The organism is Nonomuraea sp. NPDC049695 (assembly GCF_040674955.1).
In the GTDB taxonomy this organism is placed as follows: Bacteria; Actinomycetota; Actinomycetes; order Streptosporangiales; family Streptosporangiaceae; genus Nonomuraea; species Nonomuraea helvata.
Genome location: NZ_JBFANV010000046.1, coordinates 1 through 57,417 on the forward strand (window position 1 = coordinate 1; position 57,417 = coordinate 57,417).

44 protein-coding genes (1 of these 44 only partly in view) are annotated in these 57,417 nt (G+C 72.4%); 31 read left to right on the forward strand and 13 right to left on the reverse strand.

Going from position 1 to position 57,417, the window contains the following annotated elements; all coding sequences use genetic code 11:
• The 5 genes from AB0J64_RS32715 to AB0J64_RS32735 form a co-directional block, all read left to right on the forward strand.
• The coding region (locus AB0J64_RS32715; RefSeq protein WP_364035468.1) for a tetratricopeptide repeat protein at positions 1–730 on the forward strand (730 nt) is incomplete at its 5' end.
• Between the two features lie 154 nt (positions 731–884).
• Positions 885–1,070 (forward strand): hypothetical protein, encoded by a 186-nt coding sequence (locus tag AB0J64_RS32720; protein ID WP_364035471.1) that lies wholly within the window; start codon positions 885–887, stop codon positions 1,068–1,070.
• Between the two features lie 61 nt (positions 1,071–1,131).
• Positions 1,132–1,680: a hypothetical protein gene (locus AB0J64_RS32725; protein ID WP_364035474.1), complete on the forward strand. Its 549-nt coding sequence runs from the start codon at positions 1,132–1,134 to the stop codon at positions 1,678–1,680.
• Positions 1,677–3,533, forward strand: a complete 1,857-nt coding sequence (locus tag AB0J64_RS32730; protein WP_364035477.1) for an ABC transporter ATP-binding protein — start codon at positions 1,677–1,679, stop codon at positions 3,531–3,533. The genes AB0J64_RS32725 and AB0J64_RS32730 overlap by 4 nt, the downstream gene beginning before the upstream one ends.
• Positions 3,530–3,991, forward strand: coding sequence for a S26 family signal peptidase (locus tag AB0J64_RS32735; RefSeq protein WP_364035480.1), 462 nt, complete (start codon positions 3,530–3,532; stop codon positions 3,989–3,991). The genes AB0J64_RS32730 and AB0J64_RS32735 overlap by 4 nt, the downstream gene beginning before the upstream one ends.
• Before the next feature lie 8 nt (positions 3,992–3,999).
• Here AB0J64_RS32735 and AB0J64_RS32740 read toward each other — a convergent pair whose 3' ends face one another.
• The 3 genes from AB0J64_RS32740 to AB0J64_RS32750 all read right to left on the reverse strand — a co-directional run bounded on the left by AB0J64_RS32740 (position 4,000) and on the right by AB0J64_RS32750 (position 6,360).
• Complete coding sequence (locus tag AB0J64_RS32740; protein WP_364035483.1) at positions 4,000–4,407, reverse strand: hypothetical protein; 408 nt, start codon at positions 4,405–4,407, stop codon at positions 4,000–4,002.
• Between the two features lie 545 nt (positions 4,408–4,952).
• The gene (locus AB0J64_RS32745) at positions 4,953–5,576 is read right to left on the reverse strand and encodes a hypothetical protein (RefSeq protein ID WP_364035486.1); all 624 of its coding nucleotides are present in this window, start codon (positions 5,574–5,576) and stop codon (positions 4,953–4,955) included.
• Positions 5,577–5,619: 43 nt separating this feature from the next.
• Entirely contained in the window at positions 5,620–6,360 is a 741-nt protein-coding gene (locus tag AB0J64_RS32750; RefSeq protein WP_364035652.1) for an HAD-IIA family hydrolase, read from the reverse strand.
• Between the two features lie 100 nt (positions 6,361–6,460).
• On the opposite strand from AB0J64_RS32750, the gene AB0J64_RS32755 reads away from it, so the two are divergent.
• The 8 genes from AB0J64_RS32755 (at position 6,461) to AB0J64_RS32790 (ending at position 15,487) form a co-directional block, all read left to right on the forward strand.
• A complete protein-coding gene (locus AB0J64_RS32755) occupies positions 6,461–7,648 on the forward strand; it encodes a M20 family metallopeptidase (protein WP_364035489.1) in 1,188 nt (395 codons plus the stop codon).
• A 2-nt stretch (positions 7,649–7,650) separates the two neighbouring features.
• Positions 7,651–8,616, forward strand: a complete 966-nt coding sequence (locus AB0J64_RS32760) for a zinc-dependent alcohol dehydrogenase family protein (protein WP_364035655.1) — start codon at positions 7,651–7,653, stop codon at positions 8,614–8,616.
• A gap of 163 nt (positions 8,617–8,779) precedes the next feature.
• Positions 8,780–10,600 (forward strand): ABC transporter substrate-binding protein, encoded by a 1,821-nt coding sequence (locus AB0J64_RS32765; protein WP_364035492.1) that lies wholly within the window; start codon positions 8,780–8,782, stop codon positions 10,598–10,600.
• A gap of 11 nt (positions 10,601–10,611) precedes the next feature.
• Positions 10,612–11,622 (forward strand): ABC transporter permease, encoded by a 1,011-nt coding sequence (locus AB0J64_RS32770; protein WP_364035495.1) that lies wholly within the window; start codon positions 10,612–10,614, stop codon positions 11,620–11,622.
• Positions 11,619–12,518: an ABC transporter permease gene (locus AB0J64_RS32775; protein WP_364035498.1), complete on the forward strand. Its 900-nt coding sequence runs from the start codon at positions 11,619–11,621 to the stop codon at positions 12,516–12,518. The genes AB0J64_RS32770 and AB0J64_RS32775 overlap by 4 nt, the downstream gene beginning before the upstream one ends.
• A 4-nt stretch (positions 12,519–12,522) precedes the next feature.
• On the forward strand, positions 12,523–13,521 hold the full coding sequence (locus AB0J64_RS32780) for an ABC transporter ATP-binding protein (RefSeq protein WP_364035501.1): 999 nt from the start codon (positions 12,523–12,525) through the stop codon (positions 13,519–13,521).
• On the forward strand, positions 13,518–14,597 hold the full coding sequence (locus AB0J64_RS32785; RefSeq protein WP_364035504.1) for an ABC transporter ATP-binding protein: 1,080 nt from the start codon (positions 13,518–13,520) through the stop codon (positions 14,595–14,597). Before AB0J64_RS32780 ends, AB0J64_RS32785 begins: the two co-directional genes overlap by 4 nt.
• On the forward strand, positions 14,597–15,487 hold the full coding sequence (locus AB0J64_RS32790; RefSeq protein WP_364035507.1) for a GNAT family N-acetyltransferase: 891 nt from the start codon (positions 14,597–14,599) through the stop codon (positions 15,485–15,487). Before AB0J64_RS32785 ends, AB0J64_RS32790 begins: the two co-directional genes overlap by 1 nt.
• Before the next feature lie 5 nt (positions 15,488–15,492).
• Here AB0J64_RS32790 and AB0J64_RS32795 read toward each other — a convergent pair whose 3' ends face one another.
• Entirely contained in the window at positions 15,493–16,605 is a 1,113-nt protein-coding gene (locus AB0J64_RS32795; RefSeq protein WP_364035510.1) for a DUF1343 domain-containing protein, read from the reverse strand.
• 58 nt (positions 16,606–16,663) lie between these two features.
• Here AB0J64_RS32795 and murQ point away from each other — a divergent pair, with 58 nt between their 5' ends.
• The 12 genes from murQ to AB0J64_RS32855 all read left to right on the forward strand — a co-directional run bounded on the left by murQ (position 16,664) and on the right by AB0J64_RS32855 (position 40,099).
• Entirely contained in the window at positions 16,664–17,563 is a 900-nt protein-coding gene (gene murQ, locus AB0J64_RS32800) for an N-acetylmuramic acid 6-phosphate etherase (RefSeq protein ID WP_357604802.1), read from the forward strand.
• Positions 17,564–17,782: 219 nt separating this feature from the next.
• Entirely contained in the window at positions 17,783–18,871 is a 1,089-nt protein-coding gene (locus AB0J64_RS32805) for a serine hydrolase domain-containing protein (RefSeq protein ID WP_364035514.1), read from the forward strand.
• Positions 18,872–19,060: 189 nt separating this feature from the next.
• The gene (locus AB0J64_RS32810; RefSeq protein ID WP_364035517.1) at positions 19,061–20,362 is read left to right on the forward strand and encodes an MFS transporter; all 1,302 of its coding nucleotides are present in this window, start codon (positions 19,061–19,063) and stop codon (positions 20,360–20,362) included.
• A 2-nt stretch (positions 20,363–20,364) separates the two neighbouring features.
• Positions 20,365–20,574 carry an MbtH family protein gene (locus tag AB0J64_RS32815; RefSeq protein ID WP_364035520.1) on the forward strand — a complete coding sequence of 70 codons (210 nt, stop codon included), beginning with the start codon at positions 20,365–20,367 and terminating at the stop codon, positions 20,572–20,574.
• On the forward strand, positions 20,571–24,017 hold the full coding sequence (locus tag AB0J64_RS32820) for a condensation domain-containing protein (RefSeq protein WP_364035523.1): 3,447 nt from the start codon (positions 20,571–20,573) through the stop codon (positions 24,015–24,017). Before AB0J64_RS32815 ends, AB0J64_RS32820 begins: the two co-directional genes overlap by 4 nt.
• Before the next feature lie 11 nt (positions 24,018–24,028).
• Entirely contained in the window at positions 24,029–25,075 is a 1,047-nt protein-coding gene (locus AB0J64_RS32825; RefSeq protein ID WP_364035526.1) for a MupA/Atu3671 family FMN-dependent luciferase-like monooxygenase, read from the forward strand.
• Positions 25,072–29,496 carry an amino acid adenylation domain-containing protein gene (locus AB0J64_RS32830; RefSeq protein WP_364035529.1) on the forward strand — a complete coding sequence of 1,475 codons (4,425 nt, stop codon included), beginning with the start codon at positions 25,072–25,074 and terminating at the stop codon, positions 29,494–29,496. The genes AB0J64_RS32825 and AB0J64_RS32830 overlap by 4 nt, the downstream gene beginning before the upstream one ends.
• Positions 29,493–33,206: an amino acid adenylation domain-containing protein gene (locus AB0J64_RS32835; protein ID WP_364035532.1), complete on the forward strand. Its 3,714-nt coding sequence runs from the start codon at positions 29,493–29,495 to the stop codon at positions 33,204–33,206. Before AB0J64_RS32830 ends, AB0J64_RS32835 begins: the two co-directional genes overlap by 4 nt.
• Positions 33,206–36,376 carry an amino acid adenylation domain-containing protein gene (locus AB0J64_RS32840; protein ID WP_364035535.1) on the forward strand — a complete coding sequence of 1,057 codons (3,171 nt, stop codon included), beginning with the start codon at positions 33,206–33,208 and terminating at the stop codon, positions 36,374–36,376. Before AB0J64_RS32835 ends, AB0J64_RS32840 begins: the two co-directional genes overlap by 1 nt.
• A complete protein-coding gene (locus AB0J64_RS32845) occupies positions 36,373–38,508 on the forward strand; it encodes a beta-ketoacyl synthase N-terminal-like domain-containing protein (RefSeq protein WP_364035538.1) in 2,136 nt (711 codons plus the stop codon). Before AB0J64_RS32840 ends, AB0J64_RS32845 begins: the two co-directional genes overlap by 4 nt.
• Positions 38,505–39,689, forward strand: coding sequence for a cytochrome P450 (locus tag AB0J64_RS32850; protein ID WP_364035541.1), 1,185 nt, complete (start codon positions 38,505–38,507; stop codon positions 39,687–39,689). The genes AB0J64_RS32845 and AB0J64_RS32850 overlap by 4 nt, the downstream gene beginning before the upstream one ends.
• A 26-nt stretch (positions 39,690–39,715) precedes the next feature.
• Entirely contained in the window at positions 39,716–40,099 is a 384-nt protein-coding gene (locus tag AB0J64_RS32855; RefSeq protein ID WP_344984853.1) for a VOC family protein, read from the forward strand.
• Here AB0J64_RS32855 and AB0J64_RS32860 read toward each other — a convergent pair.
• Positions 40,096–40,980, reverse strand: coding sequence for a TIGR03619 family F420-dependent LLM class oxidoreductase (locus tag AB0J64_RS32860; RefSeq protein ID WP_364035544.1), 885 nt, complete (start codon positions 40,978–40,980; stop codon positions 40,096–40,098). The two genes, AB0J64_RS32855 and AB0J64_RS32860, sit on opposite strands and share 4 nt — an antisense overlap.
• A gap of 18 nt (positions 40,981–40,998) precedes the next feature.
• On the opposite strand from AB0J64_RS32860, the gene AB0J64_RS32865 reads away from it, so the two are divergent.
• Positions 40,999–41,853: a phosphotransferase gene (locus tag AB0J64_RS32865; RefSeq protein ID WP_364035547.1), complete on the forward strand. Its 855-nt coding sequence runs from the start codon at positions 40,999–41,001 to the stop codon at positions 41,851–41,853.
• Positions 41,854–41,911: 58 nt separating this feature from the next.
• Positions 41,912–42,172, forward strand: coding sequence for a zf-TFIIB domain-containing protein (locus AB0J64_RS32870; protein ID WP_344984858.1), 261 nt, complete (start codon positions 41,912–41,914; stop codon positions 42,170–42,172).
• 53 nt (positions 42,173–42,225) lie between these two features.
• On the opposite strand, the gene AB0J64_RS32875 is transcribed toward AB0J64_RS32870, so the two are convergent.
• The 3 genes from AB0J64_RS32875 to AB0J64_RS32885 all read right to left on the reverse strand — a co-directional run bounded on the left by AB0J64_RS32875 (position 42,226) and on the right by AB0J64_RS32885 (position 45,618).
• Complete coding sequence (locus AB0J64_RS32875; RefSeq protein ID WP_364035550.1) at positions 42,226–43,176, reverse strand: hypothetical protein; 951 nt, start codon at positions 43,174–43,176, stop codon at positions 42,226–42,228.
• A 73-nt stretch (positions 43,177–43,249) separates the two neighbouring features.
• Positions 43,250–44,872 carry an ABC-F family ATP-binding cassette domain-containing protein gene (locus AB0J64_RS32880; RefSeq protein ID WP_364035553.1) on the reverse strand — a complete coding sequence of 541 codons (1,623 nt, stop codon included), beginning with the start codon at positions 44,870–44,872 and terminating at the stop codon, positions 43,250–43,252.
• A gap of 224 nt (positions 44,873–45,096) precedes the next feature.
• On the reverse strand, positions 45,097–45,618 hold the full coding sequence (locus tag AB0J64_RS32885; RefSeq protein ID WP_364035556.1) for a CGNR zinc finger domain-containing protein: 522 nt from the start codon (positions 45,616–45,618) through the stop codon (positions 45,097–45,099).
• 25 nt (positions 45,619–45,643) lie between these two features.
• Between AB0J64_RS32885 and AB0J64_RS32890 the strand changes: the two genes are divergently transcribed.
• From AB0J64_RS32890 to AB0J64_RS32900, 3 genes are all read left to right on the forward strand, one after another.
• Entirely contained in the window at positions 45,644–45,817 is a 174-nt protein-coding gene (locus AB0J64_RS32890; RefSeq protein ID WP_364035559.1) for a hypothetical protein, read from the forward strand.
• Between the two features lie 68 nt (positions 45,818–45,885).
• Positions 45,886–46,506, forward strand: coding sequence for a TetR/AcrR family transcriptional regulator (locus tag AB0J64_RS32895; RefSeq protein ID WP_364035562.1), 621 nt, complete (start codon positions 45,886–45,888; stop codon positions 46,504–46,506).
• Complete coding sequence (locus AB0J64_RS32900) at positions 46,503–47,576, forward strand: acyltransferase family protein (RefSeq protein ID WP_364035565.1); 1,074 nt, start codon at positions 46,503–46,505, stop codon at positions 47,574–47,576. The genes AB0J64_RS32895 and AB0J64_RS32900 overlap by 4 nt, the downstream gene beginning before the upstream one ends.
• On the opposite strand, the gene AB0J64_RS32905 is transcribed toward AB0J64_RS32900, so the two are convergent.
• The 3 genes from AB0J64_RS32905 to meaB all read right to left on the reverse strand — a co-directional run bounded on the left by AB0J64_RS32905 (position 47,482) and on the right by meaB (position 50,737).
• Positions 47,482–47,931, reverse strand: a complete 450-nt coding sequence (locus AB0J64_RS32905; RefSeq protein WP_364035568.1) for a thioesterase family protein — start codon at positions 47,929–47,931, stop codon at positions 47,482–47,484. The genes AB0J64_RS32900 and AB0J64_RS32905 overlap by 95 nt on opposite strands.
• Before the next feature lie 3 nt (positions 47,932–47,934).
• Entirely contained in the window at positions 47,935–49,695 is a 1,761-nt protein-coding gene (locus AB0J64_RS32910) for a long-chain fatty acid--CoA ligase (RefSeq protein ID WP_364035571.1), read from the reverse strand.
• Between the two features lie 82 nt (positions 49,696–49,777).
• Positions 49,778–50,737, reverse strand: coding sequence for a methylmalonyl Co-A mutase-associated GTPase MeaB (gene meaB / locus AB0J64_RS32915; protein ID WP_364035574.1), 960 nt, complete (start codon positions 50,735–50,737; stop codon positions 49,778–49,780).
• A 112-nt stretch (positions 50,738–50,849) separates the two neighbouring features.
• On the opposite strand from meaB, the gene AB0J64_RS32920 reads away from it, so the two are divergent.
• The gene (locus AB0J64_RS32920; protein WP_364035577.1) at positions 50,850–53,243 is read left to right on the forward strand and encodes a protein kinase; all 2,394 of its coding nucleotides are present in this window, start codon (positions 50,850–50,852) and stop codon (positions 53,241–53,243) included.
• Here the strand turns inward: AB0J64_RS32920 and scpA are convergent.
• Both scpA and AB0J64_RS32930 read right to left on the reverse strand, forming a co-directional pair.
• Positions 53,237–55,384: a methylmalonyl-CoA mutase gene (gene scpA / locus AB0J64_RS32925; RefSeq protein ID WP_364035580.1), complete on the reverse strand. Its 2,148-nt coding sequence runs from the start codon at positions 55,382–55,384 to the stop codon at positions 53,237–53,239. The two genes, AB0J64_RS32920 and scpA, sit on opposite strands and share 7 nt — an antisense overlap.
• Positions 55,381–57,417, reverse strand: partial view of a methylmalonyl-CoA mutase family protein gene (locus AB0J64_RS32930; RefSeq protein WP_364035583.1) — the 3' portion only. 57 nt of this gene lie beyond the right edge of the window; the window shows 2,037 of its 2,094 coding nt (coding positions 58–2,094); its start codon lies off the right edge, out of view — the gene reads right to left on this strand; its stop codon occupies positions 55,381–55,383. The genes scpA and AB0J64_RS32930 overlap by 4 nt, the downstream gene beginning before the upstream one ends.

The following is a 57,417-nucleotide window of genomic DNA, read 5'->3' on the forward strand; positions in this document are numbered from 1 at the left end:
GTTCATGCAGCGCCGCGGCCTCTGGGAGGAGATCCTGCGCGTCCAGGGGGTGGCGCTGGACGCGGCCGTACGGCTCGGCGACCAGCTGGCGCGGGCCCGCTGCCACAACAGCATCGCCCGCGCCCACGCCAGACTCGGCCGCGACGGCGAGGCGGTCGAGCACTTCGAGCACGCGGTCGAGCTGCACCGGGATCTCGGCGAACCGGTCCTGCACGCCCACGTGCGCCTGGGCCTGTCCGTCGTGCTGAGCCGGGCGCGGCCCGGCGCGGCGCTGGGCCACGCGCTGCACGCGCTGGAACTGTTCCGGCAGGCCGGGGACGTCGTCGGCGAGGCGCGGGCGCTGAACAACGCCGGATGGCTGCGAGCCGAGATCGGCGAGTACGACGAGGCGCTGGCCGACTGCCGCAGAGCCCAGCGGATCCTGGCCGACCTCGGATACGCCCAGGGCGAGGGGCACGCCTGGGACAGCGTCGCCCACGTGCTGCACCTCAAAGGCGACTTCGCGGAGGCGGTGACGTGCTTCGAGAAGGCGGCGGAGCTGCTGCGCGACTGCGACGACCCGCACGCCGCCGGTGAGACGCTGGTCCGCCTGGGCGAGACGCACGTGCGGACGGGTGACACCGCGGCCGCGCTCGACGCGTGGAAGCGCGCGGCGGAACTCTTCGACGCCCTCGACGACGAGCGGGCGGCGAAGGTCCGCGACCGCATCGCCGCCTACGACCGGCCGTGAGCTGCGGAGATCCGGGCCGTTGAGAATTCGTTGAGAAATCGCTCAGAGCTCTGGCGCAGGCTGCGACCGGCGGCGGGACAGCGGCGTGAACCGGCGTGACCGCTGCCGCACGGGCGGGCACTGGCCCGCCAGAACAACCGAAAGGAAATGGTTCATGCGCGTCGTGACCAGAATGGCCGACCGGCTCCTCGAGCGGATCGCACCGCACACGGTGGCCCGGGCGACCGACTGCGGCTACCAGTGCTGCAGCTTCCCGGCGTTCACCGCGAAGTACTGCTGCTACTACCCGAACGGTCACGTCTCCTGCGGCGGTTGCAAGTCATACATCTACTGCTCATAACCGCTTGTTTATCGGGTGCCCGGCTGGAAGGTCGGCCGGGCCCCTCACATGGAGGTGTCCCATGCCCTATCTGATCGCCGTCGTAGCCCTGGTCGGCGCACTGTGCCTCGTGGATCTGGTGTTGACGCTCGGCGTGGTCCGGCGGCTTCGGGAGCACACCAAGCTGCTGGACGGACTGTATGAAGCCGTCGATCTGATGGGCGGCCCTCTCGGGGGAGGCAGGCAGCTGTCCCCTGGCGACGTCGTCGGCGATTTCGAGGCGACGACCGTGGACGGGACCCGTCTCACCCGGGAGCTCCTGCCGGACGGGACCGTGGTCGCGTTCCTGTCGCCCGATTGCAGCGGCTGCCACGAGAAGCTTCCCGCCTTCGCCTCGTGGGCTGCCGGCCAGGACCGGTCTCGGGTGCTGGCGGTGGTCGACAACCGATCGGGTGACCCCGCTGAGATGGTCACCACGTTGCAGCCCGTGGCACAAGTGATCGTGGACAGTGCTGTGAGCGACGCGTTCGGCGTGCAGTCGTTCCCGACCTTCCTCCAGGTGGCCACGGACGGCAAGCTGCTCGCGGTGGCGCCTGAGATCTCCCGGTTGCCGGCCGGGTCGCCCGCGTGAGCGAGCCGGCACCGACACGGCGGGAGCTGGCACGGAACGCGGTACGCGCCGCCGCAATGGTGTGGCGGTCCGCGCCGATCCATGTCCTCGGCTACCTGGCGGTCACTCTGGTGGGCTCGGCCACGCCGGTCGCCGTGGCCTGGCTGACCAAGGCCGTGCTGGACGGGGTGGCGCGAGGGCAGACGAGCGCGCTGCTCAACCTGGCGGTGACGATCGCCGTCGTCACCGCCGTCGCCACGGCGGCGACGCACGCCGGACATTACCTGCGCGCCGAGGTGGACCGCCGCACCGCGCTGCGCGCCAAGGAGGAGCTGTTCGCGGCGGTCTGCCGCGTCACGGGACTGGCCCCGTTCGAGAGCCCCGCCTTCCTTGACCGGCTGCGCCTGGCCGAGCAGAGCGCGAGCAACCCGGGCAGGCTGGTGGACACCGCGCTCTCCGTCGCACGCGGCGCGGTGACCGTCGCCGGGTTCGTCGGCTCCCTGGCGCTGATCAACCCCGCGTTCACCGTCGTGGTCCTGCTGTCGGCCGTACCTGCTCTGATCATCGAGCTGCGGATGTCGCGGCAGCGGGTCGCGATGCTGTGGCGGATCGGGCCGGCCGAGCGCCGCGAGCTGTTCTACGCGCACCTGATGTCGACCACGGATGCCGCCAAGGAGATCCGGCTCTTCGACCTCGGCGCCTTCCTGCGTCTTCGCATGCTGGCCGAGCTGCGGACCGCCAACGCCGCTCGCCGCCGGATGGACCTGCGGGAGTTCTCCGTGCAGGCGAGCCTGTCGGGCGCGTCGGCGATCGTGGCCGGCGCGGGACTGGTCTGGACGATCCTCGCGGCCGGCCGCGGGCAGCTCAGCGTCGGCGACGTGTCGATGTTCGTGGCGGCCGTCGCCGGTGTGCAGGCGGCGCTGAACGTCATGGTGTCGGCCGGCGTGATGGTGTACGAGCAGTTGTTGATGTTCCACCACCACGTCACGATCGTGTCAGCCGACTCCGGCCTGCCGGCGCCGTCCCCAGGCCGGTCGCTGCCGCCCTTGCGCCGGGGCATCGAGCTACGTGACGTCTGGTTCCGCTACGGCCCGGACCATCCGTGGATCCTGCGCGGCGTCGATCTGTTCGTTCCCAACGGTGAGACGGTCGCGCTGGTCGGCCGGAACGGCGCAGGCAAGAGCACGCTGGTGAAGCTGCTGTGCCGGTTCTACGACCCGACCCGCGGGGCGATCCTGTGGGACGGCGTGGACCTCCGCGACGTGCCGCCGGAGACGCTGCGCGCCCGGATCGGCGCCGTCTTCCAGGACTTCGTGTCGTACGAGCTGACGGCGACCGACAACATCGCGGTCGGTGACCTCCCCGCCGCGCAGGACCAGGCCCGGATCGAACAGGCAGCGCGGGACGCAGGCGTCCACGACACCGTCGCGGCCCTGCCGTACGGCTATCGCACGCTGCTGAGCCGCGGATTCCCCGCCGACGAGGAAGAGGAGCAGGAGCAGGGTGTGCTGCTCTCCGGCGGGCAGTGGCAGCGGCTGGCGCTCGCCAGGGCGTTCCTGCGCCGCGACCGGGACCTGATGATCCTCGACGAGCCCAGCGCCGGCCTGGACCCGGAGGCCGAGCACGAGGTGCACAGTCAGCTCGCGAGGCTGCGGTCAGGACGCACCAGCGTGGTCATCTCCCACCGCCTCGGCGCGGTCCGTGACGCCGACCGGATCGTGGTGCTGACCGACGGCGTCGTCGCCGAGGAGGGCACGCATGCCGCGCTGCTGGCCGAGGGCGGCACGTACGCTCAGCTGTTCAACCGGCAGGCGGCCGGCTACCTGGACGAGGCGGGTCCGGCCGCCCCCGAGACGGCAGGAGCGCCGCGATGATCGCCGGCCTCGCTCTCATCGCCGTCGCCGGGGTCGCCCTCACCGTCGTCCTGCTGCGCCGCCGGTATCTGGTGGTGACCGTCGAAGGGGAGAGCATGCTGCCGTCGTACCGGCCCGGCGAGCGCGTGCTCGTCCGGCGGACGCCGCCGGACTCACTGCGCGCCGGGCAGGTCGCCGTGCTCAGCGGCTCCCCCCATGCCCCGTCCGGCGAGCGCCCGAGCGCACCCGACGAGATGAGCCTGAGCCCGCGCTGGATCATCAAGCGCGTCGCGGCCGTGCCGGGCGACCCGATACCGCGCGACACCGTCCCCGCCCTGCGCACCGCGCCGGGCACGCGGGTGCCGGCCGGGCGCCTGGTGATGCTGGGCGACAATCCGGACCGCTCGTACGACTCCCGCCTCGCCGGATACATGACGGCGGATCGCCTGTTCGGCGTGGTGCTGCGGAAGCTGGGATAGCCGCCGGCTCACATGCAGTCGTCCTTCAGCAGGCGATCGAGCTTGATGCTCAGATCGAGCAGCTCGGACCGCACCGACTCGAACTCCTGCCCGATCTCCGAACGCACGGTCGCGAACTCGTCGGCTATCCGCGTCGGGATGTAGTCGTCCGCGCCGGACGAGGCGACGAAGTGGGCGTTGACCTCCCGCCGGATGGCCGCGACCTCCACGTCGACGGCCGCGAACTGCTCGATCGTCTCGGTGCGCGCCGTCACCAGCTGCGCCTTCACGGCGGCGATCTCCGCCTCCAGGCGCTTGCCGCGTTCGTTGATCTCGTGAAGGAGGTGCTGCTCGCCATCGGCGCCGGTGAGCCGGCCGCACGTCTCGAGACCTTCGACACGGAGCTTCAGGTCAAGAATCTCCGCCTGTACGTCCACCCGTCATCGGACTTTCTGCTCTGGGGATACAACCGGCGTCAAGGAGTTCCGTGCCACCCCGCAGCCAGAAAGCGTGCGGGGTGCCACGGGGTGTGGTCTCACGACCTTGTTCTCCGCTTGCGCGGGTGACGCCCGTACGACCAGGTGAAGCCGTTCGGGTCTCCCCTCGACCATGTTGGCACTCCGCTGCCTAACGGCGTCCGCGCCCCGTTTCGTCCCTGCTCCTGGGTTGTCTGCTGACGCGGATTCCAGAGTCCGCCGCTGAGGAAGCACGGCGGAGTGGATCTGCTGACGTGTGTCCAACGTAGCCACCAAGGTCACCTCCCTATCGGTGATGGCTGGGTCTGGTCACTCCGGCCCGCCCCATCAGGCGGGGCGAGCCCCGGCCTTCAGGCCGGGGAGCGAGTGACACCTTTGCGCTTGCTGGATGGGACGCGGCGGGCCTTGGCCACCGCCCCCGCTTTCAGTAGCCATATGGTTGCAGTCAGTGAGCGAGCTTGGGCGCAGCTCGGTGAAATCGGGGTCGATTCTTTGCCTTGCCCGTGCTAGCGACGGTCCTCGATCTCCCAGAGGTGGTCGATGACGTGCCAGGCGAGGCGGCGCAGCGCGTAGCGCGGCGGCCAGCCGGTGGTCCGGGGCGGCTCCCACGGACGGGACAGGACGTCGGCCAGCTCCGCCCGCATCGCGTCGCGGTCGCCGGGCGACTTGTACGGCTTGTGGCGGACGTCCACTTTCCTGGCGTAGGCGCGCTCGGCGTTCAGCACGTGGTCGACGACGCGTGACAGGTCACGCCCACCGCCGCGCGGGCCCTTGCGGAGGTCCTCCGATGAGAGGGCGGCGGTCTCGTCGAAGAGGGCCCAGGCCGCCCGCAGCAGGGCCACGCCGCGTTCCGCCTCCGCCGCCGGCAGGGGCTCCTCGTCCAGGTCGGGGACCGCGTACGGCGCGCCGAAGTCCGTCATCTCGCTGCCGGGGACCCGCGCCACCACCACCGGGTCGCCCGGCGAGAACTCCAGCCCGGCTCGCGCGGCGATCACGCCGTAGCGGGGCTCGTACTCCATGAGCAGGTCCAGAGCGGCCTCCTCGCCCTTGGCGACGCGGCACCAGCCGGGCCAGTCGAGCGAGCAGGCGAACACCTTCTTCGGACCGGTTTCCAGGTAAACGCGGGTCATGGCGTACCAGCGTGCCATCCGTACCTGTCAGAACGGGTCAGGTTCAGATGAGGTCGATGAGGTCGGCCACCGAGTCGACCACCAGCGAGGGGCGGTAGGGGAAGCGGTCGATCTCCTCGCGCTGGGTGACGCCGGTGAGGACCAGGATCGTGAACAGGCCCGCCTCCATGCCGGAGACGATGTCGGTGTCCATGCGGTCGCCGATCATGGCGGTCGTCTCGCTGTGGCCCTCGATCTCGTTGAGTGCGCTGCGCATCATGCGGGGGTTGGGCTTGCCGACGAAGTAGGGGGCGACGCCGGTGGCCTTGGTGATGAGGGCGGCCACGGCGCCGCAGGCCGGCAGCGAGCCCTCGGTGGAAGGGCCGATGGGGTCGGGGTTGGTGGCGATGAAGCGGGCGCCGCCCTCGATGAGGCGGATGGCCCGGGTGATCTGGGTGAAGCTGTAGGTGCGGGTCTCGCCGAGCACGACGTAGTCGGGGTCGAGGTCGGTGAGCACGTAGCCGACCTGGTGCAGCGCCGTCGTCAGGCCCGCCTCGCCGATCACGTACGCCGAGCCGCCCGAGCGCTGGTCGTCGAGGAACTGGGCGGTGGCCTGCGCGGAGGTCCAGATGGAGTCGGGGGGCACCTCGAGGCCCGCCCCGGCCAGGCGCACCGACAGGTCGCGCGGAGTGTAGATCGAGTTGTTCGTCAGGACCCGGAACCGCTTGCCCGACTCGCTGAGCCGCTTGATGAACTCGTCCGCCCCGGGGACCGGGCGCCCCTCGTGGACGAGGACGCCGTCCATGTCTGACAACCAGGAATCGATCCGCTTGCGCTCAGTCACCTGCTCATCGTAGCGAGCGCGCCCTTTCGACTTCCCGCCCCCCGCATGAACAATGTTCTTCATGACATTCACTGAAGAAGCGCTTGATATCCGGGACGAGCTCGTCGAGCTCCGTCACTCGTTGCACACCACGCCTGAGCTGGGCCTGCAGCTGCCGCGTACGCAGGAGAAGGTCCTGGCCGCGCTGGAGGGCCTGCCGCTGGAGGTCAAGACGGGCACCTCGCTCAGCTCCGTCACGGCGGTGCTGAGGGGCGGCAGGCCAGGACCGGCCGTGCTGCTGCGCGGGGACATGGACGCGCTGCCCGTGGCGGAGAAGAACGACCTGCCCTACACCTCGCAGCTCCCCGGTCAGATGCACGCGTGCGGGCACGACCTGCACACCGCGATGCTGGCGGGGGCGGCGCGGCTGCTGAGCGCGCGGCGTGCGGAGCTCGCGGGTGACGTCATCTTCATGTTCCAGCCGGGCGAGGAGGGCTACGAGGGCGCCAAGCACATGATCGGCGAGGGCGTGCTCGATGCGGCGGGCGCGCGGCCCGTGGCGGCGTACGGGATGCACGTCGTCTCCGCGATGCTGCCGCCGGGGCTGTTCGCGTCGCGGCCGGGGCCGATCATGGCGGCGGCGGACACGTTCCTCGTGACGGTCAAGGGGCGCGGCGGGCACGGCTCCAGCCCGCACCGCTCGCTCGACCCGATCCAGGCGGGCTGCGAGATGGTGACGGCGCTGCAGACCATGGTGACCAGGGGGTTCGACGTGTTCGACCCGGTGGTGGTGACGGTGGGCAGCTTCCACGGCGGGTCGGCGGACAACGTGATCCCCGACGAGGCCCGGTTCGAGGCCACGGTGCGCACGTTCAGCAAGGACACCCGGACGAAGGTCAAGCGGCGGCTGGTGGAGGTGGTGCAGGGCATCGCGGCGGCGCACGGGCTGGAGGTCGAGGCGTCGTTCGGGATGGGCTACCCCGTGACGGTGAACAACGAGAGCGAGGCCGCGTTCGTGGGCAGGACGGCCGACGAGTTGTTCGGTCCCGGACGGTATTTCGTGTCGCCGCAGCCGGTCATGGGCTCGGAGGACTTCTCGTACGTGCTGGAGGAGGTGCCCGGCGCGTTCGTGTTCCTGGGCGCATGCCCGCCTGACCGGGACCCGGCCACCGCCCCCTACAACCACTCCCCCGAGGCGATCTTCGACGACTCCGTGCTGCCCGACGGAGCCGCGCTCTACGCCTCGCTCGCCCACGCCAGGCTGTCGTGACCATGCGGGCGTGGGTGGTGGCCGAGCCGGGGCCGATGGCGACGCGGCCGCTGGAGCTCGTCGAGCGCGACGTGCCCGAGCCGGGGCCCGGCGAGGTCCTGGTACGGGTCGAGGCGTGCGGCGTCTGCCGTACGGACCTGCATCTGGCGGAGGGCGACCTCCAGCCGCGCCGGCCGCGGACCACGCCCGGACACCAGGTGGTGGGGCGGGTGGAGGGCACGGGCGAACGGGTGGGCGTGGCCTGGCTCCGCTCCACCTGCGGCACGTGCCGCTACTGCCTGCGGGGGACGGAGAACCTCTGCCCGCGCTCCGCTTATACGGGGTGGGACGCCGACGGCGGGTACGCCGGCTACCTCGTCGCGCCCCGCGACTACGTCTACCCCCTGCCCGAGGACGTGCCCGCCGAGCGGCTGGCGCCGCTGCTGTGCGCCGGGATCATCGGCTACCGGGCGCTGCTGCGCTGCGATCTGCCGCCGGGCGGGCGGCTGGGGATCTACGGGTTCGGGGCCTCGGCCCACCTGACGGCGCAGGCCGCCATCGCCCAGGGCGCCGTCGTGCACGCGGTGACCAGATCCGCGGCCTCCAGGGCGCTCGCGCTCGAGCTGGGCGCCGCGTCCGCGGGCGACATACCGCCCGAACCGCTGGACGCGGCCATCCTGTTTGCACCGGTAGGTAGCCTGGTACCACCAGCGCTCGAAGCGCTCGACCGGGGCGGCACGTTGGCCATCGCAGGAATTCATCTGACCGATGTGCCCGTTCTGAACTACGAGCGGCATCTTTTCCAGGAGCGCACGCTGCGTAGCGTGACGGCCAACACGAGGGCCGACGGGCGGGCCTACCTGGAGCTGGCGCTGGCGCATCCGCCACGCGTGACGACGACGCTCTACCCGTGGGAAGAGGCGGACCGCGCGCTCACCGATCTGGCGAACGACCAGGTCAACGGAGCGGCCGTCTTGGTGATGAGCTGACCGATTACTTGACGGAGCTTAGCTCCACTCCGCACACTGATGAAGGAAAGTTACATTAGCCTCACAACCACTGGAGATTATTGACGCGGGTCGGGCGCGATCGTAGTGTCCGGTCAATCCCTACAGATCATCGACAGGTCCCGACATCTCCCCGGAGCGGCAAATGAAACGACTGGCAGCGGTAGTTGCGTTGCTGGGTCTTGCCACCGCGACAGCGGCGTGCAGCGGTGGTTCCACCAACAAATCCAGTGGCTCGGGCGGCGGCGGCGGGCTCTTCACCACGATCGACGTGAACAGGCCCGGCATCGACGCGAGCGGCCCGGCGAACCCGTGGGCGCCGAAGGGCAACTCCTTCATCGGCTACAACGCGATGAAGCTGGGCTGGGTCAAGAACCACCTGACCGACCCGAACCAGTTCTACCCCGGTATCGCCGCCAGTTGGGAGATCGCTCCCGACAACTCCTCGGTCACCATCCACATCCAGCCGAACGCCAAGTGGTCCGACGGCAAGCCGGTGACGGCCGAGGACGTCAAGCTCTCCCTGGGGCTGGCCTCCACGACCGGCAGCACCGCGTTCGCGATCACGCCGGGCGCGGCGGGCGTGGCGGCCGACGTCCAGGTGGTGGACGACAAGACGGTCAAGGTCTCCCAGGACATGAAGAACCCGAGCATGAAGTTCGCCCGGGGCGTCATGGACAACTGGGTCGTGCCCGCGCACGTCTGGAGCAGCCTGCTGCCCGCCGACTTCTGGGACAAGCTCAAGGCCTCCAGGGGCACCGGCGCCGAGGCCGACAAGGACCGCGAGGAGATCCTCGCCATCGGCCAGAAGGTGCTCGCCTTCGCTCCGCCGAAGGACGTCTCGGCCGGGCCGTTCACGCTGGAGCGGGTCAACCCCGGCGAGGCGCTGCTGGTCAAGAACAAGAACTTCTACAACGCCGCGAACGTCGCTCCCGCGCAGGTGAAGTTCCTCAACTACAGCGGCAACGAGCAGATCTGGAACTACCTGTCCGCCGGCAAGCTCGACCACTCCGGCTTCGTCGCCGCTCCGACGGACGTGATGACCCGGATCAAGAACGCTCCCGGCTCCCAGCTGATCAAGGGCTTCTCGCCGGTGGCCGTCGGCCTGGCGTTCAACCAGTCGAAGAAGCCGTACGACAACGTGCACGTGCGGCGCGGCCTGGCCTACCTGATCGACCGCGACCAGGTGACCAAGGTGGCCTCGCCCGAGGGCGGCACCGCGGCCGTGACGACCTCCGGCATCCACCAGAAGCCCGCCCAGGAGTGGCTCGGCTCCGAGCTGTCGACCCTTGAGCCGTACAAGCACGACGTGGCCAAGGCGGAGGCCGAGTTCAAGGAGGCCGGTCTGCAGAAGAAGGGCGGCAAGTGGGCGCTGGCCGACGGCTCGCCGTGGAAGGTCAGCATGCACGCGCCGTCCGGCTTCTCCGACTGGATCTCCGCTCAGGAGAACATCAAGAGCCAGCTCATCGAGAACGGCGTGGACGCCGAGGTCGTGACCGCGGCGGACTACCCGGTCTACCTCGAGGAGCTCGCGGCCGGCAAGTACGACGTCGGCTTCTGGCTGATGGCGCTCGGCCCGGCGCCGTACGACATCTTCCAGCGCCTCTACGGCGCCTCCAACGGCTGGACCAACGTCGCCGGCAAGGTCGCGCACAGCGCCCCCGGCAAGGGCGGCAACTGGATGGGCAGCGCCGAGGAGATCGACGTCCAGGGCGTCGGCAAGGTCAACCCGGGTGAGCTCACGGCCAAGCTGAACGCGGCCACCGCCGACCAGGCCAAGCCGATCATGTTGCAGCTGGCCAAGACGGCCAACCAGGACCTGCCGGCCATCCAGCTCTGGGACTACGTGAACACGCAGTTCACCAACACCAGCCGGTTCACCGGCTGGCCGGAGCAGGACAGCGACCTCCTGCGCCTGCCCGCGGGCGTCTGGATCCAGCTGGGCCTGATCAAGGCGAAGCAGTAGAGAAAGAACGCATGGTAGCTATCGCACGACGACTCGCGGGCCACCTGGCCCGCGGGATCGTCATGATCCTCGTCGTAGCCACGATCAGCTTCTTCATCGTAAGGAGCATTCCCGGCGACCCGGTCGCCGCGAACGTGCAGAAGCTGATCCAGTCGGGCATGGACCCCCAGACGGCCGAGCAGGCGACGCGCGTGCTGTACGGGTTCCAGCCGAAGGGCTCGCTCTGGGAGCAGTACACCCAGTACATGGGCGGCCTGCTCCACTTCGACCTGGGCCAGTCGGTCACCCACGCGGGCGCGCCGGTCACCCAGGTCCTGGGTGAGGCGGCCAAGTGGACCGTCATCCCGGTGCTGGCGGGAACGCTGCTCAGCTTCCTGGTCGGCATCGTGATGGGCGTCTACGCCGCCATCAAGCGCTCGGGCAAGCTCGGCGACATCCTGGCCATCTCGGGGTCGCTGCTGCACGGCGTGCCGCAGTACGTGCTGGGCCTGCTGCTCAGCGCGATCTTCGCGACGCTGATCCCGATCCTGCCGGCTGACGGGCCCGTGGACATCCTGTTCGAGCCCGGGTTCAACGCCGGCTACATCGGCTCGCTGGTCGAGCACGCGGTGCTGCCGGTGCTGACGTACGCGCTGGCGGCCTACGGCGGATGGATCCTGGCGATGAAGTCGAGCGTGGTGACCGTGCTCGGCGACGACTTCATCCTGGCGGCGGAGCTGCGCGGGATGAAGCGGTCGATCATCTTCAGGTACATCGCGCGCAACGCGATCCTGCCGCTCTTCACGATCCTGGCGCTCTCGCTCGGCGTGCTGCTCGGCGGCGCGGTGTTCATCGAGCGGATCTTCAACTATCCGGGACTGGGCCTGCTGCTCCTCGACAGCATCACCATGCGTGACTACGCGCTGATGGGCGGGGCGTTCCTGCTGATCACGGTCTCCATCATCGTGGCGAACATCCTCGCCGACCTGTTCTACTCCGTGATCGACCCGCGGGTCCGCAGCGGCGAGGAGGTGTCGGGATGAGCGTGCTCCTGGAGGGCTCGTCGACGAGCGCCACGATGCGCCGCAACTTCTGGGCGGGCGTGTGGCGGGTGATGAAGCGCAAGCCCAGCCGCATGGTGGGCGTCGTGCTCATACTCGGGTTCGTGTTCATGGGCGTGTTCGGGCCGATGTTCTACCCCGCCCAGCTGGACCGCGACCCGAACGCGATCACCAGGCCGCCGAGCTGGGAGCACTGGCTCGGCACCGACGACCAGGGCAGGGACGTGATCGCCCTGGTGGTCACCGGGTCGCGGTACGTGCTGCTGGCCGCGCTGGTGACCGCCGTCATCACCGTGGTCGTGGGCGCCGGCATCGGGCTGTTCTCCGGCTTCAAGCGGGGCCGCTGGGACAACGTGCTCATGCGGCTCACCGACATGAAGCTGACCATCCCCGGCCTGCCGCTGCTGCTGGTGCTCTCCACCGTGTGGAAGTTCGGCAGCGCGATCCAGATGGGCCTGGTGCTGGGACTGCTCAGCTGGGGCGGCGTGGCGCGCGCGGTGCGCTCGCAGACGCTGTCGCTGCGCGAGCGGGGCTTCATCGAGGCGGCGCGCGGGCTCGGCCTGTCCACGACGCACATCGTGAGCAAGGAGCTGCTGCCCAGCATGGCGCCGTACATCGCGATGAACATGCTCATCGCGGTCACCGGCGGCGTCTACGCGCAGGTCGGCCTGTTCTTCCTGGGCGTGCTGCCGTACGAGTCGAACAACTGGGGACAGATGCTCAACACGGCCGTGTTCCGCTCGGGGGCGCTCACGGTACCGAGCGCGCTGGGCTTCCTCATCGGGCCGTTGCTGGCGATCCTGTTGTTGACGCTGGCCATCGTGCTCGTGGTCGACGCCATGGACGAGATCTTCAACCCCCGGCTGCGCGAGGAGTAGGCAAGTGACTCAAACGGCGCCGGGAGTGCGCATCGACGGCCTCACGGTCGTCTACAAGACCCCCGCGGGCGAGCTGCCCGCCGTCAGGAACATCAGCCTGACCCTGGAGCCCGGCTCGATCACCGGCATCGTCGGCGAGTCGGGGTCCGGCAAGTCCACGCTGGCCCTGTCGCTGCTCAACGCCGTCCAGCCGCCCGGCAGGATCGCGGCGGGCAGCGTCGAGATCGACGGGCTCGGCGACGTGGTCGGCCTGCAGGGCGAGCAGCTGCGCAAGGCCAGGGGCAAGCACATCGGGTACGTCTTCCAGGCCGCCCAGAACTCCCTCAACCCGCTCAAGACGGTCGGCAAGCAGCTGCTCGACCTGGGCCGCTCGCACGGTGTCGAAGACCTGCGCGGCCTGGTGCGCGAGGCCAAGGAGCTGCTCGGCCGGATGGGGCTGGACGGGGCCAGGGTGCTCGACTCGCACCAGCACGAGCTGTCCGGCGGCATGCGCCAGCGGGTCGGCATCATGCTGGCGCTGGTGCTCAACGCCCACCTGGTGGTGCTGGACGAGCCCACGACCGCGCTCGACATGATCACCCAGGCGAACATCCTGAAGATCGTCCGCGAGGTCCACGCGGAGCGCGGGCTGACCACGCTCGTCATCACGCACGACATCGGCGTGGTGGCCGAGGTGGCCGACCGGCTGGCCGTCATGTACGGCGGGCGGCTGGTCGAGCAGGGCCCCACCAGGGAGGTGCTCGGCGCGCCGAAGCACCCCTACACCAGGGGCCTGATCAAGGCCATCCCCCGGCTCGTCGGCGACATCGACGAGGCCCGGGCACTGCCGGGCCGGCCGCCGACGCTGGCGACCGTGCCGAAGGAGGGCTGCGTGTTCAGGGAGCGCTGCCCGCTGCGCATGGACGTGTGCGACACCGTCGATCCGGACGCGGTCGCGGACGGGTCCAGGGTCGTGGCCTGCCACGCCGTGGCCGTGAACGCGAACGTGAAGGAGCACGCATGATCACTGGGACCGGCGTCGTCAAGACGTTCAAGCAGCGCGGCAAGATGCTGGGCGCCCGTGAGGTGCGCGCGCTGCGCGGTGTCGACTTCGCGATCCCGAAGGGCGGCGCGGCCTCGTTCATCGGCGAGTCCGGGTGCGGCAAGACCACGCTGGGCCGGATCATCGCGGGGCTGGAGGACTACGACGAGGGCGAGATCCTGATCGACGGCGTCTCCATGTCGCCGCTCAAGCCCAAGCAGCGCCATCCGCACTTCCGCAAGATCCAGATGATCCACCAGGACCCGTACTCGGCCCTGAACCCGACCAGGACCATCCACCAGACGCTGTACGCCCCGCTGAGCCTGCGGGCCAAGCAGACCGGGCGATCGGGGTCGTGGATCGACGAGCGGGCGGCCGAGGTGCTGTCCCTGGTGGGGCTCGACCCCGGCACGGTGCTGTCGCGCTACCCGCACCAGCTGTCCGGCGGCATGCGGCAGCGCGTGGTCATCGCCCGCGCGCTGACCGTCGACCCGGAGATGCTCGTCGCGGACGAGGCCGTCTCGATGATCGACGTGTCGCTGCGGCTGGGCATCCTGGCGCTGCTGAAGGACCTGCGCGAGCGGCTCGGCGTGAGCGTGCTGTTCATCACGCACGACGTCGCCACGGCCCGCTACATCGGGGACGACGGCGAGCTGTACGTCATCTACCGCGGCCAGGTCGTCGAGCGCGGCCCGGTGGACACGGTCATCGCCGATCCCGTGCACCCGTACACGCAGTCGCTGCTGTCCGCGATCCCGGTGCTGCACGGCCTGGAGGAGCCCGGCGAGCAGCCGGTGACGCCGCTGGAGTCGCTGGACGAGAGCCAGTCGGACGAGGGCTGCCTGTTCGCCCGCCGCTGCCCGTTCAGGGGCGAGCGGTGCACGACCGAGCGGCCGCTGCTGCACGTGTTCTCGCCTCGCGAGAACACCAATAGACACAGCACGATTGGTTTGGAGGCCGACGAAGTCGGGCTCCGAACCGAGGGGGTGCCGCAGGAGCACGCGTGCTTCTACCCCGAGCGCCGCAACGTGATCGCCCGCCCGATGAGCGAGGTGTGATGTCCCACGCTGTCCGGGCCGTGGATCTGGCCGCGGATCTGGCCGCGGATCTGGCCGCGGATCTGACGGAGGCGGCCGAGGTCGCCACCGCCGCGCTGACGCTGGACGCCGACGAGGCCGCCGGCCTGGTCGGCTACCTGGCGCGCCCTCCGGCGGAGCGGCGCTGGACGGCGCTGGCCACCGACGGCGGCGTGGTGATGGCGTCGCTGTCGGCCGGGGACCCGGCGGCCGGGCACATCGACCTGCTGGCCGTGCACCCCTCCGCGCAGGGGCAGGGCCGCGGGCGCGCGCTGGTGCGGGCGGCCGAGGAGTGGCTGCGGGACCAAGGCGCGCGGCAGGCGCGCTTCGCCGGCAACCCGCCGTGCTACGCCTGGCCGGGCATCGACGTACGCTACACCGCCGCCGCCTGCCTGGCCGAGAGCCTCGGCTACGAGCGCTACGACGTGGCCTGGAACATGACGGCCGACCTGAGCGCCGACCTGTCCGTCGAGGACGAGGTGCGGCGCCTGGAGGAAGCCGGCGTGCGTGTGCTCGAGGCCGGTGATGACCGGGAGCGCGTCGCCGCGTTCGTCGGGAAGCACTGGAACGAGCGCTGGGCCTGGGAGGCCACGCACGCGGCCGGGCTGCACTACGCCGAGCGCGACGGGCACGTCCTGGGCTTCGCCGCCTGGGGCGCCCGGCCCGGCTGGTTCGGGCCGATGGGGACCTCGCCGGACGCCCGCGGGCTGGGCGTGGGACGTGTGCTGCTGCGCAGGTGCCTGGCGGACCAGCGGGCCGCCGGGCAGGCCAGCGCGCAGATCGGGTGGGTAGGGCCGTTGCGGTTCTACTCGCACGCCGTCGGCGCGCGAGCGGAACGCGTCTTCTGGCTCTACCGGCGCGACCTGGCGTGATGCCGCTAATAGAGCAGTGGTCCTTCAGGGGTTCCCGGTGGCGGGCAGAGGCCGCGGGGGTCCTCGCCGGCGTCCAGGCTGCGGGTCAGCGTGTCGGAGCCCCACAGGTGGTCCATGAACAGGTCGGGGCCCCACCAGCGCAGGTCGTCCGGGAAATAGAGAGTGCGGGCCACGTACAGCATGGACAGGCCCGTCAGGACGGGCCTGAACGCCTCGCGGTCGTGCACGTGGAGCTGGACGCCGCGCACGGCGACGCCCGCGTGCTTGTGGAAGGTGGGCGTGAACCACGTCTCCCTGAACCGCACGCCCGGCAGGTCCAGCGCGGCCAGCGCGGGGGCGAACCCGGCGTCCGCGTACGGGGCGCCGATCAGCTCGAAGGGCCTGGTCGTGCCGCGCCCCTCGGAGAAGTTGGTGCCCTCGAACAGGCCGGTGCCCGGGTAGACCAGCGCGGTGTCCGGGGTCGGCATGTTGACCGACGGCATCACCCACGGCAGCCCCGTCTCGGCGAACGTCATGTCGCGCCGCCAGCCCTCCATCTCGACCACGCGCAGGTCCACGTCGAACCCGAACAGCGTGGCCAGCTCCCCCGCCGTCCTGCCGTGCCGGACCGGCAGCGGGAAGCGGCCCACGAAGCTGGCGAACGCGGGGTCGAGCAGCGGCCCCTCCTGAACCGTCCCGCCGAGCGGGTTGGGCCGGTCCAGCACCACGAACCGGAGCCCGAGGCGGGCGGCCGAGGCCAGCAGGTCGTACATCGTCCAGACGTAGGTGTAGAACCGGGTGCCCACGTCGGCGATGTCGAAGACCAGCGTGTCCACGCCGGAGGCCGCGACCACCCGGTCCAGCGCCTCGCCCTCGAGCTTGTGGGTGTCGAACACCGGCAGCCCGGTCTTCTCGTCCACGGTGTCGGCCTCGCTGCCGGCCGCCTGGGCGGTGCCGCGCATGCCGTGCTCGGGCCCGAACAGGGCCGTCAGGTTCAGCCCGGCGGCCAGCAGCGCCTCGGGGGTGGGGGTGAGATCGGGAAGGACTCCGGTGGGGTTCGTGATCAGGCCGAGGCGGGCGCCGCCCGCGAGGGCGGGGTCCGCGGTCAGCCGTTCGGCTCCGGTTCGTACATGTGGCATGAAAGCCATTGTCTGAAAGATATTTACAAGTGTGAAGGAGAGGGTGGAAATTAGCGTCATGACTGATCCGCTACCCGAGCTGTCCACCGAGCAGAGCGATCCTCGCTACAGCCAGATCGACCGGCTGCCGACCGATCAGATCGCCCGGCTCATGAACCAGGCCGACGCCGCCGTGCCCGCCGCCGTCGCGGTGGTCATCCCGGCGATCTCGGCGGCCATCGACGCGATCGCCGCCAGGATGGCCGAGGGCGGCCGGCTGCTGTACGTCGGCGCCGGCACGTCGGGTCGGCTGGCCGTGCTCGACGCCAGCGAGTGCCCGCCCACGTTCGGCACCGATCCGTCGCTGGTGCAGGGCGTCATCGCGGGCGGGCCGGACGCGCTCACCCGGTCCGTCGAGGGTGCGGAGGACGACGCCGAGGCGGGCGCCGCCGCGTTGAAGGACCTGGAGGTGGGGCCGCTCGACTCGGTGGTCGGCGTGTCCGCCAGCGGGCGGGCGCCCTTCGTGCTCGGCGCGCTGGCCGAGGCGTCCGCTCGGGGCGCGCTCACCGTGGGCCTTTCGTGCAACGACGGCGCGCCGCTGTCGGCCGCCGCCGAGCACGCGATCGAGGTCGTCGTGGGTCCCGAGGTGGTGACCGGCTCGACCAGGCTCAAGGCGGGCACGGCCCAGAAGCTCGTGCTGAACATGATCTCGACGATCTCGATGGTCAAGCTCGGCCGTACGTACGGGAACAAGATGATCGAGATGTCGGCGATGAACAGCAAGCTGGCCGGGCGCGCGCTGCGCATGGTCAGCGACATCACCGGCGCCGACCGCGCGACGGCCGAGGCGGCGCTGGACGCGTCCGGCGGCCAGGCGAAGATCGCCGTGCTGATGATCCAGCACGGGATCGACGCCGAGGGGGCCCGCGCGCTGCTGGAGTCGCACGGGGAGCGCCTCAGCGACGCGCTCAGCGGCTGACCGGTCCGGCGCGGCGAGGGGCCGCGGCGAGGGCGGCCCACCACGCGCCACGGCCGCCCACAGGACGCGCCGCACGCCCGCAGGACGCCTCACGCCCGCAGGACGCGCCTCGGGACGACGGGCGCCCCGCACGACGGCGCCCCGCACGACGGCGCTGCGCACGACGGGCGCCGCGAGCATCGGGCAGGGGCCGGATACGAGGGGACGAGGGGGACGGGGATGGGTGATCGGCTGGGTGATCGGCTGCCTGATCGACTGGGGTCGATCCTGGCGGACGGGGTGCCACGCGTGTGCTCGGCCGCGGTCGCGCTGATCGCCGTGGACGGCCGCCTGGCGGCCGCGGCCGCGACCGGCGAGCTCGTCCGCTACACCGACGCCGAGGGGAGCCTGGCCCCGGAGCGCCCGCCCGCGCGGCGGGACTCGATCTTCGACCTGGCCTCGATCAGCAAGCTGTTCACCACGGCCGTCCTGCTCTCGCTGACCGAGGAGGGCAGGCTCGGCCTGGACGAGCCGGTGGCCACGTGGATACCGGGCGCCGACGGCCGGATCACGCCACGCCGCCTGCTCACCCACACGGCGGGCCTGACCCCGACCCGCCGCATCGACCTGGAGCTGCCCGGCGCGGACGCCTCCGCGCGCATGGCGGCGATGCTGGACACGCCGGTCACCCACCCCTTCGGCGGCCCGTACCTGTACAGCGACGTCGGCATGGTCATGGCGGGCCGGGTCGCGGAGCTGGCCGGCGGAGCGCCGCTCGACGCGCTGGTCCGGGCGCGGGTCACGGGCGTGCTGGGCCTGGCCGACACGGGCTACCGGCCCGCGGCGCTGCCGCGGATCGCCGCCACCGAGTGGAAGCCGGAACGCCAGGGGCCGGGCCCGTCGGGCTGCGTGCGCGGCGAGGTGCACGACGAGACGGCGTACGCGCTGGGCGGCGTGGCGGGGCACGCGGGAGTGTTCGCCACGGCCGGGGACCTGCTGGCCTTCGGCGAGGCGCTGCGGCTCGGCGGCGGGCCCGTGCTGCGCCCGGAGAGCGTGGCCGAGATGCGGCGCGACCAGGGCGCCGAGGGCGCGCCCTTCCGCCACGGGCTGGGCGTGCGCATCGGCGACCCGGCCATCGTCGGGCCGCTGACCGGCGCTTTCGGCCACTCCGGCTTCACCGGCACCTCGCTGGTGGTCGATCCCGCGCGCCGCCTGACGGTGGTGCTGCTGACGAACGCCGTCCACCCGGTACGGGGCCGCGACGGCATCCGCGAACTGCGCCACGCGGTGGCCGCCGAAGCGCTGCGCCTCCATGACCTCGCCCTTTGACAGGACGTAATTACAACACCACAAATAGCTTATTGCTCCACCCGAAACTGTGTGTGAAGGTACGTGGAAGACGACCGGACATCCTCCGGACGCATTCAAGGTTCCTTTCACCAGAAGGGCCTCCGGGGGCAAAAATTGGATGGACCTCCATCGTCCGTGCAAAACCGATTTACCCAGCGATTTGCTGGAATGGGCAGATTCGGCGTGGTCTGGTCGGGCCAGGTCGTCACCCTCGTCGGTAATTCCGTACTGCGCTTTTCCCTGGTCATCCAGGCATGGACCGTGGAGCACCAGGTCACCCAGGTCGTGGCGCTGTCGCTCTGCGCGCTGCTCCCCCAGCTGCTGCTGAGCCCCACGGCCGGGGCCATCGTCGACCGGTGCCGCAAGCGCACCGCCCTGCAGCTGGCCGACGCGGGCGGTCTCGTCGCCGTCGGGGCCATGGCGGCCGTGTACTTCCTCGGCGACCTGCACCTCTGGCAGGTCTATCTGACGGTCGCGCTGCTCGGCGCCTCGGCGGCGTTCCAGTTCCCCGCCCTGTCCTCGGCGGTGCCGCTGCTGGTGGACAAGGAGCAGCTCCAGCGGGCCAACGGGCTGCTGGCCACCGCCAAGAGCGTGGCCGACGTCGGAGGTCCCGCGCTGGCCGGGCTGCTCGTGGTGACCGGCGGGCTGGGCGCGGTGCTCTGGATCGACCTGCTGAGCTTCGCGGTCGCGCTCGTGACCGTGCGCGTGGTGCGCATGGCCGGTGACGCGCCCGGCTCGGCCTCCGAGCGCAAGCGGCTCGGGGCGGACTCGCTGGAGGGGCTGCGCCACCTGTTCGCCGAGCCCAGCCTGCGCGGCCTGATCCTGGTCTTCTTCACCGTGAACCTGGTGATGGTGTTCGGGTTCGCCGTCGTGCAGCCCATGATCCTGGCCAGGACGGGCAGCGACGTCTCCGCGCTGGCCAGCGTGAACGCCGGCATCGGCGTGGGTGGCATCACGGGCGGGCTGCTGCTGGCCGCCTGGGGCGGTCCGAAGAACCGCGTACGCGGCATGATGCTCGGCGTCGTCGGCATGTGCCTCAGCGCCCAGATCGTCATGGCCATGGTGCACGGGGTCGTGGCGTGGACGGCGGCCATCCTCGTGGGCGCGCTGATCATGCCGATCGTCAACGGCTCGCTGCAGTCGGTCATCCAGACCAAGGTGCCGAAGGAGCGGCAGGGCCGGGTGTTCGGTGCCGTCATGTTCGTCGCGCAGATCTCCTCCCCGGTGGCCATGGCCCTGTCCGGGCCGCTGGCCGACGGCGTCTTCGAACCCCAGGCCGCCGCGGGCACCGGCCTGCCGGGGCTGCTGCGGCCCCTGGTGGGCACCGGGCCGGGCAGCGGCATGGCGACGATGCTGCTGATCGCCGGCCTCCTGGGCACGGGCGCCGCCCTGTGGGGGCTGGCCCGCCGCACTGTGCGCCACATCGACGTGCTGACGCCCGATCTCGAGAAGCAACCCGCGGGAGGCTGACCATGACCACCAATCCGTTCGAGGACGAGAACGGCCTCTACCTGGTGCTGGTGAACGGTGAGAACCAGCACTCGCTCTGGCCGGCCGACATCGACGTGCCCGCGGGCTGGCGGGTGGCCCTGCCGTCGAGCTCCCGTGCCGCGTGCCTGGAGTACATCGAGACGCACTGGACGGACATGCGCCCGGCCGGCCTCGTTCGGGCCTCCGAATGAGCCATCCGATCCATGAGGTCTTCGCCCGGCAGGCGGCGCGGACGCCCGGCAGGACGGCGCTGGTCTGCGGCGCGGAGCGGCTGACCTACGCCGAGCTGGACGCGCGGTCCTCGGCGCTCGCGGACGGTCTCGACGTGCCGCCGGGCACCCTGGTCGGGGTCCGCATGGAGCGCGGCCCCGGCCTGGTGGTCGCGCTGCTGGCCGTGCTGAAGCGCGGTGCCGGCTATCTGGTGCTCGACCCGGACTTCCCCGAGGAGCGGCTGCGCGGCATGGTCGAGGACGCGGGCGCCGCCGCGGTCCTCTCCCCCGAGGGCGTCGAACGGCTCCCCCACCCGGCCCGGCACAACGGCGTCGCGTGCGTGATGTTCACCTCCGGCTCCACCGGACGGCCCAAGGGGGTCGCCGCGCCGCACCGGGCGATCGTGGCGACGGTGACGGGGCAGGAGTACGTGCCGTTCGACGCGGTGTGGCTGCAGTGCTCGCCGGTGTCGTGGGACGCGTTCGCGCTGGAGCTGTGGGGGCCGCTGCTGTCGGGCGGCACCTGCGTGCTGCTTCCCGGGCAGCGGACCGACCCGCTGGTGATGGCGCGGCTGGCCGCCGAGCACCGGGTCACGTGCATGTACCTGTCGAGCAGCCTGTTCAGCGTGATCGTGGACGAGTGCCCGCAGACGCTCGACGGCCTGCGGCACCTGATCGTGGGCGGCGAGGCGCCGTCGCCCGAGCACGTCAGACGCGCCCTCGAGCGCTGCCCCGGCCTGCGGCTGAGCAACGGGTACGGCCCGGTCGAAGGCATGATCTTCATGACGACGCACCCGATCGCCTCCGTGGACGGGCCGGTGCCCATCGGCACGCCGCTGGCGGGCAAGCGCGTGTACGTGCTGGACGAGCGGCTGCGGCCGGTCCCGGACGGGGAGGTCGGCGAGCTGTACGCGGCCGGGGACGGCCTGGCCCTGGGCTACCTGGGGCAGCCGGGGCTGACGGCCGAGCGGTTCGTGGCGGATCCCTTCGGGGACCCGGGCACCCGGATGTACCGGACGGGCGATCTCGTGCGGCTCTCGGGCGGCGTCCTGCGGTACGCGGGGCGGGCGGACGAGCAGGTGAAGATCCGGGGGTTCCGGGTCGAGCCCGCCGAGGTGGCGGACGTGCTGGCGCGCCATCCGTCCGTGGCCCGGGCCGGCGTGGTGGCCAGGGAGGACACACCCGGCGAGAAGCGGCTGGTCGCGTACGTGGTGGCGGCGCCCGCCGATCAGCCCGGTCTCCCAGGCGCACGCACACGGGTCCACGACGACGGGACGCCGTGGCACGAGCCCGTGGACGTCGAGGCGCTGCGTGCCTACGCGACGGCCGTGCTGCCGGAGTTCATGGTGCCGTCGGCGTTCGTCGTGCTGCCAGGGCTGCCCCTGACGCCGAGCGGGAAGCTGGACAGGTCCCGGCTGCCCGCGCCGGCGCACGAGCAGGGCGGCTCCGGAGCGGCGCGCGACGAGGCCGAGAAGGCGTTATGTGAGCTGTTCGCCGAGGTGCTCAAGGTGCCCAGGGTCGGCGTGGACGACGACTTCTTCGCGCTGGGCGGCGACTCGCTGACGGTGGCCAGGCTGCTCAGCAGGATCCACGCCGAGCTGGGAGCCGAGGTGGGCGTCAGGACCCTGTTCGAGACGCCCACCGTGGCGGCCATCGCCGAGCACGTCAGGCGGCAGGCCGGGGAGCGGGCCGAACCCGTGGCCCCGCCCGCGAAGGAGCCCGCGGAGGAGGCCGCGCTGCCGCTGTCGTTCGCGCAGCGCCGCCTCTGGTTCCTCGACCAGATCGACGCGGGCGTGGCCTACAACATGCCCATGCTGGTACGGCTGCACGGCCCGGTGGACGCTGCGGCTCTGCGCGGCGCGCTGGAGGACGTGGTGGCCAGGCACGAGGCGCTGCGTACCGTCTTCACCGTCCACGACGGCGAGCCCGCCCAGCGGGTGCTGCCGGCTGAGGAGGCCAGGCCCGGCTTCAGCGCCGTCGAGGTCCCGGCCGCCGAGCTGGACGCGCGCGTGGCCGAGGCGGCCGGGCACCGCTTCGACCTGGCCGCCGAGCTGCCGATCCACTCCGTGCTGTTCACCACCGGGCCGGACGAGCACGCGCTGCTGCTGGTCATGCACCACATCGCCACCGACGGATGGTCGCTGCCGCCGTTCATGCGCGACCTGTCACGCTGCTACGCGGCCCGGCTCGAAGGGACGCGCGCCGAGCTGCCGCCCCTCCCGACCCGGTACGCCGACCACGCGGTGCGGCAGCGCGAACGCGTGGACGCGCTGACCGCCTCCGAGCTCGCCTACTGGCGCGAGACGCTGAAGGGCCTGCCCGAACGGCTCCCGCTGCCACGCAGGGCGGCGGGCCCGGCGAAGACGGCCGAGACGGCGGGGGCGGCCGACACGGTGGTCAGGCTGGTCGGCCCGGAGCTGCACGGGCGGCTGGTGGAGCTGGGCAGGCAGCGCGGGGCCACGCTCTTCATGGTGCTCCAAGCGGCCCTCGCCGTCGTGCTCAACCGGGCCGGCGCGGGAACCGACCTGCCCATCGGGGCGCCGGTCGCCGGGCGGTCCAGCGACTCCGTGGGGGATCTGGTCGGGTTCTTCGTCAACCTGCTGGTGCTGCGTACCGACCTGTCGGGCGATCCGGACGCCGGCGAGCTGGTGGCGCGGGTGCGCGAGACGGACCTGGAGGCGTTCGCCCACCAGGAGGTGCCGTTCGAGCGGGTCGTGCAGGACCTCAACCCGGCGCGCCACCCGGGGCGGCACCCGCTCGTGGACGTCGTGCTGGCGCTGCAGAACAACGCGCGGGCCGAGCTGGACCTGCCCGGCGCCGAGTCGCGGGTCGAGGTGGTCAGGACCGGCGCGGCCCGGTTCGAGCTGCTGGTCGACGTGACGGACGACTACGGCCGTGACGGCACTCCCGCGGGGATCGCCGTGACCGTCGAGTACCGCGTGGCCGCCTTCGACAGGGCCGTGATGGAGTGGCTGGCCGGCGCGCTGGTGCGGGTGCTGGACGCCATGGCGGCGGCCCCGGACGCGCCCGTCTCGACGATCGCGGTGCCGGAGTTACCGCAGGCCGCGATGGAGCCGCCGGCCGCCGACGCGTCTCCGGCGGCAGGCCGTACGGTGGAGCCTCCGTCGCGGCGGTGGCCGCGTACCGACCTGGAGCGGCGGATCGCGGACGTCTGGGCCGACGTGCTGGGCGCGCAGGCGGTCGGGCTCGACGACGGGTTCTTCGCGCTCGGCGGGAACTCGCTGAGCGCCGTGCGGGTCGCCGCGCGGCTGGCGAGCCAGGGCCTGCCCGCCACCGCCGCTCAGCTCTTCTCCGCCCCGACCGTCGCCGAGCTGGCCGTCGCACTCGACCAGGCCGCCCTGGAGCAGGCGCCCCGGCCCGGCATCGAACGCATCCCCAGAACCCCGCGCATCCGCCACCGTTGAGGAGCACGTCCATGGACCTCAGTGTGATGTTCTTCGGCGCCGACGACGCGGACGCCGCCGGCCCGACCGGCGAAGCCGGTCATGCCGCCAAATACGATGACATCCTGGCGATCACCCGGGCCGCCGACCGGCTCGGCTTCACCGCCGTCTGGACCCCGGAGCGCCACTTCCAGCAGGTCGGGCAGGTCTTCCCGAACCCGGCCGTGCTCAGCGCCGCGCTCGCCGTGGCCACCGAGCGCATCCACGTACGGGCGGGCAGCCTCGTGCTCCCCCTCCACCATCCGCTGCGCGTCGCCGAGGACTGGGCCCTGGTGGACAACCTGTCACGCGGCCGCGTCGGCGTCTCGGTGGCGACCGGCTGGCACTCCAAGGACTTCGTGCTCGCCCCGGACGCCTTCGAGGACCGGCGCGCGCGGGCGTTCCGCGACATCGGGCTGCTGCGCCGCCTGTGGGCGGGCGAGGCGGTGGAGTTCACCGACGGCACGGGCCGGCGGGTGGCGGTGACGTCGCAGCCGCGCCCGTACTCCCCCGCCCTGCCTCTGTGGACCACCACCTCGGGCAGCCCGCAGACGTGGGAGGCGGCCGGGCGGATGCGCACGAACGTCCTCGGCGCCACCATCGGCCAGACCCGCGAGGAGCTGGCCGAGAAGATCCGCCTCTACCGCAAGGCCTACGAGGAGGCCCCTGATCAGGACGGCAGCCCGCCCAGGGGCACCGTCACGCTCATGGCCCACACGTACGTGGGCGCCACCGACGAGCAGGCCAGGGAGCGGGCGGGCGGGCCGCTCAAGGCGTACCTCAAGTCGTACGTGGCCCAGACCGCCGCCAACAAGGACAAGAGGGCAGAGGCGCTCACACCGGCGCAGCTCGACACGCTCACGGAGTTCGCCTTCCAGCGCTACCTGAGCTGGGGCAGCCTGCTGGGCTCGGCGGAGACGTGCCGCAAGAACCTGGCCGACCTGGCCGACCTGGGCTGCGACGAGGTGGCCTGCTTCGTGGACTTCGGGCTCGGCGCCGACGAGGTGCTCGCCGGGCTGGAAAGGCTGGCGAGCCTGTGAGCACGACCGCCGACCGGTTCGCCGCGCTCGGGGGCGAGCGCCGGGTGGAGCTGCTGCGCCGCCTCGTCCAGGCGGGCAAGCTCGACGCGATCCCCGACATCGTGCCTCCGCGCGACCCGGCCCAGCCCGTACGGCTCAGCCCCGCCCAGGAGGACCTCTGGGTGTACGAGTCGCTCTATCCGGACACGGCCGCGCTCAACCTGTGCTGCTCGTACCACTTCGACGCCCCGGTCGACCCGGCCGATCTGGAGGCGGCGCTGACCATCGTGCAGGAGCAGCACGACAGCCTGCGGATGCGGATCACGGGCGAGGTCGGCGACCTGCGCGTGGACTTCCCGGCCGCGGAGCCGTTCAAGCTGGAGCGGCTGGACCTGCGCGGCACGGGCGTGAGCCTGCGGGAGGCGCTGCACGCCTTCAGCCGCCGCACGTTCGACCTCGACGGCGGGCGGCTGATCCGGGGCCAGTTCATCACCGTGGACGGCACGCGCTCCACGCTGGTGCTGGCGCTGCACCACATCGCGACCGACTGGTGGTCGTTCGACGTGCTGCACGGCGAGCTCACCGAGGCCTACCGCGCCGTCCGCGACCGCGTCCCGACGCGGCTGCGCCGCCCGGACACCCAGTACGCCGACTTCGCCGGATGGCAGCGTGAGCTGGCGGCGGCCGGGGTGTTCGACGCGCAGCTCGACTGGTGGCGCGGCTACCTGGCGGAACCGCCCCGCCCCTTGACCGTCGGCCCACTCAAGAACGCGCCGAGCGGCGACTTCGGGGTCGAGCAGATCGCCTTCCGCATCGACGCGGCCACTGAGGCCGCCGTGCGCGCACTCGCCAGGGAGCGCGGGGCCACGGTGTACGGCGTGCTGATGACGGCGTTCGCGGTGTTCGCGCACCGGCTGAGCGGCGAGCCCGACCTGATCACGGGCACCCCCGTGGCCAACAGGTCCGCCAAGGGCCTGGAACGCGTCATCGGGTACGTCATGAACACGGCCCCGATCCGCTGGCGCGTCGGCGGCGACACGACGTTCGCGGACCTGCTGTCCCGTTTCACCGCCGAGTTCCCCCAGGTGCTCGCGAACGCCGACGTCCCGGTGGGCAGGGTCGTCCAGGCCGTGGACCCGGAGCGGGTGGCCGGGCGGTCACCGCTGTTCCAGTGGGTGTTCATGCACCTGCCGCGCCAGGAGAGCGTGGCCAGGCTGCGCGAGATCGCCGACCCCGAGCGCGTGCACACCGGCGGGGAGCACGACCTGATCGGGATCGTGCGCGACGGCGAGGACGGGTTCGAGGCGAGCCTGGAGATCCGCACCGACCTGTACGAGCCCGAGGTCGTGCGCGAGTGGGCGGACGCCTTCACGACGCTGCTCGGCTCGCTGGTGTCCGCGCCTGACGCGCCGGTGGCGGCGGCCACGATGGCGCGGCTGCGCGTCGAGTACCTTGAGGGCGCCGCCGTCGAGCTGCCGTACGCGAGCCTGCCCGAGCTGGTGGTCCGCGGGGCCGAGCGGACGCCGCACGCCGTGGCCGTGGAGTCGGACGACGAGCGGCTCACCTATCGGGAGCTGCTGGAACGGGTCGACGGGCTGGCCGGGGCGCTGCGGGAGCGCGGCGTGGGGCCCGAGCGGGTGGTGGCTCTGGGTCTCGGGCGGTCCGTGGACCTGGTGGTGGCGATGCTCGCGGTGCAGCGCGCCGGTGGCGCGTACCTGCCGCTCGACCTCGACCATCCGGCCGAGCGCAGCGCGTACCTGGTCGAGGACGCGGGGGCCACGCTGCTGATCGCGCCGCCTGACGTGCTGCCGGAGCTGGAGATCGAGCGCATCCCGCCGGGTGCCGCCGGATTCGTTGAGAAGTTTGCTGATCTGGAGCCGCTGAGTCCCGCGTACGTGATGTACACCTCCGGCTCCACCGGCCGCCCCAAGGGCGTCGTGGTCGGGCACGCGGGCGTCGCGAGCCTGGCCCACTCGCTGGTGGGCGCCTTCGAGCTGGACGGCGACAGCCGCGTCCTCCAGCTCGCGCCGGCGGCGTTCGACATCTCGGTGGCCGAGCTCTGCATGGCGTTCGGCTCCGGCGGCACGCTCGTCGTCCCGCCGGACGGGCCGCTGGTGGGCGCCGAGCTGGGTGAGGTGCTGCGGGAGCGGCGGGTCACGTTCGCGCTGATCCCTCCGGCCGTGCTGGCCAGCGTGCCGCCCGGCAGCTATCCCGCCCTGCGCGGGCTGGCCGCGGGCGCCGACGTGTGCCCGCCGGAGCTGGTGGCGGCGTGGGCGGGCACCCGCTTCTGGAACGCGTACGGGCCGACGGAGATCACGGTGGCCGCCACCGTGAGCGACCCGCTGGCCGCCGACGGCACCCTCCCGCCGATCGGGCGTCCTCTCGCCAACACCCGCCTGTACGTCCTGGACGCCCGGCTGCGCCCGGTGCCCGTCGGGGTGCCCGGGGAGCTGTACATCGCGGGCGTCGGCGTGGCCCGCGGCTACCTGAACCGGCCGGGGCTCAGTGCGGAGCGCTTCGTGGCCGACCCGTTCGGCGCGCCCGGGGAGCGCATGTACCGCACCGGCGACCTGGTGCACCTGCGGCCCGACGGCCAGATCCAGTTCCTCGGCCGCGCGGACGACCAGGTGAAGGTGCGCGGCGTACGTGTGGAACCGGCCGAGATCGAGGCGGTGCTGGCCCGCCACGGGTCCGTCGCGCGGGCCGCGGTGGCGCTCCGCGACGGCCGCCTCGTCGCCTACCTCGTCCCCCGCACGGGCGCCTCGTGCGACACCGCCGCCGTGCTCGCCCATGCCGTGGCCGCGCTGCCCGTGCACATGGTGCCGGGCGAATTCGTGGTGCTGGACGCGTTGCCGATCACGCCGCAGGGCAAGCTGGACCGCGCCGCGCTGCCCGCGCCCTCCTTCCGGCCGGAGGCCCCGCGCGAGCCTGCCACCGAACGCGAGGCGGCGCTGTGCGAGCTGTTCGCCGAGCTGCTCGGCACGCCCGTGGGGCCGGACGACGACTTCTTCCGGCTGGGCGGCGACAGCATCGCCGCCATCCAGCTCGTCAGCCGCGCCAGGGCGGCGGGGATGAGCTGCACACCGCGCGAGGTGTTCATCGCCAGGACCCCGGCCGCGCTGGCGGCGGTGGCGCGGAGCACCACACGGGCGGTCGCGGACTCCCCGGTGGGCAGGTTCCCGCTGACGCCGATCATGCACTGGTGGCGCGAGCACGGCGGTCCGCTCGACACGTTCACCCAGTCCCTGCTGCTGTCCGTGCCCGAGGGGACCGGCGAGGAGCGGATCAGGGCGGCGCTGCGGACGCTGGCCCGGCGGCACGCCGCCCTGCGCATGCGCCTGCTGCGGCACTCCGACACCGACTGGGAGCTGGAGGTGCCGCCCCCGGACGAGCCGGTGGAGGTGCTCTTCAGGCGCGCGGGCACCGAGTCGGCGCCGCCGCTCGATCCTGAGCGGGGGCAGATGCTCGCCGCCACCTGGCTCGAGCCCGACCGGCTGCTGGTCACCGCGCACCACCTGGCCGTGGACGGCGTCTCCTGGCGCATCCTGGGCCCCGAGCTGACCGCCCTCCTGCGGGACGAGGAGCTGCCCGAGCCCGTGGGCACGTCGTTCGCGGGCTGGGCGCGGCTGCTGGCCGCCGAGGCTGTCCGGCCGGAGCGGGTGGAGGCGGAGCTGCCGGTGTGGCGGCGGCTGATCTCGGGGGACGAGGCCGGGATCGCACCCGGCCGGCACGGACGGGGCGGGCCGCGTGCCACGCTCACCAGGACGCTCCCGCCCGACCTCACCGAGCAGGCACTCACCGGCCTGCCCGCCGCCTTCCGCTGCGGCCCCGACGACGTGCTGCTCACCGCCCTGGCCAGCGCCGTGACGAGGTGGCGCGGCGGCACGAGCGTCCTCGTGGACCTCGAGGGACACGGCCGCGAGGCGCCCTCGGACGACGTCGACATCACCGGCACGGTCGGCTGGTTCACCACCCAGTACCCGGTCAGGCTGGACGCCACCGGCTCCCCGTCCGAGGCGCTCAAGCGGACCAAGGAGCGGCTGCGCGCGGTCCCCTCGGGCGGCCTCGGCTACGGCCTGCTGCGCCACCTCAACCCGGGCACCGCCCGGGAACTGGCCGAGCTTCCTGCTGCCGACCTGCGCTTCAACTACCTGGGCAGGTTCGACGGCGAGCTGGTCGGCATGCCGGACGCGCCCATGGCGTACGCGATCGAGCTGGACACCGTCGCGCACGCGGGACGGCTGGTGGCGAGCTGGTCGTACGCCGCCGACGCCGTCGGCGAGGAGCGGGTGGAGAAGCTGGCCGGGCTCTGGTTCGACGCGCTGGCCGAGCTCGTGGGCCAGGCGGGCGAGGGCGGCGCGACCAGCTCCGACTTCCCGCTGGTCGAGCTGTCGCAGAGCCAGATCGACGAGCTCGAGGCTGACCTGGACGGCGACTGGTGAGCGCCAGGCTGGCCGACGTCCTGCCGCTCACCCCCGCGCAGGAGGGCCTGCTCTTCCACGCCCTGTACGGCGGCGGCGACGCGTACGTCATCCAGACCAGATTCACCCTCGACGGCGAGGCGGACCCGGCGAGGCTGCGCGCGGCGGTGGAGGCCCTGCTCGCCCGCCACCCGAACCTGCGCGCCTGCTTCCGCCACAAGGGCCTCGACCATCCGGTGCAGCTCGTCCCGCACCGGGTGCGGCTGCCGTGGACGGAGGTGGACCCGCCGTCGGACGCCGAGCTGGAGCGCATGCTGGAGGCCGACCTGCTGAGGCCGTTCGACGTCACCAGGCCGCCGCTGGTCCGCGCCACCCTGGTCCGGCGGACGGAGCTGGTGCTGACCATGCACCACATCCTGGTGGACGGCTGGTCGATGCCGATCCTGGCCAGGGAGCTGGCCGCGCTGTACGCGGGCGAGGGCGCGCTGCCGCCCGTGCCCCCGTACCGGGACTATCTGGCCTGGCTGCGCGCCCAGGACGGCGAGCGGGCCGCGCGGGCGTGGCGCGAGTCGCTCGCGGGCCTGCCGGGGCCGACCCTGCTCAGGCCCGGCTCCGGTGCGGCGAGCCTGCGGCAGGAGACGGTGGAGCTGGAGCTGACGCGCGAGCTGAGCGACGCCGTGCGCGAGCGGGCCCGCCACGCGGGCGTGACCGTGAACACGCTGGTGCAGGCGGCGTGGGGGCTGGTGCTCGGTCGGCTGACCGGGCGCGAGGACGTGGTGTTCGGGGCGGTGGTGTCCGGCCGCCCGCCCGAGGTGGCGGGCGTGGAGTCGATGGCGGGCCTGTTCATCAACGCCGTGCCGGTACGGGTCAGGACCCGCGAGCGCGACCTGCTCACCCGCCTGCAGGACGAGCAGGCCAGGCTCACGGCGTTCCATCACGTACGGCTCGCGGACGTGCAGCGCGGCACCGGCGAGCTGTTCGACACCCTGCTGGCCTTCGAGAACTTCCCCCGCGACGGCCTGGACGCGCCCGGCCTGCGGCTGACCGGGGTCAGGGACGCCACCCACTACCCGCTCACGGTCACGGTGGTCGCGGGCGAGCGGCTCTGGCTGCGTCTCGGCTACCGGGCGGAGCTGCTGTCCAGGGCCGAGACGGAGGCCGTCGCGGCCCGGCTGGTCAGGGCGTTCGAGGTGCTCGCCGGCGGCGGCACGGGTGACCTGCTGCCGGAGGAGGAGTCGCACCGGCTGCTGGTGGCCTGGAACGACACGGAGCGACCAGTAACCCAGCACGCCGCCGGGCACGTGACGGCCGGGTCGGTGCCGGAGCGGTTCGCGGAGCAGGCGGCCCGCACGCCGGACGCGGTGGCGGTCGAGCACGGCGGGCACACCCTCACCTACGCCGAGCTGGACGCGTGGTCCGACCGGGTCGCGGCCGGGCTGGACGTGGCGCCGGAGACGCCGGTCGCGCTGCTCATGGAGCGCTCGCCCGACCTGGTGGTGGCCCAGCTCGCCGTGCTGAAGGCGGGCGGCTGCTACGTCCCGCTGGACCCGGGGCAGCCCCAGGCGCGGCTGGCGTGGCTGCTGGAGGACAGCGGCGCGAAGACCGTCCTGACCGGGCTGGAGGCGGGCGAGGACCGCTTCACGCCCAGACGGCTCGATCCGCGCTCGGCGGCCTACGTCATGTACACCTCCGGCTCCACCGGCACCCCCAAGGGCGTCGTCGTCACCCACGCGAACATCCTCGAACTCGCCTCCGACCGGCGCTTCGCCGCCCACCGCCGGGTGCTGCTGCACAGCCCGCACACGTTCGACGCGGCCACGTACGAGCTGTGGGCGCCGCTGCTGAACGGCGGCACGGTCGTCATCGCCCCGCCGGGCCCGCTCCAGCCGGACACGATCAGGCGGGGGCGGCTCAGCGCGGTGTGGCTGACGGCCGAGCTGTTCCGCGCCGTGGCCGACCTGGCGCCCGACGCGCTCGCCTCGGTGGGCGAGGTGTGGGCCGGGGGCGACGTGCTGCCGCCGGACACGGTGCGGCGGGTGTCGGCGCGGGGCGTGCGGGTCGTCAACGGGTACGGCCCCACGGAGACCACCACGTTCGCCACCAGCCACCCGGTGCCCTCCGGCTGGGGCGGCGACGCCGTGCCGATCGGGCGCCCGCTCGACGGCACCCGCGTGTACGTCCTGGACGCGCGCCTTCGCCCCGCCCCCATCGGCGTGGCCGGGGAGCTGTACGTCGCGGGCACCGGACTGGCCCGCGGCTACCTCGGCCATCCGGGACGGACGGCGGAGCGGTTCGTGGCGGACCCCTTCGGGGACCCGGGCAGCCGGATGTACCGGACCGGTGACCTGGCGCGGTGGACGTTCGACGGGGAGCTCGAGTTCGCGGGGCGGGCCGACGGGCAGGTGAAGATCCGCGGCTACCGGATCGAGCCCGGCGAGGTGGAGTCCGTCCTGGAGAGCTCCCCGGACGTGGACCGCGCCGTGGTCGTCGCCGTCTCGGGCGCTTCAGGTGCCGGGAAGCGGCTGGCCGCCTACCTCGTCCTGGCTCGCGGCGGCGCGCTGGAGCGGGTGCGGGAGCACGCCGCCGCCCGGCTGCCCCAGCACCTCCTGCCCGACCGGTACGTCGCTCTCGACCGGCTCCCGCTCACCCCGCACGGCAAGGTGGACCGCGCCGCCCTGCCCGACCCGGCGCTCACCGCCCCGGCCGCCAGGGAGCCGGCGACGCCGCGCGAGAAGGAGCTGTGCGAGCTGTTCGCCGAGGTCCTGGGCACGGAAGTGGTGGGCGCGGACTCCGACTTCTTCGACTCCGGCGGCGACTCGCTGCTCGCCATGCGCCTCACGGCGGCCGTCGAGTCCAGGCTGGGCATCCGTACGAGCATCGCCGCCCTGTTCGAGGCGCCCACCCCCGCCGGACTGGCCGTGCGGCTGGACAGGGCGGCGCCCGAGCTGGACCTGTCGCCGCTGCTGACGCTCCGGCGGGAGGGCGAGCGGCCACCGCTGTTCTGCGTGCATCCCGGCCGGGGCATCGGCTGGTCGTACACCGCGCTGCTCCCCCATCTGGCGCCCGGCCGCCCGGTCCACTCCCTGCAGTCGCCGGCGCTCGGGGGCGGCTGGACGCTTCCTGGGAGCATGCGGGAGCTGGCCGAGGACTACCTGACGCGAGTCAGGGCCGTCCGCCCCGAGGGTCCTTACCTGCTGCTCGGGCACTCCTTCGGCGGCCTGCTCGCGTACGAGATGGCCGCCTGCCTGCGGGAGTCCGGGCAGGAGGTGGGGCTGGTGGCCTCGCTCGACGCCTTCCCGTGGCCGGTCGGCTTCACGGCGGATCCCGATGCGCTCGAGCAGGAGGCGCTGACCATCCTGCTGCGCACCCGCACGCTGCACCCCTACGCCCAGCCGGGGCGCCTGGAGCGGGACCGCGTGTTCGCGGCGGTGCGCGACAGCGAGGGCCCGCTGTCGGGGCTGGACGACGGGCGGCTGTCCGCCGTGGCCGACACGGTGACCGGGCATCTCCGGCTGGCGGTCACGTACCGGCCGCCGCCCTTCGACGGGACGGTGCTGCTCTTCTCGGCCTCCGCCCAGCCCGGCGGCGTGTCCTCGGCGGTCAAGTCCGAGCGCTGGGCGCCGGCGCGCGTACGCGTCCACGATCTCGACTGCGGGCACAGCGACCTGCTCCGGCCGGGGCCCGCCGCCGAGATCGCCAGTGTCGTCGATCCGATCCTGCGGGAGTTCTGATGGTGCCGGTTGAGTACGAGTTCCCCGTGTCGCCCGCGCAGGCCAGGATGCTGGTGCTGGACCAGCTCAACCCCGGCACGGCCCAGTACAACGTGCCCGTGGCCTTCGCCGTGCGCGGCCCCTTCGACGTGACGGCCTTCGGGGCGAGCCTGGACGCGGCGGTCGCCCGGCACGAGTCGCTGCGCACCGTGTTCCGGCCGCACGACGGGCAGTACGTGCAGGTGGTCGCCGAAGGAGCGAAGGCCGCACTACGGGTCGAACGGGACGTGCCCGTGGCCGAGGCGTACGCGTCGATGGTGGCGGAGGCGGCGACGCCGTTCGACGTGGCGGCGGGGCCGCTGCTGCGGTGCGTCGTGTACGCGCTGGACGACGGCAGCCACCGCGTCCTGCTGACCGCCCACCACCTGGTGTGCGACGGCTGGTCCCTGCGCGTCCTCCTCCGGGACGTCGCCGACGCCTACCGCGGCCTGACCGCGCCGCAGGGGACGCCCGGCACGAGCGGCGGCGAAGCGCCGCTGCAGTACCCCGACTACGCGGTCTGGCAGCGGGAGCGGCTGGACTCCCACGCGCTCGACGACGCCGTCGCGTTCTGGGCGGAGTCGCTCAGGGACGCGCCCACGACCCCCGCGCTCCCCACCGACCGTCCCCGCCCCGCCGTGCAGTCCACCGCCGGGGGCGTCGAGCGGGTCGAGCTGCCTGCGGACACGCGGGAGCGCCTGGCGAAGGTGGCCGCCGAGCGGAACGCGACGCCGTTCATGGCGCTGTTCGCGGCCTTCGCCGCGTTCCTGGCCAGGATCTCGGGACAGCGGGACCTCGTCGTGGCCACGCCCGTCTCAGGCCGCGACCACCCCGACGTCCAGGACCTGGTCGGCCTGCTGGCCAACACCCTCGCCGTCCGCACGGACCTGTCGGGCGACCCGTCCTTCCTCGACCTGCTCACCCGGGTACGCGACCGCTTCGTGGCCGGCCACCCGCACCAGGAGGCCCCGTTCGAGGCGGTCGTCCAGGCCGTGGCGCCCGGCAGGGAGCTCAGCCACGACCCGCTCGTCCAGGTGATGCTGGCCTTCGAGGACGACGCCGGCCTGCGGCTCGACCTGCCCGGCGCCGTCACGGAGCGCGTCGAGCTGCTGCTGAGCGAGGCCAAGTTCGACCTGCTCCTGACCGTCGAGCGCGACGCGGACCGCCTGGCCGCCCACTTCGTCTACCGCGCCGACCTGTTCGCGCCCGGCACCGTACGCCACTGGGCCCGTGCCTTCGCCACGCTCGTGGACGGCCTGCTCGACCGGCCGGATCTGCCCATCACGGCCGTCGACCTCCTCTCGACCGAGAACCGCCGCCTGGTGCTCGGCGACTGGAACCGCACCGCGACCCCCACCGGCGGCCGCCTGGTCCCCGACCTGGTGGCCGAGCGCGCGCTCGAACGCCCTGACGCGACGGCGCTGGTGTACGGCCCGGCCTCGCTCACGTACCGCGACCTGATGGAGCGGGCGGACGGCCTGGCCGCCACACTGCGCGCGGTCGGCGTGGGGCCGGAGGTCCCGGTGGGGCTCTGCCTGCCCAGGGGCGCCGACATGGCGGTGGCGGCCCTCGGGGTGCTGCGGGCGGGCGGCGCGTACGTCCCGCTCGACCCCGGCCATCCGGACGCCCGGCTGAGGTTCATGGTCGCCGACGCCGGGGTCCGCCTGCTGATCGCCGCGGAGCCCAGAGACCTGGGCGTCCCGGTGATGCGCCCGGACGAGGAGGCGCCCTCGATCGGGCCCGTGACCACGTCGGAGCCCACCCTCAGCGACACGGCCTACATCCTCTACACCTCCGGCTCCACCGGCACCCCCAAGGGCGTGGCCGTCGAGCACCGCGCCCTGCTCAACCTGGCCACCGCCGTACGCCCCCAGTTCCCCGTGACCGGGGACGACCGGGTGCTGCAGTACGTGTCGTTCGGGTTCGACGTGGCCGTGTCCGACCTGTTCTTCGCCTTCGTGGCCGGGGCCGAGCTGCACGTGGCGGCCGAGTGCGAGCGGCTCGGCGAGGACCTGTACGCCCGGCTGCGCGACTCCCGCATCACCTACGTCTTCCTGCCCCCGTCGGCCGCCATGTCGCTGCCGTGCCCGCCCGATGCGCTCCCCGACCTGCGCACGCTGGCGATCGGCGGCGAAGCGTGCCCGGCCGAGCTGGTCGAGCGCTGGGCGACGCCGTCGCGGCGGGTGGTGGACGCGTACGGGCCGAGCGAGAACACGGTGTACGCCACCACGGCCGACCTCGTGCCCGGCGAGCCGGTGGTGATCGGGCGTCCGGTGGCGAACGCGCGCGCGTACGTGCTGGACGAGCGGCTGCGCCCGGTGCCCGCCGGCGTCGTGGGCGAGATCTACCTGGCGGGCGCGAGTATGGCCCGCGGGTACGCCAACCGTCCCGGCCTGACGGCGGAGCGCTTCGTCGCGAACCCGTTCGGCGAGCCGGGCGAGCGCATGTACCGCACGGGCGACCTCGGCAGGTACGACGCGGGCGGCGTCCTGTCCTACCTCGGGCGGGTGGACACGCAGGTCAAGCTGAGAGGGTTCCGCGTCGAGCTGGGAGAGATCGAGACGGTCCTGGCCGCGCACCCGGGCGTCTCGGTCGCGGCGGCGGCCGTACGCGGCGACCGGCTGGCGGTGTACGCGGTCCCGGCGCAGGCCCCGGTCCCGGCCGCTGGGGAGCTGCGGGCCTGGCTGGGCGAGCGGCTGCCCGGCTACATGGTCCCCGACCTCGTGGTCTTCCTGGACGAGCTGCCACTCAGCACCTCCGGCAAGGTGGACAGGTCCCGCCTGCCCGATCCCCCGCTCACCCGCCCCGACCTGGACCGCCCGTACGTCGCCCCGGAGACCGCGACCGAGCGGCGGCTGGCGGAGGTGTGGGCGGAGGTGCTCGGCCTGACCAGGATCGGCACGCAGGACAACTTCTTCGACCTGGGCGGCAACTCGATCAGGCTGCTCGCCGTCCTGGCGGCCCTGCGCGAGCGCGGCCACGACGGCGGGCTCAAGCTGGTGGACCTGTTCAGGCACCCCACGGTCGCCGCCCTGGCCGCCCGCCTGGACGGCCCCGGGCAGGCGGACCACGACGAGTCCCGGCGGCGCGGACAGGGCAGGCGGGAGCGGATGGCAGCGCGCAGGAACGATCGGAAAGGCAGAACAGAATGACCGACGCACCGGCGGTGGCCATCGTGGGGATGAGCGGCCGCTTCCCCGGCGCCCGCGATCTCGCCGAATACTGGCGCAACCTGCGTGACGGCGTCTGCTCGATCGCCGACTTCGGCGAGGAGGAGCTGCTGGCGTCCGGGGTGGACCCCGAGGAGCTGCGCAGCCCCGGATATGTGCCGGCCAAGGGGTTCCTGGCAGGCGCGGACCGGTTCGAGCACGAGCTGTTCGGCTTCAACGCCACGGAGGCGGCCGCGCTGGACCCGCAGCACCGGCTGGTGCTGGAGACCGCGTGGGCGGCGCTGGAGGACGCCGGGTACGACCCGCGCGGCGTTCCCGAAGGCACCGGGGTGTACGTGGGCGGCGGGCCCACCGAGCACTCGGTGGCGGCCCAGGTCGACCGGCGGCTGCGCGCCCGGCTCGGGCCCATGCACGTGCGGATCTTCACGGACCGGGAGTTCCTGGCGGGGTGGCTGTCGTACCGGCTGGGGCTGACCGGGCCGAGCATGACCGTGCACACCGCCTGCTCGACCTCTCTGGCCACCGTTCACGTGGCCGTGCAGGCGCTGCTGACCGGCGAGTGCGACCTGGCGCTGGCGGGCGGCGTGTCGATCGACTCGCCGTACCCGCGCGGATACCTGTACGAGCCCGGCGGCATCTACTCGCCGGACGGGCGCTGCCGGCCGTTCGACGAGAAGGCGGCGGGCATGGTCGGCGGCGACGGCGTCGGGCTGGTGGTGCTCAGGCGGCTGGAGGACGCGCAGGCCGACGGCGACCAGATCTACGCGGTCATCCGCGGCACGGCGGTCTCCAACGACGGCGCCGCCCGGGTGGGCTTCACCGCGCCCGGCGTGGACGGCCAGACGGCCGCCATCCTCGAGGCGTGGGCGGCGGCGGGACTGGACCCGGCTGACGCGCAGTTCCTCGAGGCGCACGGGACGGGGACGGACCTCGGGGACCGGATCGAGGTGGCGGCCGCGGCGGCGGCGTTCGCCGGGGCCCGGTGCGAGCTCGGCTCCGTGAAGTCCAACATCGGCCACCTGAACGCGGCGGCCGGCGTGGCGGGGCTGATCAAGGTCGCGTTGATGCTCGCCCATCGCACGATGGTGCCCACGGTGAACGTCACCCGCCCGCACCCCGACCTGGACCTCGACGCGACCCCGTTCCACCTGCTCACCGAGACGAGGGAGTGGGACGCCCGGGTGGCGCGCCTGGCGGGGGTGTCGTCTCTCGGCATCGGCGGCACGAACGTCCACGCCGTCCTCGAAGAGGCCCCGCCCTCGGACCGGCGCTCGCCGACGCCCTCCTACCAGCGCCCCGAGACGTCCCCGCATCGGGACACCTCTGCGGCCCCCAGCCAGAGCACCCTTGCGGATCCCAGCCAGAGCACCCTTGAGGTCCCCAGCCAGAGCGCCCTTGAGGGCATCGACCCGAGCGCCGGAGCGGCGCCCGAGCCGGGCACGTCCGCCGTGGTGCTGCCGCTTTCCGCGCGCACCCAGGCCCAGCTCTCCACCGCGGCCCAGCGCCTGGCGGCCGCGCTGCGCGAGCCCGGCGCGCCGCCGCTGGCCGACGTCGCCCACACCCTGGCCCACGGCAGAGCCGCGTTCGACGCGCGCGCCTATGTGGTCGCCGCCACCCACGAGGAGGCCGCCGCCGCCCTGGAGGCCCTGACCTCGGCTCCGACCGGGACCTCGGCTCCGGTGAAGGATCCGCTGGGCGAGGCCTGGGTGGCGGGACGGGAGGTCGGCTGGCCCTCGGCCGGGCGGCGGGTCCACCTCCCCACGTACCCCTTCGCGGGAGACAGCCACGGCGCGCTCACCCTGAGCCCCCAGCCCACCGCCCCCGAGCCGCAGCCGGAGGACCGCGCCGAGGACCGGGCCACGGCGGTGAGCGAGCTGTTCATGACCACCCTGGCCCTGTCCGCCCCGTCCGACCTGGACAGGACGTACTTCGCCGTCGGCGGCGACTCCCTCACGGCCGTCTTCCTGGTCAGCGAGCTGCGCGACCGCTTCGGCCTCGACCTCCCCATCGAGACGTTCCTCCGCGAGCACACCCTGAACGAGATCATCGCGAGAGCCCTGAACCCCGAGGACGACGACCCCCTCGGCGACCTCCTCGACGAGCTGGAGCAATGAGACCCGCGCCCGACACCGCCCGGATCGACGAGCTGGACCTCCTCGACCCTCGACTCCACGCCGCCCACGACCTGACCCCCGTCTGGCGCTGGCTGCGCGCCAACGACCCGGTGCGCAGGCACGAGCGGTTCTGGAGCGTCACCCGCCACGAGGACGTCCTGCGCGTCGTGCGCGACCCCGCCACGTTCACCTCGCTGCAGGGCAACATGCTCCGCACCCTCCTGCGCGGCCACGACCCGGGCGCGGGCAGGATGCTGGTCGTCACCGACGGCCCGGCACACACCCGCCTGCGCCGGCTGCTGACGCCCGGTTTCGGCCCCCGTACCCTCGGCCCCGTCACGCGCTCCATCACCGCCGCCACCCGCGAGCTGCTCGGCGCGCTGGTACGGCGCGGTGGCGGCGACTTCGTGGCCGAGGTGGCCGCCCAGGTGCCGCTCCGCGCGATCTGCGAGCTCCTGGGCGTGCCGGAGCAGGACCGGCAGCGCGTCCTGGAGCTGACGAACGAGGCCATGCTCGGCGAGGGCGACGGCAGCGGCGCCGGGATGGCCGCCAGGATCGCCCAGAGCGAGATCCTGCTCTACTACACCCGCCTGGCCGCCGAGCGCAGGGCGGCCCCGGGCGACGACGTCATCAGCCTGCTCGTGGCCGGCGGACTCACCGAGGATGAGGTGCTGCTCAACTGCTACAACCTCATCATCGGCGGCGACGAGACCGCCCGCCTGGCGATGGCCGGTGGCGTGCTGGCGCTGGCCACGTACGACGGGCAATGGGCGCGCCTGCGCGAGGACCCCGAGCTGGTCGGCACGGCCGTCGAGGAGATCCTGCGCTGGACCACCCCGGCGGCGCACGTCGGCAGGGTCGCCACGCGGGACGCCGAGCTGGCCGGGCGGCGGATCGCGGCCGGTGACGTGGTGGCGCTGTGGACCGCCTCCGCCAACAGGGACGAGGCCGTCTTCGACGACCCGGACCGGTTCGACGTGGGCAGGAAGCCGAACCGGCACCTGACGTTCGGCTACGGCCCGCACTTCTGCCTGGGCGCCCAGCTCGCCCGCGCGGAGATCGCCGCCCTGCTGGCCGAGCTGCGCGCGAGCGTGCGGGCCATCGAGGTGACCGGCCCGGTGACCTGGCTGCCGTCGAACTTCATCAACGGCATCGGCTCACTGCATGTCGCGCTGACATGACGGAAGGGCTGGCATAACGTGAAGGCATGCCCGTTCAGCTGAACCACACCATCGTGCACGCGAGGGACAGGGAGGAGACCGCCGCGTTCCTCGTGGACGTGCTCGGCCTGGAGCCGGCGCCGGTGTTCGGGCCGTTCCGCGTCGTCACGCTCGGCAACGACGTCTCGCTCGACGTCCTCCAGACGGACGGGACCGTGGTGCCGCAGCATTACGCGTTCCTGGTCAGTGAGGAGGAGTTCGACCAGATCTGGGACCGGATCAAGAGCCGCGGCCTGACGTACTGGGCGGATCCGGGCCATGACAAGCCGGGGCGGATCAACACTCATGACGGCGGCCGCGGGCTCTACTGGGACGATCCGAACGGTCACAACCTGGAGATCATCACGGTCCCGTACGGCGGCTGGGGCTAGGGGGCCAGGGCCTCCAGCGCCTCCTCGGCCCGGCGCATCGCCTCCTTGGCGTCGAGCGTGACGAAGTCGGGGTCGAAGCTGGGGTCGTGGAAGACGTCCGTCACACCGGCGGCAGCCAGGTCGTCCACGTCGCGCCTGATCTTCTCGTACGAGCCCGACAGCGGCCGGTCGTCGTCCGCCCCAGGCCGCGTGACGCCGCGGACCACATAGCGGAACGCGGCCGCGTCCCGGCCCTCCTCCGCCAGCGTCGCCTTGATCAGCTCCACTCGCCCGGCGATCGCGGCCAGGTCCTCCCTGCTGGAGCTCACCCATCCGTCGGCCAGCCGCCCGGCGCGGCGCAGCGCGACCTCGGCGGTGCCGCCGAGCAGGATCGGCGGCGGGCCGGGCAGCGGCTTGGGGTCGATGTGGGAGGCCGGCACGCGGTAGAACTCGCCGCTGTGCTCGACCACGTCGTCGGTCCACGCCTTGCGCAGCACCTCGACGAACTCCTCGGCCCTGGCCCCCCGTCGCTCCATGCCCACGCCCGCGGCCTCGAACTCCTCCGGCAGCCAGCCCAGCCCGAGCCCCGCCGTCAACCGGCCGTCCGAGACCGTCTGCAGGGTCGCCAGCTGCTTGGCCAGCACCACCGGCTGCACGTAGGCGTTGATGACCGCCACGCCCAGCCGGATCCGGCTCGTCACGCCCGCGAGGTGGGCCAGCGTGATGAGCGGGTCGTGCACGCTGCGGTACGTCGGCCCCATCGGATGCCCGACCGGGTACATGAGGCGCTGAAACGTCCACAGCTCGTGGTAACCGAGCTCCTCCGCCCGCGTGGCGACGCGGCGCATGTTCTCGGGGGTGGCCCACGGGCCTGACTGGGGCACTGCGAAACCTACTCTCATGCGCCCTAGTCTGTACGAGTGGGACTCGAGGACGATCTGGCGGGGGTCGCCGCGGCGTACGGTGGCGCGGGCGAGCCCGTGTTACATCCGACGCGCACGGATGTCGTGGTGGTACGCAGGGGCGAGGTCGTGGTCAAGGCGCACTCCGCGCGTGACGACGTGGAGTCGTTACGGATCCGGCTGCGCGCCGCCGCGTCGGCCGCGGTGAGCGGCGTGATGCTGGCCCCGCTGGAGCCCGAGGTGCTGTCGGTGGCGGGCCGCGCGGTGACGGTGTGGCCGGCGGGCCGCCCGGTCGCGCAGGACGACCCGGACTCCGCGCCGTGGGAGGAGGGGGCCAGGCTGCTGGCCGGGCTGCACGCCGTCCCCCTCACGCTGCTGCCGGCCCTGCCCGCCGCCGGAGGGCCCGCGCGGGCCGCCAGGGCGGTGGACCGGATGACCGGCGACGGCCCCGTCGAGCAGCTCATCAGGCGGACCTTCAAGGAGCTCCCCGAGCCGGACCCGCTGCCCGCGCTGCTCACGCACGGCGACTGGCACCTGGGCCAGCTCGTCCACCGCGACCGCTGGCTGCTCATCGACGTGGACGACCTCGGCGTCGGCGATCCGGCGTGGGACCTGGCCAGACCGGCCGCCTGGTACGCCGCGGGGCTGCTGGACCCGGCCGTCTGGGAACGCTTCCTGGGGGCGTACCTGGCCTCCGGCGGGCCCGCGCTCGGCGCGGGCGACGACCCGTGGCGGCGGCTCGATCTGCCCGCCCGGGCGCTCACCGTCCAGCTCGCCGCCGTGGCCGTCGTCAACGCCCAGCGCGAGGACCGGGAACTCGATGAGGTGGAGTTCTCGTTGGTCGAATCGTGCAACAGAATCGTCCGAGCGTGACGGGGTTGCGCGCGGTAGGTTTCAACCCTGAGACCTTGAGCCAAGGAGAGCGACCTAGATGCAGTGCCCTAAGTGCCGCGGGAACATGCGGACCTATGAGCGCAACGGCGTCCACATCGAGCAGTGCGACAACTGCCGTGGGATCTTCCTCGACTACGGCGAGCTCGAGACGCTGACCCGGATGGAGTCGCAGTACCACGCGGCTCCCCCGCCTCCCCCGGCCCCCGGTCCCGCCTGGGGCGCCCCGCACGGCGGCCACTACGGCGGCCACCATCACCACCACCAGCGCAGCTGGGTGGGCATGCTGTTCTCGACCTGATCGGAGAAGGCCGCGCACCGGTGGGGTGCGCGGCCTTGCGCCGTCCGGCGGCGTCAGGCCGGGAAGTCGTCGGGATCGACGGGCGCGGTGCGGGCGTTGCCGCCCGAGATCGCGTGCAGCGTGATCCGCCAGTCGTGCCAGCGGATCTGCGTGGCGGTGAACGTCGTCTTGAACTTCGCCGACTTCTCGAACTTCTCGAAGCTGCATTCGCGCGTGAACGCCTTGCGCTTGCCGTCCCAGTCCACGCCGTGCGTGAAGTAGATCTTGTACGTGCCGTCCCGCACACCCTTGACCTTGAACTTCGACTTCTTGCGCACGTACACGCTGAACGTCTTGCTGCCGCCCTTCACGAGGGTGACCACGGCGTCGCGGGTGCCACCGTTGTCGACCTCCAGCGAGCTGCGGCCGTTGAGCGTGCTCCTGCGGACGAACGAGCCGTTGCTCAGCCGCCTGGTCTCCTTCTTCCCGGCCTTCACGTCCACGATGTCGGCCGGGTAGCCGCCGGCGCTCTGCAGGGCCTCGCCCGCCTTGTCGAGCGCGGCCAGCTTGTCGTCGAGGTCGGTGAGCACGGCCGAGGACGTGCACAGGTTCCTGGCGCCGACCTTGCCGGCCGTGGAGCCCAGCCCGCTGGCGAAGTCGCGCAGGCTGGTCACGTACGCGTCGTGCTGGGCGCGTACGGCGTCGGGCGGGGCGAGCGCGGCCAGCGCTTCGGCGGCGCCGCTCAGCGCCTCCTCCGCGCTGCCGACCCGCTGGTCCAGCGCCTTGACACTGCGCGCGCCCGCCAGGGCGCCGATCGCGCCCGCCATCGCCTTGTGCCTGCTTGCGAGCTCGCTCTTGTACTGCTCCGCCGTCAGCGCGCTGGGGCTGGGGGTGCTCGCCTCCGTGCCACCGCCGCTGACGGGCCCGCCGCCGCCGTTGCCGCCGGCGACGCCGCTGACCTTCGACGCGCCTTCGGTCGGCGACGGTAAGGACGACGAGCAGGCGCCGAGCGTGAGTGCTGACAAGGCGAGAACGCAGGAGATCAACCGAGGTCCAGCCACCTGTCACACTATCGTCCGGTTGATCCCCAGACGTCAATCACGATTCCGTCAGTCCAGTATCCCGATCCTGTCGCAGCCGGCGGGTGATCCCGATCGTCTCCAGGAACGGCACGTCGTGGCTGGCCACGACGAGCGCCCCCCGGTACGCGTTCAGGGCCTGGGTGAGCTGGCGGACGCTGGCCATGTCCAGGTTGTTCGTCGGCTCGTCGAGCAGGAGCAGCTGGGGCGGCGGCTCCGCCGACAGGAGCGCGGCGAGGGTCGCGCGGAAGCGCTCGCCTCCCGACAGCGTGCCGACGGCCTGGTTGACCCGGTCGCCCCTGAACAGGAAGCGCGCCAGGCGGGCTCTGACGTCGTTCACGGACGCGTCCGGAGCCATGGCCCGCACGTTGTCCACGATGCTCAGGGCGTCGTCCAGGAGGTCGAGGCGCTGGGGCAGGTACCGGACGGGGACGTGGGCGCCGTGCTCGACGATCCGCTTGAGCAACGTGGTCTTGCCGGAGCCGTTGGGACCCAGCAACGCGATCCGCTCGGGGCCGCGCACCACCAGCGTCTCCAGCACGACAGCACGCACGCCGTCCTCGCCGTCCATGCTGTCCAAGGCTGGGCCACCGCTCGCCCCGCCGCCTGACAGCGGCAAGGTGAGGACCGTGCGGCCGGCGGGGACCTCCGTGCCCGGCAGCTCGATGCGGATCTCCGCGTCGTCGCGCACCGCCTGCTCGGCCTCCGTCAGCCGCCCACGCGCCTCCTCCAGCTTCTCGATGGCCAGGTTGCGCTGCTTGCCGGCGCTCACCTGGGCCTTCCGCTTGAGCCCGTTGGCGACGATCTTCGGCACCTTCTTGTTCTCGAACGCCTTCCGCCCGTTGCGCAGGTTCCGGTCGATCCGGGTGCGGGCCTCGATGAGCTCGCGCTGCTGCCGCCGTACCTCTCCTTCCGCGGTGCGCACCATCCGCTGGGCGGCGTCCTGCTCGGCGGCGACCTGCTCCTCGTAGGCGCTCAGGTTCCCGCCGTACATGCGTACGACACCGTCGCGCAGCTCGGCGATCTGGTCCACCAGCTCCAGCAGCGCGCGGTCGTGGCTGACCACCACCAGCACGCCCTGCCAGGCGGCGACCGCGGCGTACAGCCGCTCCCGCGCGTCCAGGTCGAGGTTGTTGGTGGGCTCGTCGAGCAGCAGCACCTCGGGCCGCTTCAGCAGCTGGGCGGCCAGCGCGACCATGATGGTCTCGCCGCCCGACAGCGTGCCGACCGTGCGGTCCAGCCCGATGTGGCCGAGCCCGAGCCGGTCGAGCTCGGCGCCGGCGCGCTCCTCGACGTCCCAGTCGTCGCCGACCGCGGCGAAGTGCTCCTCGGCCACGTTCCCGCTCTCGATGGCGTGCAGCGCCGCCCGCGTCCCGCTGATCTCCAGCAGGTCCGACACGGTACGGCTCGCGCCCAGCGGGACGTTCTGCGGCAGGTACCCCACCTCCCCCGCCACGGACACGGCCCCGGACCGAGGGGCGAGCTCCCGCGCGATGATCTTCAGGAGGGTGGACTTGCCCGACCCGTTGACCCCGATGAGCCCGGTACGTCCGGCGGGGAAGGCGGCGTCGAGCCCGTCGAGCACCCCGGTGCCGTCCGGCCAGGCGAAGGACACGTGATCAACGACAATGGAAAAAGACATAAGGCGGCTCCCGTCACAAAGGTCGAAATTTCGTGACTTGGCGGGAAACACCGCATATACGCGCAGCACGAGGGAAGAGAGGGCGAGGAGATCGCCAGAGGTCCAGGTGTGCGCGCACTGCCCACGACAGGGCGGAACGGCGCGGTGCCCGCGACCTCAGATCCTCACGTCAACGGCCCCCAGGGCTCGGCGATAAGACCGGGACAGTTTATGCGACGCGAAGATTATCTGGCAAGGCTCCTGGCCCGGTGCGCCGCCACGTTGACCCTGTTGGCGCAGGCCGGCGAGCAGAACCGGCGCCTGCCGTTACGCGAGGTGTCCACGAAGACGATCTCGCACCCGTCGCGGTCGCACCGCCCCAGACGGTGCCTGCCCGCGAAGGACATGGCCATGGCCAGCCCGCCCGCCGTGGTGTCCTTCGCCCTGGCCACGATGTCGGCGTCCGGGGCGAAGAAGTGCAGGTGCGGCTCGCGGCCGTCGTGCGCGCTGACGTACGGCTTGGACGCGGTGACGTCGAGCAGGTCGTTGATCAGCTTGATCTGCGTGTCCTGGTCGGGCTCCCCGAACACGGGCGCCAGCCGCGCCGCCCACTCGCGCAGCTCCTCGGCCTGCTCGGCCGTGACGACGGTGCGGAGCAGGCGGTGCTCGGTGAGCATCGCCTCGACCGCCTCAGGGCTGAAGTCGGTCGCGTTCACCAGGGCCGCCGCGAGGGCCGCCCCGTTGCCGCCGTAAGCGTTGAAATGCATAAGGGCATTACATCAGATTGGAATCATGCACTCCAGACATCTGCACGATCCCCTGGCCCTGGCCGTCGTCTCCTCCCACCACACCTCCGAGGGCACGGTCTCCTACCTGAGGTGCGCCTGCGGCGCGTGGGAGGTGCGCACTTCGGGATTCGTCGCCACCGTCCGGCCGCTCGAGCGCCGCACGGGCGGCGCGGGATGACGCGCCGGTACGCCTGAGCCCGACCAGGAGAGATCGCATGCCCTGGCCGCCTGTGCTAAATTTTGGCCATGCGGTCAGAAAATGGGCCAGTCGGCCAGAAGCCGCGGTCGTTCATCGAGGAGGCCAGGCGCGCGCAGATCGTGGCGTCGGCCGTGGAGGTCATCGCGGAGGTCGGGTTCGCCCAGGCGTCGCTGGCACGCATCGCCAAGCACGCGGGCATCAGCAAGGGCGTCATCTCCTACCACTTCGCCGGCAAGGACGAGCTGATGGAGGAGGTGGTCACCCGCGTCTACAAACAGGCCGCCGAGCATGTGATCGCCGAGATGCAGAACGTGGAGGGCGCCGGCGAGCTGTTGCGGACCTATGTCCTCGCCAACGCCGCCCACATGCGTGAGCAGCGCTCACAGATCATGGCGCTCGGCGAGATCTTCAACAACCTGCGCACCGCCGAAGGCCAACCCCGCTACGGCGTCCACACCAGCGAGGAGATCTACCAGGCACTGGAGAACGTCTTCCGCCTCGGGCAGCGCACCGGCGAGTTCAGGGACTTCGACGTCCGCGTCATGGCCGTCACGCTGTCGGCCGCCATGGACAGCATGTTCGGCTACTGGGCCGCCTATCCGCAGCACGACCTCGAGGCGCACGCACACGAGCTGGCCGACCTCTTCGAAAGGGCCTGCACCACATGAAGACCGAGCCGAGAACCAGGCTCCACTCGATCGACAACCTCCGGACCGTGCTCACCGTGCTGGTCGTCGCCCACCACGTGGCGGTCACGTACGGCAACATCCCCCTCTGGTACTACACCGAGCCCGCCAAGGACCCGTCAGGGGGCCTGCTCGACCTTCTGGTGACGTTCAACCAGGCGTTCTTCATGGGGTTCTTCTTCCTCATCTCCGGCTTCTTCACCCCGGGCTCCTACGACCGCAAGGGCAGCCGCGCCTTCGTGCGGGACCGGCTGGTGCGGCTGGGCATCCCGCTGCTGCTCTTCATCCTGCTGCTCCGGCCGCTGGTGAACTTCGGTGATTACGCGCGGGTCGACGGCATGCCGTACTGGAAGTTCTACCTGCGCTCGTGGGACCCGGGGCCGATGTGGTTCGCCGAGGTGCTGATCGTCTTCGCCCTAGTGTACGCGTTGTGGCGGTCCCGACGTGCGCCGCTCGAGTCGCGCCCGGCCCCGCTCCGGTTCCGGTCGGTCGCGCTGTTCGTCGTGGGGCTGGCGGTGGCCACGTTCCTGTGGCGGATCCCGGTGCCGACCGGCACCTACGTGCCGGTGCTCGGGCTGCCGACACCGAACTTCCTGCCGCAGTACGTCTCCATGTTCGTCCTCGGATGCGTGGCCTTCAGGCGCGGCTGGTTCGAGACACTGCCGGCGCGCGCCGGGCGGCTGGGGCTCGTGGCGGCGGGCGTGTCGACCGCCGTGCTGCTGCCTCCCGCGGTCATGACGAGCGGGGCGGTGGCTTCGGCGCTGATGGCGGCCTGGGAGTCGGCCTTCGCGGTGAGCATGGTCATCGGGCTCTCGGTGCTCTTCAGGGAGCGGTTCGCCGAGCAGGGGCCGCGCGGCCGGTTCCTGTCCGACCACGCCTTCACCGTCTACATCATCCACCCGCTCGTGCTGGTCGCCGTCGCCTACGCGCTGCGCCCGCTCGAGGCGATCGCGATCGTCAAGTTCGCGATGGCGCTGGTGGTGGCTCTGCCGCTGTGCTGGGGGCTGGCGTACCTGGTGCGGTCGCTGCCGGGGGCCAAGCGGGTTCTCTGAGCATCTCCGGCAGCGGGCCGGCCCGGCCGTCGCGCACGCACACGTACGTGATCGTGCCGACGGCCACCAGCTCGTCCGCCCGCCGCATCGTGAACGTCATCGTGATCGACGTCGTGCCGACCCTGGCCGGCGAGCTCTCCACGGCCAGCACGTCGCCGAGCCGGGCTGGAGCGTGGTGCTCGCACCCGCTCGCCTTGACCACCAGGTCGGCGCCCTCCTCCCGGAGCCGGTCGTAGCCGCCCCTGGCGCCGAGCCAGTCGAGGAAGGCGTCCTCGAAGTACTCGTAGTAGCGGGTGGCGTGCATCATGGCCTGCGCGTCGCAGTGCCTCGGGCGTACCGGCAGGTGTGAGATCACGCGTCAGCCCTCGTAGAAGGCGTCGAGGACCTTGCCGTGGCGCTCCTCTACGGCCTTGCGCTTGATCTTGAGGCTGGCCGTCAGCTCGCCCGTCTCCACCGTGAAGTCCTCGGCCAGGATCGCGAACTTCTTGACCGTGGCGTAACTCGCCTCGTCCGCGTTGACCTGGTCGATGGCCTTCTGGACCTCCTCGCGCATCCGCGGGTGCTCGCGCAGCCGCTCCGGGTCCTCCGGCAGCGACTCCGCCCGCGCCCACGGCCCGGCCACGTCCATGTCGAGCGTGACCAGCGCGGTGACGTAGTTGCGCCGGTCGCCGTGCACGAACACGTGCGACGCGTACGGGCAGGCCGCCTTGATGCGGCCCTCCAGGTACGTCGGCGCGACGTACTTGCCGCCCGAGGTCTTGATCAGCTCCTTCTTCCGGTCGGTGATGCGCAGCCGGCCGGCCGGGTCGAGCTCGCCGATGTCGCCCGTGTGCAGCCAGCCGTCCTCCAGCGCCTCGGCCGTCTCCTCCGGCAGCCCGTGGTAGCCGCGCATGACGCCGCGACCGCCGATGAGGATCTCGCCGTCGTCGGCGATGCGGACCTCGGCGCCCGGCAGGGGTGGCCCGACCGTCCCGAACTTCACCGACTCCAGCCGGTTGAGGAAGCTGCCCGCCGACGACTCCGTGAGGCCGTACCCCTCGAGGATCGGCAGGCCCGCCGCGTCGAAGAACTCCGCGATGTCCATGGACAGCGGGGCGGCGCCGGAGACGAAGAACCGGATCCGGCCGCCGAACCGGTCGCGGAGCTTGGCGAAGACCAGGCGGTCGGCCAGGGCGTACTCGATCCTGGTGGTGAGCGGGATGGGCGCCTCGCGCTGGCGGGCGCGGCTGACCCTGATGCCGGTCTCCCGCGCCCAGTTGAAGATGCGCAGCTTGACGCCGCCCTCGCGCCGCACGGTGGCCACGACGGTGTTGTGGATCTTCTCGAAGATGCGCGGCGCGGCGGCCATGAACGTCGGCTTGAGCACGCCGAGGTTCTCGGCGATCTTGTCGAGGCGGCCGTCGATCGCGGTCGGGACGCCGATGTCGATCATGACGATCTCCAGCAGCTTGCCGAACGAGTGCGACAGCGGCAGCCACAGGAAGTGCAGGTCGTCCCTGGAGATCAGGTCCAGCCGGTGCACGCCGCCCGCGGCGTGCAGCCAGTTGTCGTGGGTCAGCTCCACGCCCTTGGGGCGGCCGGTCGTACCGGAGGTGTAGATGAGCGTGGCCAGGTCGTCGGCGGCGATGGCGTCCACCATGCCCTCGTAGTCGCCGTCTTGCGGGCCTTGAAGAGAGTCGAGCCTGACCACCCAGCCGTCGTCGCTCGCCGTGCCGTCGATGACCACGACGCGGGTGACGCCGGGCAGCTCCTTCTGGACGGACCTGAGCTTGGCGACCTGGTCGTCGTTCTCGGCGATCACGATCGTGCTGCCGGAGTCGGTGATGACGAACGCCGCCTCGGCGGCCGTGTTGGACGGGTAGATCGTGGTCGTGGCCGCGCCCGTGGCCAGCACCGCCAGGTCGGCGAGGATCCATTCGAGCCGGGTCGAGGAGAGGATCGACACGCGCGTGCCGGGCCCGCAGCCCAGCCCGGCCAGGCCCAGAGCCAGCCCGCGCACCCGTTCGCCCACCTCGCGCCAGGTCAGCGAGGTCCAGCCGCCGTCAGAGGGAGTTCGGTACGCCTCATCGTCGGGGGTCGCCGCGATCCGGTCGCGCAGCAGGGACGGAATGCTGGACATGCCTGGCCTCCTGGACGGGTGTCGATCCCGACTCTAAGAGCAATTCCATGATTGCGGATAGACCCGCTCGCCCGGCGCCGTCTCAAGAGCGCTTGAAGACCGACAGGAGGCGGTCGGCCGCGAGGGAGGGGGTCAGCTCGCCCGCGAGGACCTCCCGCTCCACCTCCTCGGTGATCGCCGCCACCTCGGGGTCGTTGCGGAGCTCGGCCAGCAGCCGGTCCCGTACCAGCGTCCACGTCCAGCCCACCTGCTGGCGGCGGCGCTTGGCGGCCAGGTCGAGCGCGTCCTGGTGGGCCAGCACGTGGCGCCAGAGCTTGTCCAGCCCGTCGCCGGTCAGCCCGCTGCACGTGAGCACCGGCGGCGGGACCGAGTCGGAGCGGAGCATGCGCAGCGCGCCCGACAGCTCCCGTGCGGCCTTCCTGGCCGGCAGCTCGTGCTCGCCGTCGGCCTTGTTGACCGCGATGACGTCGGCCAGCTCCAGCACGCCCTTCTTGATCCCCTGGAGCTGGTCGCCGGTGCGGGCCAGTGTGAGCAGCAGGAACGTGTCCACCATGTCGGCCACCGCGGTCTCCGACTGGCCGACGCCGACGGTCTCGACCAGGACGACGTCGAAGCCGGCCGCCTCCACCACGACCATGGCCTCCCTGGTCGCCTTGGTGACGCCGCCGAGCGTGCCCGAGGTCGGCGAGGGCCGGATGAAGGCGTCGGGGTCAGCCGACAGCCGGGCCATGCGGGTCTTGTCGCCGAGGATACTGCCGCCCGTCCTGGTGGACGAGGGGTCCACGGCCAGCACGGCCACCTTGTGGCCGCTCTCGGTCAGCATCGTCCCGAGCGCGTCGATGAACGTGGACTTCCCCACGCCGGGCACACCGGAGACGCCCACCCTGCGCGCGTGGCCGGAGAGGGGGGTGAGCTCGACGAGCAGCCGCTGCGCCAGCGCGATGTGGTCGGGCCTGGTCGACTCGACCAAAGTGATCGCGCGCGCGATCCACGTACGGGACCCGGCCCGTACACCTTGGGCGTAGTCCTCCAGCGAATGCACCCGACTTACCCCTTTTCTTCCCAGTTGATCAGCCTAAGCTCTGACAAGTCTTGACTTTTGCCAGTAGGGTGCTGGAGTTCTAACCTCAGCCGTCACAGGAGTCACTCCCCTCATGCCCAACGTCGAACCCCTCCGCGAGGGCGACCCGGCAACGGTGGGACCCTACCGGCTGGTCGGTCGTCTCGGAGCGGGCGGCCATGGTGTCGTCTACCTCGGCCAGGCCCGCAACGGCACCCCCGTCGCGGTCAAGGCGCTGCGCGAGGGACTCGCCGGGGACGACCGACTCGCCAGGGAGATCGCCGCCGCGCGCAAGGTCGAGCCGTTCTGCCTCGCGCAGGTGCTCGACGCCTCAACCAGCGGCCGCCCGTACATCGTGTCCGAGTACGTGGACGGGCCCTCGCTCCAGCAGGCAGGCCGGCAGGGCGGGGCGGAGCTGCAGCGGATCGCCGTGTCCAGCGCGACCGCGCTGGACGCCATCCACCAGGCCGGCGTCGTCCACGGGGACTTCAAGCCGTCGAACGTCCTGCTCGGGCCCGACGGGCCGCAGGTCGTGGACTTCGGCATCGCCGGGGCGCTCGCCGGCGGCATGAAGGCGACCGGCACCTTCGTCGGCACGCCCGCGTACATGGCGCCCGAGCAGCTCTCCGGGAAGGCGGTCGGAGCGCCTGCCGACGTGTTCGCGTGGGCGTCGGTGATGGTCTTCGCGGCCACGGGGACGCCGCCGTTCGGCGACGACTCGCTGCCCGCGGTGATCAACCGCATCCTGAACGACGAGCCGCACCTCGGCGAGCTCCGTGGGCTGGTGCGCGAGATCATGCTGGCCTGCCTGGCCAAGGACCCCGGCGCCCGTCCCGTGATGCGCGACGTGCTGCTCCGGCTGACCGCGCCCTCGCGCCAGCCTGCCGCCCCGCCCCAATCTCCGGCCGGCCAGCAGACCCCGGTCCCGTACCAGACCTCGGACCAGGCTCCGCTGCCGCGCCGGACGCCGGGCGCGTACCAGACGTCCGACCAGAGCGCGGCCCCGCACCAGACGCCGGTCCCGTACCAGACCTCTGACCAGCCCTCGGTTCCGTACCAGGCCGCCGATGCTGCTCCGGCCTCGTACGAGACCGTTGACCAGCCGGCGGCGGCCTGGCAGCAGACCGACCAGCAGGCGGCGGCCTGGCACCAGACGCCCGAGCCGGCCTTCGACCAGGACACGCCGCCACGCCGGGGCCGCGCCCAGGCTCCCGGCGCCGACCACCAGGGGGCCTATCCGGAGGCCCAACCGGGAGCCCAACCCGGAGCCCAGTCGGGAGCCCAGTCGGGAGCTCTGCCGCGGCGCTTCGGTCCGCGCCAGAGCCCGGACCAGCCCGCCGCGCCGCAGCCCGCCCCCGGCGGGCACTTCGGCCAGGAACCGGCCGGACATCATGGCCAGGAGGCGTCTGCGCACTACGGCCAGCAGCCGGCCGGACACCATGCCCAGGAACCGGCCGCGCACTACGGCCAGGAACCGGCCGGACACTATGGCCAGGAGGCGTCTGCGCACTACGGCCAGCAGCCGGCCGGACACCATGGCCAAGAACCGGCCGCGCACTACGGCCAGGACCCAGCCGGACACTACAGCCAGGAACCGGCCGCCCATTTCGCCCGAGAACCGGCCGGGCACTATGGACATGACCCGGGGACACACCACGGCCAGGGGCCGGCGGCGTTCCCGCTGGGCGCCCCGGTCGTGGCACCGGTTCCGGCGGAGTTCGACCATCCGGCGGAGTTCGAGCGGGCGGCGGCTCGCGAGCAGCCGGTGCCCGAGCCGGCGATGGCCCAGCACTCGGCGCTGGTCGGCCTCCTCGCGCCGGGAGATACACCGGCCAGGGCGCCCGCCGGAGCACCAGGTGAGGCACCCGCAGGCGCACCCGCGCCGCCGCGACGGTCCGGTCGGCGGCGCATGAAGATCGTGCTCATCGCGGGCGCCTCCGGCGTCTCCGTGCTGGCGCTGGCCGGCGCCATCATGTGGCTCACCCCCACGACCCCCACGGCCAAGAGCGTCTCGGTCGCGAGCAGCACGCCCTCGGCCTCGAAGTCCGCCAAGTCCACGCCGTCGCAGCGGCCGAAGCGGACGCGTACCCCCGGGGCGAGCCCGCAGAGCGAGGGCGACCCGAGCACGGTGCCGACCGACGGCACCACGTCAACCGCGGTGCCCGGCGCGAGCGGGCAGCTCAGGCTCGTCTACGTCCGCGCGGGCGGCACCAGGAACGGCGACTGCTGGTCGGGCGGCGAGGTGACCCTCCAGGCGCTGGTGCAGCGCACCGGCGAGCCGCTGAACTTCAGGTACACCTGGTACATCGACCGCACGCCCGTGGGCCGCTCGTCGGCGGCCATCTCGGAGAACGGTCAGCGCTACCTCGCCGCGCCGCAGAGCCTCCGGAGCGAGGGAGGCGTCCACCGGGTCACGCTCAGGATCACCTCCCCGATCGTGACCCAGCGGACGATCTCCGTCACGATGTGCCAGAGCGGGACCTACTGACGGTCCCGCAGCTGGTCCAGCAGGTCGAGGGCGGCGTCGGCGATCACCGTGCCCGGCGGGAAGATCGCGGCGGCGCCCGCGGCCCGCAGCTCGTCGTGGTCGCCCGGCGGGATGACGCCGCCGACCACGATCATGATGTCGCCGGCGTCGAGGTCGGCCAGCGCCCGGCGCAGCGCGGGCACCAGGGTGAGGTGTCCCGCGGCCAGCGACGACACGCCCACGATGTGCACGTCGGCCTCGACCGCCTGCCTGGCGACCTCCTCCGGCGTCTGGAACAGCGGGCCGACGTCAACGTCGAAGCCGAGGTCGGCGAAGGCCGTGGCGATCACCTTCTGGCCGCGGTCGTGGCCGTCCTGGCCCATCTTCGCCACGAGGATGCGCGGGCGGCGCCCCTCGGCCCGTTCGAAGTCGGCGCAGGCCCGGCGGACGCGCTCGATGTTGTCGGAGTGGCCTGACTCGTCGCGGTACACCCCAGAGATGGTACGTACCGGCTCGGCGTGCCTGCCGAACACCCGCTCGAGGGCGTCGGAGATCTCGCCCACCGTGGCCTTGGCCCGGGCGGCGTCCACGGCCAGTTTGAGCAGATTGTGCTCCAGGCCGGGCGCGGGGTTGTCGGCGGCCTTCGTGAGCGCGTCGAGCGCCCGCTGCACGGCGTCGGGGTCGCGCTCGGCCCTGAGGCGGGCCAGCTTGTCGAGCTGCTGGGCGCGTACGGCGCTGTTGTCGACCTTGAGCACCTCGATGGTCTCGTCGCCCTCGGCCCGGTACTTGTTGACGCCGATCACGGGCTGACGCCCGGAGTCGATCCTGGCCTGCGCACGTGCGGCCGCCTCCTCGATGCGGAGCTTGGGCAGGCCCGCCTCGATGGCCCTGGCCATGCCGCCGGCGGCCTCGACCTCCTGGATGTGGGCCCAGGCGCGTTCGGCGAGGTCGTGGGTGAGGCGCTCGACGTAGTAGGAGCCGCCCCACGGGTCGATCACCTTGGTCGTGCCCGACTCCTGCTGGAGGAGGAGCTGGGTGTTGCGGGCGATGCGGGCGGAGAAGTCGGTGGGCAGCGCGAGGGCCTCGTCCAGCGCGTTGGTGTGCAGCGACTGGGTGTGGCCCTGGGTGGCCGCCATGGCCTCGACGCAGGTGCGGGCGACGTTGTTGAAGACGTCCTGCGCGGTCAGCGACCAGCCGGAGGTCTGGGAGTGGGTACGGAGGCTCAGCGATTTCGGATTTTTCGCCTTGAAGCCGGACACCAGCTTGGCCCAGAGCAGCCGGGCGGCCCGCAGCTTGGCGACCTCCATGAAGAAGTTCATGCCGATGCACCAGAAGAACGACAGCCGCGGCGCGAACCGGTCGACGTCCATCCCGGCGGCGACTCCTGCCCGCAGGTACTCGACGCCGTCGGCGAGCGTGTAGGCCAGCTCCAGGTCGCACGTCGCGCCGGCTTCCTGGATGTGGTAGCCCGAAATGCTGATGGAGTTGAATTTCGGCATCTTTTCGCTCGTATAAGCAAAAATATCCGAAATAATCCGCATGGACGGCGCTGGGGGATAAATGTAGGTATTGCGTACCATGAACTCTTTGAGGATGTCGTTCTGGATGGTCCCGGCGAGCTCCTCCGGCGCGACGCCCTGCTCCTCGGCCGCCACGATGTACAGCGCGAGGACGGGCAGCACGGCGCCGTTCATGGTCATCGACACCGACATCCGGTCGAGCGGGATGCCGTCGAACAGCTGCCGCATGTCATAGATCGAGTCGATCGCCACCCCGGCCATGCCCACGTCGCCGGCGACCCGGGGGTGGTCGGAGTCGTATCCCCGGTGCGTGGCCAGGTCGAAGGCCACCGACAGGCCCTTCTGCCCGGCGGCGAGGTTGCGCCGGTAGAAGGCGTTGGACTCCTCGGCCGTGGAGAAGCCCGCGTACTGGCGGATGGTCCAGGGCTGGTTGACGTACATGGTGGGGTACGGACCCCGCAGGTAGGGGGCCGCGCCGGGATAGGTGCGCAGGAAGTCGAGCCCCTCGAGGTCGTCGGCGGTGTAGAGCGGCTTGACCGCGATCCCTTCCGGCGTCTCCCACACCTCGCCGGCGTGCTCCGGCTCCCCGGGGACGTCCTCGGGCAGGGCGTTGAGCGGGATGCCGGAGAAGTCCGGGATCATCGGGTCACCTCCAGGTGGTCGAAGGTCTCGCGGAGCACGGCCGCCGCGTCGCAGCCCGCGTAGAGGTTTCCGTCCACGCCTTCGTACTCCCCCTTCCCCGCCAGCCACACTTTCCTCGCACCGGCCTTGCGCAGTGCGGCGGCAACGGCGGGGGCGTGCTGGGCGTACAGCTTGTCCGACGAGCACAGGCACGCGACGGTGGTGCCGCTCATGGCGTACGCGGTGGCGATCTGCTCGGGGTCCGTCCCGGGACCGGCGCTCTCGGTGTCGAGCCCGCCCGCCTGGAAGAGGTTGGCGGCGAACGAGGCCCGCGCGGTGTGAGCGGCGACGGGCCCGATGGTGGCGAGGAACACCTTGGGCCGCTCGGGCTGCGCGTCGGCCAGGTCCCGCAGCTCCTCGAACGCCTCGGCGTACCGGACCCTCGGCAGCCCGCCCCTGACTCCCGCCCCCTCCGGCGCTTCTTCGGATGTGGTGGCAGCCCGCTCCCCTGCCGACGACGCACCCTCACCGGCACGCCCGTCCGCCGATGCGGCAACGCCCTCGACACCGGCCTCCCGAGGGGCGTGCACCTCAGCGGCATCGCCGGACGCCACCGGCACGCCAGGAGGCGCCCCCGCCGGTGGCGCAGCGGCAGGCGATGGCGCAGCGGGCGATGTGTCAGGCGGCGGCCCGGCGGCGGGCGGTGGCGCGGCGGCGGGCGGTGGCGCGGCGGGCGACGTGGCAGGCGGCGGCGCGGCGGTGGGTGAGGGGGTGGCCGACGCTGGAGACGGCGGTGCGGTGGGAGGGCCGGAGGAGGCCAGGCTCGAGGCCCCGGCGGGGGACGGCGGCCGGACCGGCTTCTCGTGGACGTGCGGGAACTCGCTCACGCCCGTGATCGGGAAGCGGCGGTGGGCGATGTCGTCGGCGCGGCGGGCACGCGTGGCGGCGATCCGGCCGGACACCAGCTCGTACGCCCGCCCGATCCCGCCCGCCGCCTCGATCTCCTGGAACCAGGCCCACGCCCGCTCGGCGAGGTCGGCGGTGCGGCGCTCGACGTACCAGGAGCCCCCGGCGGGGTCGATGACGTGCCCGAGCCCCGACTCCTCCAGCAGGAGCGACTGCGTGTTGCGGGCGATGCGGCGGGAGAAGGCGTCCGGCAGGCCGAGGCAGGCGTCGAACGGCTGCACCGTGACCGCGTCGGCCCCGCCGACCCCGGCGGCGAAGCAGGCGAGGGTGGTGCGGAGCATGTTCACCCAGGGGTCGCGGGCGGTCATCATGGCCGAACTGGTGACCGCGTGCTGCCGCTGCCCGCCGTGCTCAGGGGCCCCGCAGACCTCGGCGACCCGCGCCCACAGCCGGCGGGCCGCGCGCAGCTTGGCGATGGTGGCGAACTGGTCGGCGGTGGCGGCGTACCGGAAGTCGATCTGCCCTAGCGCTTGCTCAACGGAGAGCCCACCGCCGGTGAGCGCCCGCAGCTCGGCGACGCCCTGTGCGATCGAGCAGCCCAGCTCCTCGGCGTCACTGCCGCCCGCGTCGTGGTACGGCGTGGCGTCGACGGTCACCGCCCTGAGCCCGGGGAAGCCCTCGACACAGCGCCGGGCCAGCTCCAGCCCCGCGCCTCCGGCACAGGCGGAGGCCCCCAGGTTCCCTCGCACCGCGACGCCGCGCCCGAACAGGACCTCGGCGGCCTCGCGTACGCGCTCCCCCGCCTCCAGCACGACCGGGGCCAGGTCGAGGTAGACGTCCTTGAGCACGGCGCCCAGCGCGTCCACCGGGATCGCGCCGTCACCCACCACCAGCCAGAGCGACGTGACGCCGTTCTCCAGGTCCGCCAGCACCGCCTCGGGGTCGGACACCGCGTGCCGCTGCCGCACGTCCCAGCCGCCTGCGGCCCGCGTGCCGCGCACGTAAGGCGGCTCGCCGGGCAGACCGGGATCGCCGGGCAGGTCGTCCTGGTCGTAGAGCGGCGCGACGGTCACCCCGTCATAGGTGAGGCTCGACAGCGCCTCCTCGGGCGAGCCCGCCTCGATCCCGGATTTACGCAGCACCTCGAT

What these genes read in the sequence shown, in the direction of transcription:
- AB0J64_RS32720 (WP_364035471.1), top strand. Translation starts at nt 885, where the DNA reads ATGCGCGTCGTGACCAGAATGGCCGACCGGCTCCTCGAGCGGATCGCA.
- AB0J64_RS32725 (WP_364035474.1), top strand. Translation starts at nt 1,132, where the DNA reads ATGCCCTATCTGATCGCCGTCGTAGCCCTGGTCGGCGCACTGTGCCTC.
- AB0J64_RS32735 (WP_364035480.1), top strand. Translation starts at nt 3,530, where the DNA reads ATGATCGCCGGCCTCGCTCTCATCGCCGTCGCCGGGGTCGCCCTCACC.
- AB0J64_RS32745 (WP_364035486.1), bottom strand. Translation starts at nt 5,576, where the DNA reads ATGACCCGCGTTTACCTGGAAACCGGTCCGAAGAAGGTGTTCGCCTGC.
- AB0J64_RS32750 (WP_364035652.1), bottom strand. Translation starts at nt 6,360, where the DNA reads ATGGACGGCGTCCTCGTCCACGAGGGGCGCCCGGTCCCCGGGGCGGAC.
- AB0J64_RS32755 (WP_364035489.1), top strand. Translation starts at nt 6,461, where the DNA reads ATGACATTCACTGAAGAAGCGCTTGATATCCGGGACGAGCTCGTCGAG.
- AB0J64_RS32760 (WP_364035655.1), top strand. Translation starts at nt 7,651, where the DNA reads ATGCGGGCGTGGGTGGTGGCCGAGCCGGGGCCGATGGCGACGCGGCCG.
- AB0J64_RS32765 (WP_364035492.1), top strand. Translation starts at nt 8,780, where the DNA reads ATGAAACGACTGGCAGCGGTAGTTGCGTTGCTGGGTCTTGCCACCGCG.
- AB0J64_RS32770 (WP_364035495.1), top strand. Translation starts at nt 10,612, where the DNA reads ATGGTAGCTATCGCACGACGACTCGCGGGCCACCTGGCCCGCGGGATC.
- AB0J64_RS32775 (WP_364035498.1), top strand. Translation starts at nt 11,619, where the DNA reads ATGAGCGTGCTCCTGGAGGGCTCGTCGACGAGCGCCACGATGCGCCGC.
- AB0J64_RS32785 (WP_364035504.1), top strand. Translation starts at nt 13,518, where the DNA reads ATGATCACTGGGACCGGCGTCGTCAAGACGTTCAAGCAGCGCGGCAAG.
- AB0J64_RS32790 (WP_364035507.1), top strand. Translation starts at nt 14,597, where the DNA reads ATGTCCCACGCTGTCCGGGCCGTGGATCTGGCCGCGGATCTGGCCGCG.
- AB0J64_RS32795 (WP_364035510.1), bottom strand. Translation starts at nt 16,605, where the DNA reads ATGCCACATGTACGAACCGGAGCCGAACGGCTGACCGCGGACCCCGCC.
- murQ (WP_357604802.1), top strand. Translation starts at nt 16,664, where the DNA reads ATGACTGATCCGCTACCCGAGCTGTCCACCGAGCAGAGCGATCCTCGC.
- AB0J64_RS32805 (WP_364035514.1), top strand. Translation starts at nt 17,783, where the DNA reads ATGGGTGATCGGCTGGGTGATCGGCTGCCTGATCGACTGGGGTCGATC.
- AB0J64_RS32810 (WP_364035517.1), top strand. Translation starts at nt 19,061, where the DNA reads ATGGGCAGATTCGGCGTGGTCTGGTCGGGCCAGGTCGTCACCCTCGTC.
- AB0J64_RS32815 (WP_364035520.1), top strand. Translation starts at nt 20,365, where the DNA reads ATGACCACCAATCCGTTCGAGGACGAGAACGGCCTCTACCTGGTGCTG.
- AB0J64_RS32820 (WP_364035523.1), top strand. Translation starts at nt 20,571, where the DNA reads ATGAGCCATCCGATCCATGAGGTCTTCGCCCGGCAGGCGGCGCGGACG.
- AB0J64_RS32825 (WP_364035526.1), top strand. Translation starts at nt 24,029, where the DNA reads ATGGACCTCAGTGTGATGTTCTTCGGCGCCGACGACGCGGACGCCGCC.
- AB0J64_RS32840 (WP_364035535.1), top strand. Translation starts at nt 33,206, where the DNA reads ATGGTGCCGGTTGAGTACGAGTTCCCCGTGTCGCCCGCGCAGGCCAGG.
- AB0J64_RS32845 (WP_364035538.1), top strand. Translation starts at nt 36,373, where the DNA reads ATGACCGACGCACCGGCGGTGGCCATCGTGGGGATGAGCGGCCGCTTC.
- AB0J64_RS32850 (WP_364035541.1), top strand. Translation starts at nt 38,505, where the DNA reads ATGAGACCCGCGCCCGACACCGCCCGGATCGACGAGCTGGACCTCCTC.
- AB0J64_RS32855 (WP_344984853.1), top strand. Translation starts at nt 39,716, where the DNA reads ATGCCCGTTCAGCTGAACCACACCATCGTGCACGCGAGGGACAGGGAG.
- AB0J64_RS32860 (WP_364035544.1), bottom strand. Translation starts at nt 40,980, where the DNA reads ATGAGAGTAGGTTTCGCAGTGCCCCAGTCAGGCCCGTGGGCCACCCCC.
- AB0J64_RS32870 (WP_344984858.1), top strand. Translation starts at nt 41,912, where the DNA reads ATGCAGTGCCCTAAGTGCCGCGGGAACATGCGGACCTATGAGCGCAAC.
- AB0J64_RS32880 (WP_364035553.1), bottom strand. Translation starts at nt 44,872, where the DNA reads ATGTCTTTTTCCATTGTCGTTGATCACGTGTCCTTCGCCTGGCCGGAC.
- AB0J64_RS32885 (WP_364035556.1), bottom strand. Translation starts at nt 45,618, where the DNA reads ATGCATTTCAACGCTTACGGCGGCAACGGGGCGGCCCTCGCGGCGGCC.
- AB0J64_RS32890 (WP_364035559.1), top strand. Translation starts at nt 45,644, where the DNA reads ATGCACTCCAGACATCTGCACGATCCCCTGGCCCTGGCCGTCGTCTCC.
- AB0J64_RS32895 (WP_364035562.1), top strand. Translation starts at nt 45,886, where the DNA reads ATGCGGTCAGAAAATGGGCCAGTCGGCCAGAAGCCGCGGTCGTTCATC.
- AB0J64_RS32900 (WP_364035565.1), top strand. Translation starts at nt 46,503, where the DNA reads ATGAAGACCGAGCCGAGAACCAGGCTCCACTCGATCGACAACCTCCGG.
- AB0J64_RS32910 (WP_364035571.1), bottom strand. Translation starts at nt 49,695, where the DNA reads ATGTCCAGCATTCCGTCCCTGCTGCGCGACCGGATCGCGGCGACCCCC.
- AB0J64_RS32920 (WP_364035577.1), top strand. Translation starts at nt 50,850, where the DNA reads ATGCCCAACGTCGAACCCCTCCGCGAGGGCGACCCGGCAACGGTGGGA.
- scpA (WP_364035580.1), bottom strand. Translation starts at nt 55,384, where the DNA reads ATGATCCCGGACTTCTCCGGCATCCCGCTCAACGCCCTGCCCGAGGAC.